The organism is Mesorhizobium sp. (genome assembly GCF_004963255.1).
GTDB lineage: Bacteria > Pseudomonadota > Alphaproteobacteria > Rhizobiales > Rhizobiaceae > Mesorhizobium.
Genome location: NZ_SUGA01000043.1, coordinates 1 through 47,233, shown reverse-complemented (window position 1 = coordinate 47,233; position 47,233 = coordinate 1). Strand labels below are relative to the sequence as shown.

Sequence of the window (47,233 nt, the reverse complement as noted above, 5' to 3'; positions counted from 1 at the left end):
TGGGTCTACATCAACAAGCTCGAGCTCAAGGCCGTGGCCTGAGAACACCGCTTACGATCAATATAGGTGCTCTCCTATTAAAGGCTGATCTGAAATTGGCTGTATTCGCTCAACACGACTATTCGTTCTCGTCAGCTAAGGGGCGCACCCGATATCGACGAAATTTAGTAGCGCTTCGTTCCCGTCATCGTCCCGAAGGGTATAGAACGCGTGATATTCGGTCTCAGCTGGTCGCCATTCGAAATCCTTGACGACATCCGGGTCCACCGCGAACATATAGGAACGCATCGGACCGTAGATGAAGCCACGCTCGCCTTCTTTCGTCAGAATTTCCACGGCAGTGGCGGCCTGCAAGCGATGCTTATCCTGCGTGAAGACGGCCTTGCCTTGACCCTGTCGGATAGCGGTTACGACAATCCCTGACTTGATCTCCTTGAAGAGCACGCCCTTTGGGCAGCTTTTCGACAGAGCTTCCGCCTGATCCAGAGCGTCCGACCACGCTGCGCCGCACGGCAGCGCAAGCATCACCATCGCGGCCAAAATGAGCGAACGCAGGGATGCCTCCTATGGTTGCAGAATGAAGAACGCTGTTTCATGGTGGTTGTATCTTGTTTTATAGAGATGTCCAGCCGAACGCATGCGTTTGCTTCGAATTACGGTGACAATGCACTATTTCGCTTTGGTGGTACGTCCTCGTTTCCGGGTCAGACCGCCTTGCCGATTTGACCTGCAACCGAGCCACGAGGGCGGCCTCCGAAGGACGACAAGCCAAAGAAGACACCGAAGGGCGCCCGGTGGGCGGGGTGTGATCGCTTTGCGGGCCGAATCACCCCTCCATCGCGCTGGAACGACTATTGAAGAGCGACTCGTTCGGGCGCGACAAGAGTCCCAGCCCGAAAAATTGGGTCATTTCAACGCTTTCTGTGGGAAAGTCGCATGTCCGGTGCGAAACCCGAGAAAGATGCCGACGAAAAGCGCTTCAACGAGACCCTGAAGCGGATCTGAAGACGCCGCCGAAGCCTCACGGGGCGACTGACTAACAGAAATCCAAAACTGTTCCCCCCCGGGAAAGTGAAAGCCAAGTTGACGAAGAACAAATAATCCTGCCATCCTGCAATGGGATGGGAGGGCAACTGTGAAGATTCATGCATTCCGGGCCATGCAAATCGGGCTCGTAAATCTAGCGCAAACACTGGACCATATAGGCGGCCTGCCCTTAGAGCAGAGATTGCGCGATATTTCAGGATCTCAAATTCGCCTTGAGGCCGCGGTTCATGGTGACAATCTTTGGTCGCTTGATTTCGGGGGCATACGCATGGAGGGCCCGGGCCGCGCATCTGCAAATATGCCGATCCAAGATTTCGAAATGGCTGAGGATGAGGGTTTTGGCCATGAGACCGCAGCATGCTTTGACGGCGAGTTTCTGGTTCTCCAATATAACCATTTCGGGCCAAGGGTGGCCCGAATTCGCGAGTATTTATCTCGGTTTGGTCGGGAGATCGCTGGCGGGGCCAATGTAGATGGAGAACAACTGTTTAACTTTGTTCCGGTGCTCAAAGAAGACGCTAACGAGCGCCTCGCACATATGGGGCTCGTGAAGAGTATGGAAATTTCTTTTTATGTGCCCGGCATAGTGGCGAACAACGGTATAAACCGACCGTCATTGTCTGCCTTACTTAATACGCCCCTCATTGGGACAGCATCCAAGGTTAGGATACAGATTTCTGCCGCCCGCGACCGCGCCAGTTCACTCGCTCTGAATCAAGTGAGACAGGCTGTTGATGATTTGGTCGGTCTTCGCGAGGACGTTAGTGAGTTGCAGCTTATCGCGAAGGAAACTGAAGACTCGCCAAGCGAGCCGGTGGATTTTCTTGAAGCCAGGTTGGAAGCCGACATACCTGTACAGAGGGTCGGTCGTAGATATGGCCGAAATGAGCGGTGGGTGGCACTAAGGCAAGCGCTCGATACTTGGCGCGCTAACGGTCAACTCGCATGAGTCCCGACATTTTATGGGAGCGGTCATGGCCTTGGCTTGGGGCCTTGGCGATTACGGGTTTTTGGTACTGGGTTGGCGCGCCATTCCCCCACACTCCCGACACCCTATTTGGCACGGCAGCTACAGTCGCGTCCGTCTTTGCAAGTTTCTTGGGCGTTGCAGAAGCAATTATTATAGGGCTTAGGGGGAGCGCCTCTTATAAGGTGCTAGAGAAGGCCGGTTATACATCGCTCCTATTTGGCTATCTTCGGTCTGGCATATTGAGTGCAGTTACCTTCGCAACCCTATCTATCGTAGGGTTCTTCATACCAGATGGCGCGACGGTAGCTGGACACAAAGCGGATTGGCTTTTTTCGGCCCTCTGGGTTGCTACCGGCGTAGCCTCAGTGCTTACGTTTGCCCGTATTTCGAATATCCTATTTAAGCTTCTTCATCAGCCTGAGTAGGAGTTTTCGCGCCTTCTGCTTAGGCGTGATCGGCTTCACCAATCCGCCGATAGGTAAGGTGCTTGCCTTCGATCTTGGCAAGCACCTGGTCGTGGCGTTCCGTGTCGATAATCTCGAGCGCGCGGCGAGTGTAGCGGAAATCGAACTCGGCAAGGTAGCGGTGCAAATGAGCTTCGCCCGCAATGCTGGTAGGCGCCGACCATCCCACGCTTGATCACTGCCGGGACCTTCTCCCCGTCAAACGGGGAGAAGGGAACGCCGACACTATCAATAATCGCCGTTGTAGTACTGGTCGTCGCAGGGGGCGGTGTAGATGCGGCCGTAGCGGTCCTGGTAGCGGCAGAGCTGTTCGCCGCGGCGCTGCGGGGTGGTGGCGCTGCCGACGACGGCGCCGAGCAGCGCACCGCTGGCGGCGCCGATCACGGTGCTCTTGGTGTTGCCGCCGATCGCCTGGCCGACCAGCGCGCCGCCGGCGCCGCCGATCAGCGCGCCGGTGGTGGCCCGCTGCTGGCCCTCGGTCTGCGTCTCGCAGCCGGCAAGGGCGGCGGTCATGAGCACGGCCAGAATGGCCTTCTTGATGATCATCACTAGAACTCCTCTGAAGCCCCAGGGACTGACGACGGGGGCGAACGAAGCTGAACTGCGGTCGCATTGCGGCGGAACGGCGGCGGAGCCCGCTCACGAAGTGAATCACGGTTTCGCGGCGGTTGAACGCCATGGTTTCCAAACCGGAAAGATTAACGCCAACAACAGGATAATGCCGCTGACCGGATCGGATTGCGAGTTTCGCTAAGCGGCTTCGTCGCGCATCGCCTGCTTGGCCGCCGCGGTCAGAAACCCGGACCGGCTGTAGCCGTGGCGTTCGGCATAGCGGTCGATTTCGCCGAGCACGTCCTCCGGGATGGTGACGTTGACGCGCACGACTTTCGCCGCCTCGGCTTTGAGCGTCACCAGGATGGCAACGCCGGTACGATTGTCCTCGTCGGCCATCACGTCCTCGAGGGATGACGGCTCGGGAATGGCCTCACCGTCCTCGACCAGTCCGTGGACATGGAAAGCCAACGCCTCCTCGGCCAACATGCGTGCCTCGTCGAGGCTTGTTCCGGCAGTGACCACGCCGGGGAAGTCGGGGAACGAGACGCCGAAATCGCTGTCCGCGTCCTTGTGGATCAGTCCGATATAGTGACGCATATTTCTACCTCAGCTTCAGGCCGGATTGTTTCTCGATCGACTTCAACGTGCCGATCGGGATGTCGCGCTTGGGATGCGGCACCGTCACGCGGCCGGGTTTGGTGCGGTGCTTGAATTGGGCATGAGAGCCCTTGCGCGCCACTTCGAACCAGCCATCCGCGAGCAACCTGTCGATGACATCAGCGCTCTTCATGTTGTGTATTGATACACACAATTCAAGAGCGCGTCTATAGAGCGGCAACAGCCGCCCTTCGCCGTCATTTCGGGCGGTTCATTGTTCGGAAAGCCAGGCACATGGCTTTCCGTCCGCTGCGCAGACCACGCTTCACCCCCAGAAAATTCCCCCCAAGAATGGAGAAATCACATGACCCGAGGACTTCCCAGGACCCTTGCCCGCGCCGCTGCGCGCGAGGCCGGCCTTGCGCCGCCCAAGCTCGGCCTCAAGGCCGTGACCAGCGGGCAGGGCGGTTCCTACCGCACCGTCTTCACCTTCGCCGGCATGCAGGTGCCGGTGACCGATGCGCTCGCCTATGCGAGCCAGAAGATTTTCGATTTCACCGACGGCAAGGTGCGCATCAAGGGCGGCACGGCCAGGCTGCAATTCGCGGTGCTGACCACACGTGCGTCGACGATTATCAACGAAGACACATCCTCGCTCAGCCAAAAGGATGGGCTGCGCATTGTATCAAGAAAGTTGATTTGATTAGGACATTTTTTTAACCTATGGAGGGCACAAAATCATAGAAACGGCAATGGGAACTGCAGAAAACAAGGCTTTGAGGAGGAATTAAGGATGCTGACAAAAAGGACATACGCCAAGACACATCCGTGGATAAAATTCGATTTGCAGACCAGCTCGTTCGGCGCAACAACATGGATGTTGCTCGGAGAGGCGGCATCAAAGGCAAAGCATATCGCAGGTGTGCCGTTGGCGCCGGAGGCTGCGCATCAACTCTATGAGGTCTTTCTTGCAAAGGGCGCGATGGCAACAACCGCAATCGAAGGCAATACACTCACTGAGGACCAAGTTCTTCAGCAGGTGCAGGGCAAACTGAAGCTACCGCCATCGCAGCAATATCTACAGCAGGAAGTTCAGAATATCATCGATGCATGCATGTGGCTGCTGAAGGAGCTTCATGAGCATGGGCCCCGCGCGATCGATGCCGACTTTTGCTGTGAAATGAATGCTCGCGTTCTGAACAAGCTCGAGTTGGAGGACGGGGTTCAACCCGGCCAGATCAGGCGGCATTCCGTTGTGGTTGGGAATGTCTATAAAAGCGCTCCGCCAGAAGACTGCAAATATCTCCTCGATGAGCTCTGCCAGCATATCAATGAGCTTGTGGCGCCGAGTGGCGGCGATGAACATCAAGCCATTTTGACCGCCCTTTTTGCGCATATTTACATGGCACTGATCCACCCCTTCGGCGACGGCAACGGTCGCACTGCACGTCTCTTAGAGTACTATATTCTACTACGGGCTGGCCTCGCTCAGCCGACAGGACATTTGTTGAGTAATCATTACAACAAAACTAGAACTCTCTATTACCGTGAGCTTGATCGGATTAGTAAATCCGGTGGAGAGACGCATAATTTCGTGAAGTACGCGCTGGGTGGCTTCGTTGATGGACTTGAGGAACAAATTCGTCGTATCCGCGAAGAGCAGTACAAGGTTGCCTGGATCAACTTTGTTCATGGCCGCTTTAGTGGAATGAACAGTCCGTCCGATCACCGTCGTCGGACTCTCCTGCTCGCGCTCAGCGAGAGGGAGGACCCGGTTCGGATTTCAAAACTGCTGGATATGAACGTGGAAATCTCACGACTGTATTCTGGAAGGACGCCGAAGACCCTCACTCGTGACCTGAACGAACTCGAAAAGATGGGACTGTTGGGTCGGCTAGGTCGCTCCGTTGAAGCAAAAAGCGACCGGATCAAGGCGTTTCTGCCTTGGCGACTGGAGGACAATGGGGTCAAGTGACCCTACCTTGCGGATTCAGGCGGGCGACCTACCAATGCCCTTGACGCCTCCGACGACACCGCCACGTTAGCCGCCTCCGCGGGATGTCGGAGTTCGCCCGCCCGAGCCGCTGGAAGAACCCGGCCACAAAGCCTATCTATGGAGCAATCCAAAGGAGGTTTGACATGGCTTCTTCCACCGAGCGCGCAGTCCTTGCCGGCGGCTGCTTCTGGGGCATGCAGGATCTGATCCGACGCTTGCCCGGCGTGGTTTCAACCCGGGTCGGCTACAGCGGCGGCGATGTCGCCAACGCGACCTATCGCAATCACGGCACTCACGCCGAGGCGATCGAAATCATCTTCGATCCGGCTAGGACCAGTTTCCGCACGCTGCTCGAATTCTTCTTCCAAATCCACGATCCGACGACGAAGAACCGCCAGGGCAACGACATCGGCATGAGCTATCGCTCGGCGATCTACTACACGAGCGACGAGCAGAAGCGGATCGCCGAGGACACGATCGCCGACGTCGATGCGTCCGGCCTGTGGCCCGGCAAGGTCGTCACCGAGCTTGCTCCGGTCGGCCCCTTCTGGGAAGCCGAGCCCGAGCATCAGGACTATCTGGAACGCTATCCCAACGGCTACACCTGCCACTTCGCGCGGCCGGGGTGGAAGCTTCCGGTCCGCCAGAAGGCTGCCGCATCATAGATCGGCGGCGAGGCTATCGCCTTTAGCCTTGCTCATCCAAGCAAAGCCCGCCATGCCGAAAAGGCATGGCGGGCTTTTTTGCGTTCAGGATGCCTCGCTGGGCCTGCGCGATTCAGCCTCTGGCGCAAACGCTGAACCGCTCCAGCTATCGATCCGGGCAAGTCCGCACGGAAACCGCGGCGAGCATCAAATTGCCTTGGACGGCTCATCCCTTGGCGCGGCGGCTTTCATGGTCGTGGTTGCCGATCCAGTGGGCACGGATGCGGTCGCTGGCCTCGAGATAAGCCATGTCGATGAGATAGGTCAGGAGTTTTTCGCCGTCGGCTTCGGCCCTCTGGCGAAGTTCTCGCAATATCCCCTGCGCAAACTGCAGGTTTTCCATTTTGCTAGGCTGGTCCATGGGTGCCCCCCAAATGTCTGCGCGGTAAGTCTGGATCACTATGCTTGTATGAAAGTTGTGACACCGTGCGCGGTGCGGATGCACGCGGTTGCATTGACGCCCGGCCAGCGAACCTGTTGGACATTGTGCGGAAATGTCGATATTTTACGCGCCCAATCGGATAGCGACCATGAACGAAGACGAGGGCAGCACTCCTGACAAGTTGCAAGCCATGCTTGACGTGATTGCCAGGAGCGAGCCCTCGTTCGAAAACGGGCAAGTCGATTTCGGCCGCTTGAAAGTCGATGCCGCCCGGGCAGCCGGGGTGCTGATCGAATTTTACGGCGATGCGGCGCTCGAGCGCGCCAAACTCATCGAGCAGCGATCGCCGCAATCGCATTTCGCGCGCATGGTCACGGCTGAGGTCGGCAGACGCGGCAGGCGAAGCTGACCCGCAAACGATCGGCGAAAGCTGCCTCAGGACGATCTTCGCCTCCTCAGCCTTCCGTCAAGCCGTTGCTCGACCTCTTCCTCGACGTTGTCCAGAAGATAGGACAACAGGTCGTGTCCGATCGATCGCGCGATGTCCTTGGCCTGTTCGACGTGATTGTGGATTTCGCGCAGCGATTGTTCCTCGCAGGTGGCATCGTTCGTCAGATCGACGAACCAGCCAGGGTAGAGCGCTGCCTCGCCCACACCGTCTACGTAACATTGGCCGACGGCGAGGATCTTGCGCAGCCCCATCTTTTCCGACCGGACCCTGTAGACTTCCCTGAAGCTCGACTTGCGTTCTATCGCCTTCCGGATCGCCAATCGGACTCTTGGCCGATCATCCACGTCGATGCTTTGCATGCACCGTTCCAGAGATGCGCCATGCGAGAATTCGTCGAGAGTGAGCCCGAAATAATCTGAAAGGTTGGTGTCGCCATAGACACGGTCACGCTTGACGTCCCAGGTCCAGAACCCGTCTATCGGTGGATACCGCATAGGCATTTTTCGGCCGTGATCAGGCGCCGATGTCATCAAAACCGCCCCGTCCGGTTTCAAGATTCGGCAGTAATATGGAGCAAAAAGGGAAAGAAACAAAGGTGGCCTTTTGTACAAGGTTCGAAATCATAAGGCCTACTGCCTGTGGCAATTCCGAGCGTCATATTTTGATACTACCAGAAAGCAATGGTCTAAAAAATTTCTTAAGCTTAAAGAATTTTCACTTCGATATTGCAACTGCGGCTTGGTATTTCACCCGCCGAACACAAGCGGTCGGCAGGAGAGCAAACCAAAAGGTTGTATTGCGAAAGAGCGGCGGCTCAAAATTCTGCCGTTCCGCAAAGCCGATAAAACGCCATGAATGCCGCAGCCTGAAACATGCATGTCACGACTCATCTTGTGAAGGTTATCGGCGGCTGACTGACCGGCAAACCTACCGGTGGTTGAAACAGACGGAGCTTGGAGAAAAGCTTGGCATCTCAATCGGCAGCCGGTCCTTTCCAGATGGCGTCGAAGAGTCCCTGGACGGCAGGTTATTGCCGTTCAGGCTTAAGTCCGACATTGATCCGACCTAGGCCGACTCCTGCCGCGGCTCCGGGTCGATTTCATTGCCGGCGGCCGAATCAACGGCGACCCGGTCATGCTCGAACTGATACGCCTCGGGGAGGGCCTGCAACCAGGATTCGCGCCGCCCGATCCAAAGCTCATAGTCCGGCACCAGCCCTTCGGTCGGCGCGACGTCAAGGCTGCCGATCGTGACCTCGACTTCCTCTTCGCCGACGAATGGAACGCGGCTTCCGCAGGTTGGGCAAAAACTTCGAGCGCCATAGGTGCTGGTAATCCCGCTGGCTTCGAACGCTTGAAGCGGCCATACGGCATAGGCATGGAAAGCCGATCCGCTTGTCTTGCGGCAATCCTTGCAGTGGCAGAGGCCGACCCGGCGTGGCTCGCCAGCCACGCGGTACTGCACGCCGCCGCACAAGCAACTGCCGGTGCGCGCGATTTCAGGCATTTGCCGTTCCTCCCGCTGTTACACCCAGAACAAAGTCGCGGCCGGCCAGCTCTGCCGCTGGCCCGTACAACCCGTATGGGGTTGCTATGGTTCCGCGCGGGACCGCAAGAGGCGGCTATCGGTCGGGAAGGTCGACCGGCTCCTCGCACCGATAGACGCGGCACTCGCCGTCCTTGGCGGGAACGGTTGTTGATATTGGCACTTCCGGCCAGTCGCACTCATTGCCGAATTGCCGCACGAAGCGGTCATAAGTATCCGGACCGGTGGTCAAAACCACCGCATGGTCGCTTTTGATCAACGCCTGCGTCTGCGCGCAGGTCATGGCGCGCGTATCCGGCCGGGCGTGGGCGGCGCTCGCGGCGCACAGCAGCGTGGCGGCGCCCAACAAGTTGCCAGCGAGGCATGCGGTCGACAGGGTTCTCATGGACAGGGGCTTCGGGGTTTCCGTGCCGAATATGGACCGCGGCTAAAAGACCGCAAGATATTTGAGCAACGAAATGATTCCGATGATGATGACGATGATCTGCGCGATCTGTCGCGCGCGGGCATCGAGTGGCAAGCGCTGCACGAGATAGAGCACCAGGATCGCCACCAGGAAGGTGATCAGGATGCCGATGAGTACCGATGCGCCCATAAGCGAGCCTCCGTTGTCGCCAGGATTGCCCTAACCGGGCTGCCCCCAACGTCGCGCGTCTGAAAAAGGTTCCGCTAGGGCGAAGTGGAACGGGAAGTATTGCGCAGCGTTGTTCAGCACCTTTGAATATTCAGGATGCGAACATGAAGGACATCATCAGCACCGCGGCCATCATTGTGTCGATCGCGATTGCGATCGCGCTCATGTTTTTGGTGCCGATGAGACTTGAAGCCAATCCCGGGCCGCCGATCGTGTCATCCCAATCGGCCAAGGCCGAATAGCCTCGGCGCGGAGCCGGGTGGAACATGCGCGCCCCTTGCGAGTTGATTTCGTGATGAAAAGCGCCGGCTTGCGCTCAGAGAGAGGAAAAGAACATGGGTCTCGGCACAATTCTTATCATTATTCTCATTCTGGCCTTGCTTGGTGGTTTCAGCGGCCTGGGCGGCGGGCCGTTCTACGGCACGGGCTATTATGGCGGCGGCGGTCTCGGGTTGGTTCTTGTCATCGTCATTATTCTGGTCGTGCTCGGACGGATCTAAGAACGGCCAGACAAATCAAGCCAGCGCGTCCCGGAGCTTCGCCGCCAGCTGTTCCAGCGTGAACGGCTTGGCGATGAACTGCACATCGTGGTCGAGCACGCCATTGTGCACGACGGCGTTGCGCGTGAAGCCGGTCATGAACACCACTTTCAGGGAGGGGGAGTGCTTGCGAGCCTGTTCGGCGAGTTGCCGGCCATTCATGCCCGGCATTACAATATCCGTCAGCATCAGCGCGATGGCGGCGTTCTGGCCGAGTTTCTCCAAGGCTTCGTCACCACCCGCGGCTTCAATGACGGTATAGCCGAGCTCCAGTAAGGCGGCGGCCGTCGAAGCACGCACGCGAGCATCGTCCTCGACGAGCAGCACGGTTTCGGTTGCCGGAACATCGCTCCTGCCGCTGGTCTTTACCGGCGGCGCCGCTTCCTCCGGACCGGTGAAGCGCGGAAGATAGATCCTGATTGTCGTGCCCTCGCCGGGCTCGGAATAGATCTTGACGTGTCCGCCGGATTGCTTGACGAAGCCGAACACCTGGCTGAGACCGAGCCCGGTTCCCTTCGTCGCGGGCTTCGTGGTGAAGAATGGCTCGAAAGCCTTGGCCATGATGTCCGCCGTCATACCCGCGCCGGTGTCCGTTACCGCGATCATGACATACTGACCGGCCTTCACTTCGGGATGCGCCGCCGCATAGGCCTCGTCGAGATGGCAGTTGGCGGTCTCGATGGTGAGCTTGCCCTCTTCATCCATGGCGTCGCGTGCGTTGACCGCCAGGTTGATGATGGCATTCTCGACCTGGCTCGGGTCGGCGTGCGTTTTCCAAAGTCCGCCCGCCAGCACCGTTTCGATCTCGATCGCATGACCGAGCGTGCGCCGCAAAAGGCTCGACATGCCGGTGACGAGGCGATTGGCATCGACGATCTGCGGCGCCAGCGGCTGCTGCCGGGAAAAGGCAAGCAGCCTGGCGGTGAGGTTGGCGGCGCGCGCCGCGGCATCGGCCGCCGCCTCAACGAAGCTCTGCACGTCATGCTCGCCGCGAGCGAGCTTGCGCTGCGCGAGGTTCATGGCGCTGGTGATGACAGCCAGCATATTGTTGAAATCATGCGCGATGCCGCCCGTGAGCTGGCCCACCGCCTCCATCTTCTGCACCTGACGAAGCTGCGACTCCGCCTTCTCACGCGTGTCGATCTCGTTGAGCAGCGCCGCGTTCTTGGCGCTCAATGCGTCCTGCGCGGCAGCCACCTCTCGGAAGCGGTGACTGGACTGGCGGATCGTATAGATGCCGAGCAGAAAAATGCCCAGCAGCGCCGCGAACGAGCCGATGCGCAGCCAGCCTTCGATCTGTTCCATCCGCTCCGCACGGCCAGCGAGGTTCGCACCGTCGATGCGCCGGATCGCATCGATGTTGGCGCGGATCTGGTCCATGTCCAGCTTGCCCCTGCCGCCGCGCACGATGTCCAGCGCTTTCGCCGTGTTGCCCGTGTCGTAGAGCCTGATCGTCTCAGCGAGTTCCGCTTGCTTGCGGCCAAGCGCGTCCTTGATGCCGGCCACCTGCTGCGCCCGATCGCTGCCGACCGGAAACATCTCATCGACGCGCTTGAGCAGCGCCGGCAGCGCCTCGACCGCATGCTGGTATGGCAGCAGATAGTTTTTCTCGCCGGTCAGCAGATAGCCGCGTTGGCCGGTCTCGGCATCCTGGACAAGCGAAAGCAGGCTCGAGAGCGTTTGCTGGGCTTCGATCGCTTCGCGGCTGGCGTCGCGGTCGGCGATCTGCGCTTCGGCGAGGATGGCGCGCGCGGTTATGATCAGCGCGACAACGGCAAAGCCGGCAAGAAGCGGAAGCGCTTGCCATCGCAGGGCGCGTCGCAGTCGGACGATCATTGCTTTGCGGGGGCCTGAGGAAAATCGTGAAATTCGCCAAGTGGTAGGCGGCGGTGAAGCGCAAGGCAATAGCCAAGTCCAGCGGGCGTTGATCGCAACAGCCCCGGCGGACCTGCCTATGTCAAACTTTAATGACGGCGGCCTTCGGCCAGCGCCAGAGTACAGGATTCCGCCGCGGCGGCGCTGTGGTCGATCGGCGGCTGCCGGGTACCGCTAAAGCTATTCCAGGAAAAGTGTGAACGGTTTTCCGTCCGGAATTGCGTAAGAACAAAGAGTTAGAGCAGTTCGCCGTTTCCGTGAAACGGTGAAACGCTCTAGCTGCCCCGCCCGCTGCATTCGAGACAGGCGATGCTGTGTCCTGGGCAGTTAATCCGGTGGGTGCCCTCCGGGCAGCAATGGCCGTTCGAGCTCAGCCAGCGCGCGCAAACGAAGACTTTTTTGGCCCCGTGACAGCGCGGGCATTCCTGCGGACGCATCAATTCCTCCCGCGATAGGACGCGATGTTCCGCTTCAACGACCGTGTTCATCCGTTTAGTCCCCCAACGCCTGGATTATCGGTCAGATATGTTAATTCACTGTTCTTTACATTAGGGCTTATGAATGTGAAAGCACGAAAGCGTCAGAGCGCTTCCAAGCGCTTGCGCGCTTCCTCTTTGCGCTGCCTTTGCTAAATGTGGTGTCGCCCGATGCGCGGACAGATTCTCCCGGGCAGGGGCAGGCAACGGGAAGCTTCTTGGAATGACATGGATCAGCGCGGGCGCGCTCTTCATCCTCGTGCTCACCTATGCCGGCGTCGCCGTCGGCCGCATTCCCGGGCTGCGCCTCGATCGCGCCGGGATCGCGCTGCTTGGCGGTGCCGCCATGATCGCCATCGGAGCGATCAGTATCGAGGATGCCTACAAAGCCATCAACTTCGATACCATCACGCTGCTCCTCGGCATGATGATCGTGGTCGCGCATCTGAAGGTTTCGGGCGCGTTTCGGGCGCTTGGCGGCTTTGCCATCGAACACGCCCATGCGCCCTTCATGCTTCTGGTCATGGTGACGCTGTTGACCGGCGTGCTGTCGGCCTTCCTGGTCAATGACGCGATCTGCCTGGTGATGGCGCCGATCGTCGTTCATGTCACCCGCGTCATCAACCGCAACCCGGTGCCTTACCTCATCGCCACCTGCACCGCCTCGAACTGCGGCAGCGTCGCCACCATCACCGGCAATCCGCAGAACATGGTGATCGGCGCGTTGTCCGGCATTTCCTATCCGGCCTTCACGCTGGCGCTCGCGCCGGTGGCGCTATTCGGCCTGCTCTGCGTCATCGTCATCATACGCATCGTCTACCGGGCCGAATTTTCCCGCCCCGCCGAGCTAAGCCCGGAAGTGTATCGAGGCCGCATGCTGCCCGGACAGGTGCTCAAGGCCACCATCGTCTGCGTGCTGCTGGCGCTCGCCTTCTTCGCCGGCGTTCCCGTCGCCAAGGCGGCGCTGATTGCCGGCGCTTTCCTGCTGGTCACCCGGGCCATCAAGCCGCGGCGCATCTATCGCGAGATCGATGGGCCGCTGCTCTTCATGTTCGCCGGCCTGTTCGTGGTGGTGGCTGGCGCCGAGCGCACGTTGCTCACGCCGGACATGATCGCCTGGGCGAAGAACATCGGCCTCGACGATGTCTGGCGGCTTTCGGGCTTCACCGCGGTGCTCTCCAACATCATGAGCAATGTGCCGGCGGTGCTGGCGTTGCGGCCGTTCATTCCCGGGCTGGAAAACCCGGAGCGTGCCTGGCTGGTCGTGGCGATGAGCTCGACGCTTGCCGGCAATTTCACGCTGCTCGGCTCAGTCGCCAACCTGATCGTCGCCGAGCAAGCGAAGGCGGCCGGCAAGGAGCTTTCCTTTTCGGCTTTCTTCAAGGTCGGCCTGCCGCTGACGTCGGTCACGCTTCTCGCCGGCACCGCCTGGCTGGCCTTGTCCTGAAGAGGCCGCCCCTCGAACGCCTCAATCGACGCGCCGTGAGCGTCCACGATCTAAGCTGCGTGTTTGCCGGCCATCCGCGCCCGTATCAGCGTCGCGGCGGCATGGCCGGCGGCGTTGACGTAGTCGGGATTGTGATGGATCAGCATGCTGGAAAAGGCGCCGTCCATCAAAAGCACAATCTCGCGCGCCAGCATCTTCGCCTGGGCGATATCGTGGCTTGAAAGCGCGCCGGCCAGCCATTTCTCGAAATTGGTCTTGTGGCGTGCTCCCGCCTTCACCGCCGGATGCCCCGGCATCGCCGCCAGCTCGGCCGCCGTGCGCAGGAAGCCGCAGCCCTTCCATTTGGGATGGCGGGCAACCCGCGCCAGGTTGGCGAAGATCGCCTCGACCTTTTTGTCCGCGCCGCCCTCCGCTGCGTCGAACCAGCCCGCCATCTGCTCGAGATTAGGCTGGTCACGACCGTCGAGATAGGCCGCAATCAGGTCGTCCTTGCTCTTGAAATGGTAGTAGAGCGTGCGCTTGGTAAGTCCTGCCTTTTCGGCCACGGCGTCGACGCTGACGCGGCCGATGCCTTCGGCGTAGAAGAGCTTGGTCGCCGCATCGACCAGGCGTTTTCGCGTGGGATTGGTCTTTTCGCTCATCGCGTAAGTATACCAACTAGTGAATATACAAGCAATCGAAAGCCTGCTCCTTATCCCGCCGAACCACCGGAAAGGAAAAGGCCATGACCGACCTTGTGCTGAGCGAGACGCGCGACCGCGTTGCGATCCTCACACTCAACCGCCCCGACAAGCTGAATGCGCTGAACTACGCGCTGATCGACCGGCTGTTGTCGCGCCTCGACCTGATCGAGACGGATGATGACGTGCGCGCGGTCATTCTCACAGGGGCAGGGGAACGCGCCTTTTCCGCCGGCGGCGATATCCACGAGTTCTCGTTGAGCGTGGCCGAGGGCACCGATGCGGCGCTGCGCGATTTCGTCATGCGCGGCCAGCGTCTGACAGCGCGGCTCGAAGCGTTCCGCAAGCCGGTGATCGCCGCCGTCAACGGCCTCGCCTTTGGCGGCGGCTGCGAGATCACCGAAGCGGTGCCGCTGGCGATCGCCAGTGATCGCGCCTTGTTCGCCAAGCCGGAGATCAAGCTTGCCATGCCGCCGACTTTCGGCGGCACGCAGCGCCTGCCGCGGCTGGCCGGCCGCAAGCGCGCGCTGGAGCTGCTGTTGACCGGAGAGACATTTTCGGCGGCTCGTGCCGCCGAGCTAGGCCTGGTCAACCAGGTCGTGCCGCACGAAGAGCTGATGCGGGCGGCCCTTGATCTTGCCCGCCGCATCGTCAGTCATTCGCAGACGGCGGTCGCCAGCATCCTCACGGCGGTGGCGCGTGGCATCAACCTGAGCATCGCGGAAGGCTTGCTGGTGGAGGCGGAGCAATTCGCCCGCGTGGCCCCGACAGCAGACCTGCGCGAAGGCTTGAATGCTTGGATCGAGCGGAGGCAGGCGGTCTATGACGGCTTATGGGCGCATCTCGCCCGGCCGGACAAGGCCACGCGCGCCACGCGGCGTGTCGACCGGGCGGCCGGCTTGCCTGGCTGACGCCTTGCCCGACGCGGCTCAGCGCTCCTAGGCCACCGCTTTCAACGGCGCCTTGCCTGCCTGCGGCGCGCGCGCGGCCGCCGCTAGCAGGTCGGTCTGCGTGATCAGCCCGACTATATGCCGGCCGCCATCGACGATCACCACCGCATGACTGCGTCCGTCAGTCAGCGCCGGCAGCAGGCTCATCGCCGGCATGTCGGGCGAGGCGGTGCTTGCGTTCGACATCACTCCTCCGACCGTGTCGGTCGCTCTCGTCAGCTCGCGCAGGCCGATTGCGCCGGTGAGCCGTCCTCCCGCGTCGATGACCGGCAAGGTGCGGATGTTATGGTCGATCAGAAGGTTGCGCGCCTCGTCCGCTGAAGCCGTCTCCGGCACCGAGATCACATCGCGGGACATGATGTCCCGGCAAAGCAGCGTGCGTTGCGAGCGCACCATCGCCTGCAGCTCGACTTGGCGCAGGAGGCGCTCCAGGTCATCACGGTCGATGTCGAAGGTTTCGTCGAGCGCCGAGAGCGCCGCATCGACATCTTCGGGCCGGAAGCCGACGCGCTCGGCCGGCGGCCGGTCGGCTGTGCCGTGACTGCTGTTGGCCGGCACATGAACATGGGGATAGTTGCGACGCGACAGCTTATGGAAGAGGAAGCCGAGCGCGACCAGGATGGTTGAGTTCAGCGCCACCGGCACAAACGGAAACAGGAAGCCGGCCGCCGCAACCGCCGGCCCGCCGAGCACGCCGGTAAGCGCCGCCGCGCCGCCCGGCGGATGCAATGATCGCGTGAACGACATGGCGGCGATCGCCAGCGCCACCGCGAGGCCGGAGGCGATCACCGTGTCATGCACAAAATGCGCCACCGTCACCCCGATCAGCGCCGAAATCGTGTTGCCGCCGACGATCGAATAGGGCTGCGCCAGCGGGCTCGACGGAACGGCAAAGAGCAGCACCGCGGAAGCGCCCATGGGCGCCACCAGCATCACCACAAGCGGACCGCTACCCGTCGCGAGCCCGCTGATCATGCCGGTGAGCGCGATGCCGATGGTCGCGCCGATGCAGGCGAGCAGCCGTTCGCGAAGCGTCGCTCCGGCGAGGATTGGAACAAAGAGGCGAAACGCCATGGCAGGCCCTGGATCGAATGGGTGGAATTGCGCTGCACGGAATGCCGCCGAAATCGCGGATTTGGAAGTCAAACCAATCCGTATCTTTACGGCACAAGGGAATATTATTGCGCGGCGCGCTGCGGCGGACATGCCGCTAGCGGCTTTGCCTTTGTCAATCGCGTCAAGGCGTTACGATGGTTTGCGGATTCGATCAGGGAACCGCCGGCGACGCTAACTCTGCTTGGGCCGTACAGCGAACCCCAGTTTACCGAGCACCTTCACCGCGCCGCTCTTGCCGCCCTCGAAGTCGCCCGAGGCGAGCTTTTTGCCGGTGGCGAATTCATACGCCGCGCCGAGGATCGCCTTCGGCGGGTAGAGGCGGTCTTCCCAGGCCAGCTCATAGGTGGTGGTCGGGGCAAAGCCATGTTCGGCAAGGAACCGTTCAGGCCCCAGCCGGTCGTAGTCTTCCATCGCGCGCAAGACATGAGCGCGGGTTACAGGGTCCCATGCGATCATCGGTCCATCCTCCTTTGCGATCGACGTTTCAAGTCAAACAGACTTCACCTCGCCGCCGTCCATGCGCAGCGTCGAGCCGGTCAGCCAGCGAGCTGCGGGCGAGACGAGGAAGGCCATCAGCTCGGCGATCTCCCCCGGCTCGCCGTAGCGGGCAATGCCGGCTTCCTTGGGGAAATTGGCCGTCGCTTCCTCGACACTCATCTTATGCAGCGGCGCCCAGTGCTCGAGATAGGATCGCCGGCGTCCTGTCATCACCGGACCTGGCAGTACGCTGTTGACCTGCACGCCGTCGGCGATGCCGCGGTCGGAGAAAGCCTTGGCGAGCGCCACGATCGCCGCGTTGATGGTTCCGACCGCCGCATAAGACGCCTTGGGAACCAGCGCCGAATTGCCCGACATCAGAACCACCGAGCCACCGGCCACCTTCAGCGCCGGCCATGCCGCGACGGTCAGACGCCGGGCGCCATGCAGCTTCAGCGCCAGCCCGGCGTCCCATTGCTCATCGGTCATGTCGAACAGGTCGATCTGCGGCACGGCGCCAGCGATGTTGAGCAGAGCGTCGACACGCCCGAAGGCGGCGAGCGTCCGGTCAACCACCGCCTGCGCGGCGTCCGCCCGGGCGAGGTCAGCATCGATGACCAGCACCTCGCCGCCGGCAGCTTTCGCGACTTCGGCTGTTTCCTCCAGCTTCGCCCGGTTGCGGGCGACCAGTACCAGCGCGGGAAAGTCCCGCGCCAGTCGGATGGCGGTCGCCTGGCCGATGCCCTGGCTGGCTCCGGTGACGACGGCGACGGATCTCGGCATGGCGAGTTCTCTTTCCTGATCAGCCGAGGAAGTCGCGGATGGCGGCGGCGATGTCCCCGGCGTGGGTTTCGAGGGCGAAATGGCCGGTGTCGAGGAAGCGCACGACCGCGTCCGGTATGTCGCGTTTGAACGCCTCGGCACCCGGCGGCAGGAAGAAGGGGTCGTTCTTGCCCCACACCGCCAGGAGGGGCGGTCTGTGCGCGCGGAAATAGGCCTGGAAGGCTGGGTAGAGCGCGACGTTGCTCTTGTAGTCGCCGAAGAGGTCGAGCTGAACCTCCTCATTGCCGGGGCGGGCGAGATAGAAGCTGTCCAGCGAATGGCCGTCAGGCGAGACCAGTTCCGCCGGTGAGCCATGCGTGTATTGCCAGGCAACCGCTTCCGGCTTGAGGAAGCCGCGCAGCGCCTCGCGGTTGGCGGGCGAAGGATCCCGCCAATAGGTCTGGATGGGATTCCAGCCGTCGCTCAGACCCTCCTCATAGGCGTTGCCATTCTGCGAGATGATCGCGGCGATGCGCTCGGGATGCTTCACCGCCAGCCTAAAACCTGTCGGTGCGCCATAGTCGAAGACATAGATGGCGTAGCGGTCGAAGCCGACCACCTCTGTGAAGCGGTCGATGATCTCGGCGATGCGGTCGAACGTATAGGTGAAGTCGCTGGCTTGCGGCATGTCGGAACGGCCGAAACCTGGCAGGTCCGGCGCGACGATATGGAAACGATCGGCGAGCAGCGGAATGAGGTCGCGGAACATATGGCCGGAACTTGGAAAGCCATGCAGCAGGAGCAGTTTCGGCGCGCCGGGGGTGCCGGCCTCGCGATAGAAAATGGTGAAGCCGTCGACATCTGCGGTACGGTAGGCGATCATCTTTGTCTCCGTTTTCATAACTTACATATTTTGAATTAGAAGGTTATCTGCGCGTTGGGAATTAGCCTCACACGCCATCACGATGGCGTTGACCTTGGTCCAGGTCGCCCCATTGATCCGAGCGCTCGATAATCAAACGACATTCATTTGCTTCGCTGACTTATCGGATCCTTTCGTGGGTCTGTAACCGTATTGACCTATTTAGAACGGTTATTACCTTTCCGCATAACTTGTCAAGAAGCTCCGAACCGGTTATCACGGAGTCGTGTTCACCGATGGACGCCACGGCGGAAGCCGCTTGGAGTGGAAAGGAAGTTTCGATGGTTCGCCCACCCGCGCTTTTCGTCGGCGACGCGCCCGGCCTGGATTTTCTGAACTCGATCGCCACCCCGCTCGACGCGCCGGTCGATTGGATCGACGACGGCGAGGGCTTGCTGGACTGGCTTGGGCAGGCGCGGCTGGTGCCGGCGGAAGCGCTGGTGGCGATTCGCGGCCAGGCGCTGCCCGGCGAGCTCGACAAGGTCGCCGATCAGGCGCGGCATTTGCGCGAATGGTTCAGGGGCTTTGTGTACGGACACAAGGGGCGGGCGCTGATCGCTGCGGATATCGCGGAGCTCGACCCGCTCAACCGCTTGCTTGAACGCGACGAGACCTTCAGCCGGATCGCGCTGGCCGACGGCGACGCGGCGTTTGGGCTTCAGACGGTCCGCAAGTGGCGCACACCCGAGGCGCTCCTTCTGCCGATCGGAGAGGCGCTGGCCAAACTCGTCTGCACCGAGAATTTTTCACATGTGAAGGCTTGCGAGGGACCGGCCTGCACGATGCTTTTTGCCGATCATACCCGCGGCCACAGGCGCCGCTGGTGCAGCATGGCGGCCTGCGGCAACCGGGCAAAGCAGGCGGCGCACCGGCACCGGCACAAGGATCACGACCATCATGAAATCAAGCGAGGCGCGCCGCGCCTCGCTTGACTGGCTGGTGGCGCGGCACGCACCCGGATCGCGCGCAAGCGCCCGGCGCACCATGTCGCCGGCATCAGTTCGTCACTCGGCGGCAGCCGCCGCGGCGAGCCCGCGGGCGATGTCGGCCTTGAGGTCCTCGACATCCTCCAGCCCGATCTGCAGGCGGATCAGCGGACCAGCATACGAACCCTTGGTAAGCGTGCGGTCGCCGAGGTGAACCGGCACGGCGAGGCTCTCATAGCCGCCCCAGGAATAGCCGAGGCCGAAGATCTTGAGCGCGTTGAGGAAGGCGTGCTGGGCCTTCTGCCCGCTGCCCTTGAGCACGATCGAGAAGACGCCGCTCGAGCCGCAGAAATCGCGCTTCCACAGCGCATGGTCGGGATGGCTTTCCAGCGCCGGGTGCAGCACCCGCGCGACGCCCGGCTGCTCTTCCAGCCAGCGCGCGATATCAAGCGCGCTCTTGCGATGATGCTCGAGTCGCACCCCCATCGTGCGCAGTCCCCGCAGCACCTGGTAGATGTCGTCGGGTCCCGAACAGCAACCGAGCGTGCAGAAGCCATCATAAAGCTTCGTCCAGCAGGCCTCGTTGGCCGAAACCAGGCCGAGCAGCACGTCGGAATGGCCGGCCGGATATTTCGTCGCCGCATGGATCGAGATGTCGACGCCATGGTCGAGCGGTTTGAAATAGAGCGGCGTCGCCCAGGTGTTGTCCATCATCACGATGGCGCCCGCTTCATGCGCCGCCTTGGCGATGGCCGGTATGTCCTGGATCTCATAGGTGTTCGATCCCGGCGATTCGGTGAACACCACTTTTGTGTTGGGCCTGATCAACGAGGCGATGCCGGCGCCGATTCGCGGCTCGTAATATTCGACCTCCACGCCAAGCCGCTTCAGCATCGTATCGGCGAAGTGGCGCGTCGGGTGGTAGACGCTGTCGACGATCAGCAGATGGTCGCCCGCGGCGAGGAAGGCGAGCAGCGGCACCGTCACCGCCGCCAGTCCCGAAGGCACCGCGATGGTGCCGGCCGAGCCTTCCAGCGCGTCGACGGCGAGCGTCAGCGCATCCATCGTCGGCGTGCCGCGCGTGCCGTAAGTGTATTTCTGGCTGCGTCCGGCCATCGAGGCGGCATCTTGGTAAAGCACCGTGGAGGCGTGCACGACCGGCGGGTTGACGAAGCCGAAATAGTCACGCGGGTTGTTGCCGGAATGGGCAAGCAGCGTGTTGGTGCCCATTCCGATGCCGTCTTTAGCCATTGTTCGTCGCCTATCGAATGATGTCAGGGCACCAGCCATAAAGCTGCGGCCAAGCCCGCGCAACCGCGCCAGGCTCGCCAAAAGCCCGTCTTCGGCTGGGCCAATCCAACCCCGCCTGCGCCCAATAAAGCACCGCTATTGCCGAAGCGGATTCGGCCGCCGGATCATGGATTCGCGCCGCTGCAACTTGACTGATTTGTTCGCATGGCCTGCCGATTTCATGGGCTCTTGTCCGCAATTCAGGCATTTGCGGCAATTGCTTTTCAAACCTTTGGGCTTTCGGTCATTTCCCTTGACCTCACAGGAATAATCGCCTTCGATGCGTTTCGTGAATGGGAGGCAGCGCATCGGCAACCGATGCAGGTCCGGGAGTGGGCCTTGAAGTGGGAGCTGCATTCACAACGAAAAAAGATCAAGCGTCGCCTGGCAGCAGGGGCGCCTGTAACAGAAAAGGGTCTGTGGGTCATGAAACACATTGCAATCGGGATTCTTGGCGCCGCCGCGCTCGGGTTCATGGCGTCCGCCGCTTCGGCAGGCACGCTCGATACCGTGAAGCAGAAGGGTTTTCTCCAGTGCGGCGTCTCGACCGGTCTCGCCGGCTTTTCGGCGCCGGACGACAAGGGTGACTGGAAAGGCATCGACGCGGACTTCTGTCGCGCCGTTGCGGCCGCCGTTTTCGGTGACGCCTCCAAGGTCAAGTTCACGCCGCTCAGCGCCAAGGAGCGTTTCACCGCGCTGCAGTCGGGCGAGATCGACATACTGTCGCGCAACACCACCTGGACCAGCAACCGCGACAGCGCGCTCGGCCTCGATTTCGTCGGCGTCACCTACTATGACGGTCAGGGCTTCATGATCAACGCCAAGAAGCTGCCGGGCGTGAACTCGGCGCTGCAGCTTTCGGGCGCCGCCGTCTGCGTGCAGAGCGGCACCACGACCGAGCTGAACCTCGCCGACTACTTCAAGAAGAACAAGATGGAATACAACCCCGTCGTGTTCGAGAAGCTGGAAGAGGTCAACGCCGCCTATGATGCCGGCCGCTGCGACGCTTACACCACCGACCAGTCCGGCCTCTATGGCATCCGCCTGACGCTGTCCTCGCCGGCCGATCACGTCGTGCTGCCCGAGATCATCTCCAAGGAGCCGCTCGGCCCGGCCGTGCGCCAGGGCGACGACCAGTGGGCCCACATCGCGCGCTGGACCTATTTCGCGCTGCTCAACGCCGAGGAGGCCGGCGTTACCCAGGCGAATGTCGAGGAGATGAAGACCTCGACCGACCCGAACATCCAGCGCCTTCTCGGCACCGAGCCGGACGGCAAGTACGGCGCCGATCTCGGCCTTTCCAACGACTGGGTTGTCAACATCGTCAAGGCTGTCGGCAACTACGGTGAAATGTTCGAGCGCAATGTCGGTTCGGGCAGCCCGCTCAAGATCGCGCGCGGCATCAACGCGCTGTGGACCAAGGGCGGCCTGCAATACGGCCCGCCGATCCGCTGATTGAAACGTGATCCGGGAGGCAGGTCGTCTGCCTCCCGGTTTCTCTTTCCAGGGGACGGTCCATGGCTTCGCAGGAAATCCTTCGCGGGGAGCCGAGCCGCGGCTCCTTCATCAATGACCCGAGAATACGCAGCCTGTTCTTTCAGACGTTGGTGGTGATCCTGCTGTTCAGCTCGATCTGGTGGATCGTCCACAACGTCATCGAGAACCTCCAGCGCCTGCACATCGCTTCAGGCTTCGGCTTCCTCAAGAGCAGGGCCGGCTTCGACATCTCCGACACGCCGATCACCTACACGTCCGACTCGACCTATTTCCGAGCGCTGGTCGTCGGCTTGCTCAACACGATCATCATTGCCGTCGCCGGCATCGTGCTTGCCACTGTCGTCGGCTTCCTGATCGGCATCGGCCGGCTGTCGCAGAACTGGCTGATCCGCAAGATCTGCACGGTCTATGTCGAGGTCTTCCGCAACATCCCGCCGCTGCTGGTCATCTTCTTTTGGTATTCCGGCGTGCTCGCGGTGCTGCCGCCGCCGCGCGAGAGCATCCATTTGCCTTTTGGCTCCTTCCTCAACCAACGTGGTTTCTATCTGCCGCGCGTCGTCTGGGGAGATGGCTCCTGGCTGATCGGCGTGGCATTGCTGCTCGCCATTGCGATGGCCTGGTTCGTCGCCCACAGGGCGCGGCAGCGGCAGCTGGCAACCGGCCAGCAATTCCCGGTGTTCTGGACGTCGGTCGCTCTCATCATCGGCCTGCCGGTGCTTGCTTTCCTGCTCGGCGGCATGCCGCTCACCTTCGATTTCCCGAAGCAGTCGACCTTCAACCTGACCGGCGGCTTCTGGATCAAGCCGGAGTTCCTGTCGCTGCTGCTGGCGCTATCCTTTTACACCGCGGCCTTCATCGCCGAGATCGTGCGCGCCGGCATCAGGGGCGTCAGCAAGGGCCAGACCGAGGCGGCAGCGGCGCTTGGCCTGCGCTCCGGTCCGATCCTGCGGCTGGTGGTGATCCCGCAGGCAATGCGCATCGTCATCCCGCCGCTCACCAGCCAGTATTTGAACCTGACCAAGAACTCATCGCTGGCGATTGCCATCGGTTATCCCGATCTGACGGCCACCGCCGGCACCGTGCTGAACCAGACCGGACAGGCGGTCGAGGGCGTGTTCATCATGATGATCGCCTATCTGGTGCTGAGCCTGGTGACGTCCTTTGTCATGAACATCGTCAACGCCAGAATGGCGCTGGTGGAGAGGTAAGGCCATGCAGGAACACGATATGTCCTGGGTGCGCACCGAGATGGCGCTGGCGCAGCCGGCGCCGCCTACCGAACGCGGCGCTTATGCCTGGGTGCGCAAGAACCTGATCGGCTCGGTCGGCGACACGATCCTCACGGTGCTGGGCATCGCCATCGTGGTGTGGGTCTTGCCGCAAATCGTCAACTGGGCCTTCATCAACGCCGTTTGGACCGGCCCCGACCGCACGGTATGCACGACCGCTTCGCAAGGCGGCATCCAGCCCGACGGTTGGACCGGCGCCTGCTGGGCCTTCGTCAACGCCAAGTTCGGCCAGTTCATGTTCGGCACCTATCCGGTCGAGGAGCGCTGGCGGCCGATTCTGGTCGCCATCCTGTTCGTGGCGCTGCTGGTGCCGATGCTGATCCCGCGCGTGCCGCGCAAGGGGTTGAACGCGCTCCTGCTCTTCGTGGCGCTGCCGATCGTCGCCTTCTTCCTGCTGGTCGGCGGCGTGTTCGGCCTGCCGCATGTCGAGACCCCGCGTTGGGGCGGATTGCTGGTCACGCTCAGCCTGTCTTTCGTCGGCATTGCCGTGTCGCTGCCGATGGGCATCGTGCTGGCGCTCGGTCGGCGCTCGAAGATGCCGATCATCAAATGGCTATGCGTCGTCTTCATCGAGACGGTGCGCGGCATTCCGCTGATCACGGTGCTGTTCTTCGCCAGCGTCATGCTGCCGCTGTTCCTGCCGGAAGGCGTCAGCTTCGACAAATACCTGCGGGCCCTTATCGGCGTGTCGCTGTTTGCCGCCGCCTATATGGCGGAAGTGATCCGCGGCGGCCTGCAGGCGATCCCGAAGGGCCAGTATGAAGGCGCCGATTCGCTCGGTCTCGGCTACTGGCAGAAGATGGGCCTGATCGTGCTGCCGCAGGCGCTGAAGCTGGTCATCCCAGGCATCGTCAACACCTTCATCGGCATGCTCAAGGACACCAGCCTGGTCCTGATCATCTCGATGTTCGACCTGCTCGGCGTGGTGAAGCAGAACTTCGCCGACCCGAACTGGGCGACGCCGCAGACCCCGAAGTCCGGCCTGATCTTTGCCGCCTTTGTCTTCTGGCTGTTGTGCTTCGGCATGTCGCGCTATTCAATGTACACCGAACGCCGGCTCGACACCGGGTATAAGAGATAAAAAGGGGAAATTGGCCATGTCCACCGAAAACGCGGTCAGCGCGGAAGACCTGAAGGTCGATGCCAAGAAGATGCACATCTCGACCACCGATGTCGCCATCGACATCGTCGGCATGCACAAATGGTATGGCGAGTTCCATGTCCTGAAGGACATCAACCTCAAGGTGATGCGCGGCGAGCGCATCGTCATTTGCGGTCCCTCCGGCTCCGGCAAATCGACCATGATCCGCTGCATCAACCGGCTGGAAGAGCACCAGAAGGGCAAGATCATCGTCGACGGCAAGGAGCTCACCAACGATCTGAAGAAGATTGACGAGGTCCGCCGCGAGGTCGGCATGGTGTTCCAGCATTTCAACCTGTTCCCGCATCTGACGATTCTCGAGAACTGCACGCTGGCGCCGATCTGGGTGCGCAAGATGCCGAAGAAGCAGGCCGAGGAAATCGCCATGCATTTCCTCAAGCGCGTCAAGATCCCGGAACAGGCAAACAAATACCCGGGCCAGCTCTCCGGCGGCCAGCAGCAGCGTGTGGCGATCGCACGCTCGCTCTGCATGAACCCGCGCATCATGCTGTTCGACGAGCCGACCTCGGCGCTTGATCCCGAGATGATCAAGGAAGTGCTGGAGACGATGGTGGGTCTGGCGGAAGAGGGCATGACGATGCTCTGCGTCACCCACGAGATGGGCTTTGCCCGCAAGGTCGCCAACCGGGTGATCTTCATGGATCAGGGCCAGATCGTCGAGCAGAACACCCCGGCCGAGTTCTTCGACCATCCGCGCCATGAGCGGACGAAGCTGTTTCTGTCGCAGATCCTGCACTGAGCGGGCTACTGGGTGACAGTCTCGGAGGCCCGCAGCAACCACGCGGTCGTCATCCTGGGGCGTAGCAAGGAGCGAAGCGACGCGCGCAGACCCTAGGATCCATGCCGTGACGCTAAAGCGCTGCGATGATTGCAGAATTTTGCACCGTCGCACCTCACGGCAGCAGTCACGGCATGGATACTCGGGTCAAGCCCGAGTATGACGATGTCACGGACGGCTTCGGCGCCGCGCTCAATGAGAAGACTCCTGCGATACCTGCTGATGCTGGTTGCCGCGCTGCTTCTCGCCGCCGCGCTCGGCACGTTGGTGCCGCGCCCGCTCTGGCCCGCGGCGATGGCCAAAGGCGAGGGGACGCGGCGCATATTGGTGCTGAAGAACCCGATCCACACCGACATCGCTGTCCCTCTCGATGACGGCATTCGCCGGCGCTTCGCCTTCCTGGCCGATGCCGGTCTGCCGATGGATGCCTCGGATGCACGCTACATCGTCTTCGGCTGGGGCGGCCGCGCCTTCTATCTGGAGACGCCGATATGGTCGCAATTGAAAGCCGCGCCGGTGTTGAAGGCGCTGACGCTCGACGCCTCGGTGATGCATGTCGATGTCGCCGACGCGATTAAGGAGCCGCATCCGGATGTCGCTGGCTTCGACATCGACGACGCGCATTTCGCGGCCCTCCTCGACTACATCGCGGCGAGTTTCCGGCAGGGCACGGGCGGGCCCGTGGCCATCGAGAAAGCCGGCTACTCGACCTACGATCGTTTCTACGAAGCCAATGGGCGTTTCAACGCGCTGGTTGGCTGCAACACCTGGACGGCGGCGGGATTACGCGTCGCCGGCATTCGCACGGGTTGGTGGAACCCGCTGCCGGTATCGCTGTGGTGGTCGATGGGGCTGTATGATTGAAGCTGATGGGAACTTGCAAACGCCGCGTTCCGTCCAGCTTTGTAACAGACGCTACCCCCGCTCCACCTTCCGCTCCTCCCACCCGTAGAGCCAGTCCAGGTCGGCCGCGAGCTTTTCCGGCGGCCGCGTCGCCAGCACCAGATTGCGGGCGACCGCCACCGGTCCCCAGGCGTGCCAGGTCAGCCGATTGAACGCGCCGCGCTTGAGCACCCTTTCGACGCGCGGTCGCCTGAGGTTCTCCCAAATGGCAAGGCCCCGGGCCGGATCGCCCGGAAGATCGGCGACCAGATTGGCGAGCATCGAGGCGTCCTCGATGCCCATCGCCGCGCCCTGCGCCGCGAACGGCGTCATCGCATGCGCGGCGTCGCCGATCAGCGCTATGCCTTGCGGGACGGCCCAGCGCTGTTGCCGGACAGTGTGCATTGGAAATGCCGTCCACGGCCCCGCCAACGCGACGAGCTTTGCGAGCATCGCCGCGGTGCCACGCACGGCATTGGACAGGATGGCCGGGTCGGCATGGCCCGACCAGCCTTCCGCGATGCGTTCGCCTCTGGTGAAAGCGGCGAGATTGACGGTGCGGCCCTTGCTCACCGGATAGGCAACCAAATGGAAGCCGGGATGCAGGAAGGTGGTGACGCAGCCAGCCGCTCCGATCTCGGCAAATGCCTGCCCGGCGGGGCTGTCGATCGCAACGGTGGTGCGCCAGGCCAGTCGGCCCGAGAAGCGGCTTCTCGCGAAGGCGGAGTCCCGGGCAGCAAGCAGCGCGCGAACCGTCGACCAGACGCCATCGGCACCGACCAGCAGGCCGGCTGCAAGCGACGTGGTTTTGCCGTCGGCCTCGACCGTCGCGGTCACGCTTCGCGGGTCGGCGGCGATGCCGGTCAACCGCGCGCCGGTCACGAGCTCGATATCGGGCCTATCCGCCACTTCTTCCGCCAGGGCCGCCTGCAGGTCGGCGCGGTGCGCCACCAGATAGGGCGCACCCCAGCGCTTCTCGGCCGCCTCTCCAAGCGGCACGCGGGCCAGCTCGCGCAGGCTTTTCGCATCCTTCAGCACCACCGCTTCGGGCCGGACCGCGTTGGGCAACAGGCGGTCGAGTACGCCAAGCCGGCGCAGGATGCGGCTTGCGTTGGGAGCCAGCTGGAGGCCGGAGCCGGCCGCTTGGAGCTGCTTGGCCTGCTCGAACAGTTTCACCGGCAAGCCGCGCTCGGCGAAGGCAAGTGCTGCCGTCAGTCCGGCGATGCCGGCCCCGGCTATGACGACTTGCCGGGACCGTGCTTCAATCATGGTCCGCTCAGGCGGCCTGGTCGACATAGAGGCAGCCGGCTGGCTGCGTTTCCGTCGTCTTCAGCGACGGCGAATAGCGATAGAGCGTCGAGCAGTAGGGGCAGACCTTTTCATTGTCGTCACCCATGTCGAGGAACACGTGTGGGTGATCGAAAGGCGGGTTGGCGCCGGTGCACATGAATTCCTTGACGCCGATCTCGATGACCGGATGGCCCGCGTCGTTCTGGAAATGGGGAATGCTACCGCCTGCCATCGTCGTCTCCAATCGGGTTCGGCCAGTGGGTGTGACCCGCCTGCATCTGGAGCATAACATGCCAGTTTGCAAGATCGATGAAATCAAACTGTCGCAAAAGGCTGGCAGAGGATAAGTTGAGCCGGTTAAGCGCGTGAGGCTGGCACGGAGCGATTCCGTGACGATCATGCGTCACAAAGAGATGTTAGAGCGTCGCCGGACGGCAATATGCGGCGCTCCCTGGGACGGTTGCGGGCAAGAGCGGGAAACATGAACGAACTGAAGCCGGTGCAGAGCGAATTCATCACCGTCGAGGCAGCGAGTCCCGACGGCGGCAATCCCGACCGTTTCGTCAACCGCGAATTCTCCTGGCTGCAGTTCAATCGGCGCGTGCTGGAAGAGTCGCTCAACGAGCACCATCCGCTGCTCGAACGCGTCCGCTTCCTGTCGATCTCGGCCGCCAATCTCGACGAGTTCTTCATGGTCCGCGTTGCCGGCCTTGCCGGCCAGGTGCGCGAAGGGATCGCGCTGAAGAGCCCGGATGGCCGCACGCCCGAGCAGCAGCTCGAGCAGCTGCTGCGCGAGGTCGAGCGCCTGCAGGAGGACCAGCAGAAGAGCCTCTCGGCGCTGATGGCGCTGCTCAACAAGGAAGGCATCGAAAGCATCACCCGCGACGCGCTGACCAAGGATGAGAAGACCTGGCTGGAGGAGCATTTCCAGGAACAGGTCTTCCCGGTGCTGACACCGCTGTCGATCGATCCGGCGCATCCGTTTCCCTTCATCCCCAATCTCGGCTTTTCCATCGCCTTGCAATTGCGCCATCGCAAGAACGGCGAGGAGATGAGCGCGCTCTTGCGCCTGCCGGTGGCGCTCAGGCGTTTCATCCGCCTGCCGGACCGCAAGCGCCATGTGCGCTTCATCCCGCTGGAGGAGGCGGTCGGCCTCTATATCAGCAAGCTGTTCCCCGGCTATGAAGTCAAGGGCTCGGGCACGTTCCGCATCATCCGCGACAGCGATATCGAGGTCGAGGAAGAATCTGAAGACCTCGTGCGCCTGTTCGAGACGGCGCTGAAGCGGCGCCGCCGCGGTTCGGTGATCCGCATCGAGTTCGACACGCTGATGCCGGCCGAATTGCGCGATTTCGTCGCCGGCGAGCTCGGCGTCTCGGCGAGCCGCATCAGCGTTCTCACCGGTCCGCTGGCGCTCAACCAGATTTCCGAAATCGTCGCCATTCCGCGCGACGACCTGAAGTTCACCCCCTACAATCCGCGCTTCCCCGAGCGCATCCGCGAGCATGGCGGCGACTGCCTGGCCGCCATCCGCGAGAAGGACATCATCGTCCACCACCCCTACGAATCCTTCGACGTGGTGGTGCAGTTCCTGCGCCAGGCCGCCGCCGATCCGGAGGTGGTGGCGATCAAGCAGACGCTATACCGCACCTCGAACGATAGCCCGATCGTGCGCGCGCTGATCGACGCCGCCGAGGCCGGCAAGTCGGTGACCGCGCTGGTCGAGCTCAAGGCGCGCTTCGACGAGGAGGCCAATATCCGCTGGGCGCGCGACCTTGAGCGCGCCGGCGTCCAGGTCGTGTTCGGCTTCCTGGAGCTGAAGACACACGCCAAGATGTCGCTCATCGTGCGCCGCGAGGACGGCCGGCTGCGCAATTACGTCCATCTCGGCACCGGTAACTACCACCCGGTCACTGCCCGGATCTACACCGACCTGTCCTTCTTCACCACCGATCCGACGATCGCGCGCGATGTCGCGCAGATTTTCAACTTCATCACCGGCTATGCCGAACCGGCCGAGGAGATGCGCCTTGCCGTGTCGCCCTTCACGCTGCGCAACCGCATCCTGAAGCACATCGCCGAGGAGGTCGTCCATGCCCGCGAAGGACGGCCGGCGCGCATATGGATGAAGATGAACGCGCTGGTCGACCCGACCGTCATCGACGCGCTCTACGACGCCAGCCGCGCCGGGGTCGAGATCGACCTCGTCGTGCGCGGCATCTGCTGCCTGAGGCCGCAGGTGCCGGGCCTTTCGGAAAACATCAGGGTGAAATCGATCGTCGGCCGCTTCCTCGAGCACAGCCGTATATACTGCTTCGGCAATGGCTACGGCCTGCCGTCGGACGAGGCGATCGTCTACATCTCGTCCGCCGACATGATGCCGCGCAATCTTGACCGCCGCGTCGAGACCCTGGTGCCGATCACCAATCCAACTGTGCATGAACAGGTGCTTGGTCAGATCATGCTGGGCAACATCATGGACAACCAGCAAAGTTTCGACGTATTGGCTGACGGCACCTCCCGGCGCGTTACGCTGGAGGAGGGCGAGGAGCCGTTCAACGCGCAGGAATATTTCATGACCAATCCGAGCCTCTCCGGACGGGGTGACGCGCTGAAATCGCATGCGCCCAAGCGCATTGCCCAGTTCAAACGCCGCAAGAAGAACAGCGCCGCGTGATTGCAGTTTCCCAGGGCCGGCTTCAGGACCGGCGGCCGCTGTCGATCATCGACATAGGGTCGAACTCGATCCGCCTTGTCGTCTATGAAGGGCTGGCGCGCTCGCCCTCGCTGCTGTTCAACGAAAAGATGCTGGCCGGTCTCGGCCGTGGCATCGTTTCGACGGGCAAGCTCGATCCCGAAGCCGTCACGCGCTCGATGGAGGAATTCCGCCGTTTTCGCGCGCTGTCCGACCAGGCCGGCGCCGAGCACATGTATGTGCTGGCGACCGCCGCCGCGCGCGAGGCGGGCAACGGCCCGGATTTCATCCATCGCGCCGAGGATGTGCTGAAGACCGAGATCCGCGTGCTCACCGGCCGCCAGGAAGCCTATTATTCGGCGCTCGGCGTCATTTCCGGCTTCCACCCGGCCAATGGCATCGCCGGTGACCTTGGCGGCGGCAGCCTCGAGCTGATCGACATCAACCGGGAGGCGATCGGCGAGGGCATCACGCTGCCGCTCGGCGGCCTGCGCCTGCAGGATATGGCGAAGAGCTCGCTCGTCCAGGCGCAGAAGATCGCGCGCCAGCAACTGGGGCGGGCAAAATTGCTCAAGGGCGGCCAGGGCAGAGCCTTCTACGCCGTCGGCGGCACCTGGCGAAACCTCGCCAGGCTGCACATGGAGATGACCAACTACCCGCTCGGCATCATGCATCACTACGAGATTTCCGCCGATAGCGCACAGACCTTCCTCAAGCAGGTGGCCAAGGGCGAGGTCGAGAAGGTAAGGGGCATCGAAGGCGTCTCCAAGAACCGCCGCTCGCTGCTGCCCTACGGCGCCGTCGTGCTGCAGGAGATCATGGCGGCGATGCAGCCCTCGAAGATCGTCGTCTCGGCGCAAGGCGTGCGCGAGGGCTTTCTCTATTCGCTGCTCGATACCGAGGAGCAGAAGGCCGACCCGCTGATCTCGGCGGCCGAGGAACTGGCGCTGTTGCGCTCGCGCTCGGTGCACCACGCGCATGACCTTGTCGAATGGACCGGCAAGGCATTCAAGGCCTTCGGCATCGACGAGACCGAAGACGAAACGCGCTACCGTCATGCTGCTTGCCTGCTCGCCGATATCGGCTGGCGCGCGCATCCCGAATATCGCGGCCGGCAGTCGCTCAACATCATCGCGCATGCGTCCTTCATCGGCGTCGACCATCCTGGACGCGCCTATCTGGCCCTGGCCAACGCCTACCGCCATGACGGCGTCTTCAACGACGGCGTCGCGCCCGAGATCAAGGCGTTGGCGCCGCCGCGTCTGCTCGAGCGCGCCCGCGTTCTGGCGGCGATGATGCGCGTGGTCTATCTGCTCACGGCGGCGATGCCGGGCGTCATGCCGCGGCTGAAATGGGAAAGCCGTGGCAACGGCGCGCTGGCGCTGGTGCTGCCAGCCTCGCTTTCCGACCTTTACGGCGAGCGCCCCGCCGGACGGCTGGCGCAACTGGCCCGCATCACCAACCGGCGCCTTGTGCTGGCGGTCGAGGGCGGTCCGAGCGTCTCGGTAAAATAGGACGTTTCGGTGGAATGGGGCTGGCTCAGGTCACCTCGGCGCTGATTCCGAAGTCGCGCCCGTCAGCAGACCATGCACCTGCGCCGGCCATGGCGAGCGCCAGGAAGCCGCCGGCAATGGCGATGTCCTTCATCAGCATCTGCTGGTGCAGGAAAGCGAGAGTGGCATCGTCGCCGCCCTGGCCGTAATGGCCGGTGAAGCCCGCGACGATGCAGAAGGCGGCAAGCAGAAGCGCTACGATCCGGATCTGGAAACCGATGAGGATCAAGAGCCCTGCAATCAGTTCAAACAAGCCGGAGCCCAAGGCCGCTAGAGTCGGCAACGGCAAGCCGAGCCCGGCGAAATAGTTGATTGTGCCGGAGATGTTGGTGAGCGCCTGGAATCCCGACGGCACGAAGAGCGCGGCGAGAAGCAGCCGCGAGACCAGAAGCAACGCATTGCGAAACATTGGCCACCTCCCTTGCCGGTGCATAACGCCGGCTGCGGCGCAGTCTACGCCTGCAACGAAAAAGCGGCGCGGAAAATTCCACGCCGCTTTTGAGTTTGGGCTTGGGAGGAAAGAAGGATCAGGCGCGCTTGACGTCGATCGAATAGGCGCCGGCGCCGGACGAGGCGAGCAGGAGGAAGCCGCCGGTGATGGCGAGGTTCTTGAGGAACTGGATCATCTGCATCTGGTCGGCCCAGCCGGTGTGAGCGACCAGCCCGGTGGCGATCGTGAAGATGGCGAGCACCCAGGCAGCGATTCGGGTCTGGAAACCGAGGAGGATGGCGACGCCGCCAAGCAGTTCGATCAGGCCCACGACAACGGCGGTCACGGTCGGGACCGGCAGGCCAAGCGCGCCGAAATAGGCGGCGGTGCCGGAAATGGCGGTGAGCTTGCCGAAGCCGGAAAGCAGGAAGATCACGGCCAGAAGGATGCGGCCGAGCAGGATCGTGGTGGAGCTGTTGGATGCGGTGCCGTTGCCGGCGACGGAAGAGTTGATGGACATGGCGGTTCTCCGAACGGGTTGAATAGTCCGTCAGATAAACGATCGAGACTGTTCACAAAAAGCCACCTATACGGCGACACATTGTTCACAGAACCTGTATCCCATGATTGTGAAACCGGCGCAAAATTCATGTCGCCAGAGACAGCACCGGGAGAAAATTGTCCCATCGCAAAACATTGGGCTGTGACTTGACCGCCGTTACCCGGGATGCGTCATGTCCTCAGGGCGCACCAGCCGATCATAGTCAGCCTCGCTGACCAGCCCCGTCGCCAGGGCCTCCTCACGCAAGGTCGTGCCGTTCTTGTGCGCGGTCTTGGCGATCTTGGCGGCGTTGTCGTAGCCGATGGTGGGGGCCAGCGCCGTCACCAGCATCAGCGAGCGCTCCAGCGCGGCCTTGATATTGTCCTCGCGAGCCTCGATGCCGACCACGCAATTGTCCGTGAAAGAGACGGAGGCGTCGGCCAGCAACTGCACCGACTGCAGGAAGTTGTAAGCCATCAGTGGGTTATAGACATTGAGCTCGAAATGGCCCTGGCTGCCGGCGAAGGTGAGCGCCGCATTGTTGCCGAACACCTGCACGCAGACCTGCGTCAGCGCCTCGCACTGGGTCGGGTTGACCTTGCCTGGCATGATCGACGAGCCCGGCTCGTTCTCCGGCAGCGACAGCTCGCCGAGGCCCGAACGCGGGCCGGAGCCGAGCAGGCGGATGTCGTTGGCGATCTTGAAGAGAGCCGCGGCCGCCGCGTTGATCGCGCCATGTGAGAACACCATGGAATCATGCGCCGCCAGCGCCTCGAACTTGTTCGGCGCGGTCACGAAGGCGATGCCGGTGATGGCGGCGATGCGGTCTGCCACCTTTTCCGCGAAGCCGACCGGCGCGTTGAGGCCGGTGCCGACGGCGGTGCCGCCTTGCGCCAGTTCCTGCAGGCCGGGCAGTGTCTGCTCGATGCGCTTGATCGAGGAGGCGACCTGCGCGGCATAGCCGGAAAATTCCTGGCCAAGGGTCAGCGGCGTGGCGTCCTGCGTGTGCGTGCGGCCGATCTTGATGATGTGGTTGAAGGCGCGCGCCTTGGCGTCGAGCGCCTTGTGCAGATGGTGCAGGGCAGGGATCAGGTGGTGGACGACCTGCTCGGCGCAGGCGATGTGCATGGCCGTCGGATAGGTGTCGTTCGACGACTGGCTCATATTGACGTGATCGTTGGGGTGCACCGGCTTCTTCGAGCCCATGACGCCGCCGAGCATCTCGATCGCCCGGTTGGAGATCACTTCGTTGGCGTTCATGTTGGACTGCGTGCCCGAGCCGGTCTGCCAAACCACCAGCGGGAAATGATCGTTGAGCTTGCCGTCAATGACTTCCTGCGCGGCCTCGACGATCGCCTTGCCGATGGCCGGATCGAGCCGCTTCATCTCCATATTCACCTCGGCCGCGGCGCGCTTGACTATGCCGAGCGCGCGCACGATCGAAGCCGGCTGCTTTTCCCAGCCGATCTTGAAATTGCCCAGAGAGCGCTGCGCCTGCGCGCCCCAATAGCGGTCGGCCGCCACCTCGATGGGACCGAACGTATCGGTTTCGGTTCTGGTCGTTTCAGCGCTCACGAGAACTCTCCGGTCTGTCGATTTGGGCAAGGGCGTATCGCGTTGCACAAACGGCATCAAGCGGAGATTGCGGGCGAGCAAGATGCAAATCGGTTGAAGGGAAGGCTCACCCCAGCGGCGGCCCGACAATGTCGATGCCGTTCTCGGCGCACAGCCTGATCAGCATCTCGATCGTCTGCGGCGTCGGCGTCGCCGCCGGCGGCAGGTCGGGCCGTTCAGCGGGGCGGCTTGCCTTGCGCACCATCGTCTCGAAATCCGGGCCGCGCGTCACTGTGAGCGTATGCGCCCCTTCCGGAGACTCAACCCTGTAGGTGTGTGGCAGGCCTTTCGGCGCGAGCACCGTCTCGCCGGCGCCGGCAATCCGCTCACGGCCGTTGATGACGAAGCGTATCCGCCCTTCAAGGATATGAAACACCTCATCCTCGTTGCGGTGCATGTGCAGCGGCGCGGAATCGCCATAGGGCTGGCGGTGTTCGATAACGCAGATCCCATCCTCGCCCTCGGCCGAAGAGACCTGGATGGCGATGAGCGTGTTGTTGAACCAAAGGAGTTCCTTGCCTGTGATGCTGGTGTTGATCATTGTCATGATTGCTCTTTCTCGGTTGGGCGCCGGCGAAACGGCTTCGACAGCGACCTAACTTGGGATGGGCGGCCGACGGAAATCGAATGATCGTATGGGGCGGATCGATGCGATGAATTTGAATGCGCTCGACCTTAATCTGGTAAGGGTGCTCGACGCGCTTCTGCGCGAGAAGAGCGTGACGCGCGCCGGCGAGCAGATCGGCCTTAGCCAGCCGGCCGTCAGCGCGGCCCTCAACCGCCTGCGCCATGCGCTGAACGACCAGCTCTTCGTGCGCCGCGGCAACGACATGGTGCCGACGCCGCGCGCCGAGAGCCTTGCGGAGCCGGTGCGGGCGGCACTGCGCGAGATCGAGCGCGCCTTTCAGCCGGCAACCGATTTCGATCCGGCGAGGCTGGAACGGACCTTCACGCTTATGGGTGCCGATTTCTTCTCCATGCTCCTGATGCCGCCCTTTGCCGCCCGCATCGCGGTGGTAGCCCCCGGCGTATCGTTCCGCTTCCTCGACAGCGCCATTGGCGACGTCTCGAAGCTGCTGCAGGAGGATCGGATCGACCTTGCGCTGGAGCGCCCGCTGGAGGTCGCGGAGTGGGTATCGAGCGTGGCGCTGTTCGGCTCGCCTTTCGCCGTCATCGCCGCAAAGGGCAACGCCGCGCTCGGTCGGGCGGGCATCGGCGAGGGCGAAGAGGTGCCGCTCGACCTCTTTTGCGCGCTGCCGCACGCGCTGCGCTCCATCGACGGCTCGATGTCGGGCTTCACTGACGATGCGCTGGGCAGGATGGGCCGCGCGCGTCGCGTCACGCTCGCTTTGCCGCATTTCCAGGCCGTTGCTCTGGCTGTGGCCGGCGGACCCTATCTGGCCGCCGTCCCGACGCAGTTTGCGGTCGAGGCGGCGAAATCGCTGCCGATCGGCATCTATCGTGCGCCGATCTCGATTCCGTCGCCGGCGGTCAGGATGTACTGGCACGCCCGCCGCGACGACGAGCCGCCGCATCGCTGGATTCGCGAGCAGATCCTCGACGAGGTAGGAAAGCTTGGATTCAAGGACTGGAACGACCCATTGAGCGATCAACCTCGCCCCGCAATATAGCCGACATCCACCCGGCGGCCTGTCGCTCGGTTGAACTTTATCCCGCCGAGGCCAGCCCGACGGGCGCGGGCTGGCGTAGCGCCAGCCGCCCCGCGACGAAGTCCTTGACCTGGCGCACTGCCTGCTCGCGCGTGACGCTGCCCGGCTGCAGCCCGAGCCTGAGCCACAACCCGTCGATCAAAGCGGTGATGCCGAGCACGATCTCGTCGGCCAGTTCGGGCGACGTCAGGCCGCGCAGGCCGGACAACAGGTTCGAGCGCATACGCGCGTGGATGACCTTCTGGATGCGCGCCAGCTTCTCGTCGCGCGGCACCTCGGCGCAGAGCGACAGCCAGGCATGGCAGAGTGGCGGCAGGAACAGGTGCTCCTCGAAATTGCCCTCGATCACGGCGTCCAGCCGTTCCATCGGAGACCGCGCCCGCTGCAGTCTGGCGACGACGGCGTGACAGAGCACGGCGTTCGCTTCGCGCATGGCGTGCTCGAACAACTCCTGCTTGTTGCGGAAATAATGCAGCACGATGCCCTTCGAGGCGCCGGCCTGGGCCGCGACCTTTTCCAGCGTCGCGCCAGCGATGCCTTCGCGCTCAAGAACGGCGAACGCCGCCTGCCGCAACTCCTTGCGGCGTATGTCGCTGAGACGCGTCAGTTTCACCGGACCAATCCATGCATGACGAATCTATGTTGACATCTTCGCCCGGTCAGATCAATGATTGACCAATGGGACAATAAAATGACCGATAGGTCAAAATAGTTGAAAAGAGGAGAACCGGAATGTTGCGGATGCTTGCGAATGGCGTTTGTCTCGCGGCCCTGATGCTGGCTTCCCAGGCGGCCCAGGCCGCCGAGCCCGAGAGCTGCAAAGCGGTCCGCATGGCCGAGCCCGGCTGGAATGATCTCGCCTTCACCACCGGCGTGGCCAAGGTCCTCCTGCAGGCGCTCGGCTACGAGCCGCAGAGCGAGGTGCTCGGCATCAACGTCATCTATGAGGGCATGAAGAACAAGGACCTCGACCTGTTCCTCGGCTACTGGGACCCGGCCATGGTCACCTATTACGAGCCCTACAAGAAGGACGGCTCGATCGAGAATGTGCGGGTCAATCTGGTCGGCGCCAAATACACTTTCGCCGTGCCGACCTATGTCTGGGAGGCCGGCGTCAAGGACCTGTCCGACTTGCACAAATTCGCCGACAAGTTCGGCAAGAAGATGTACGGCATCGAGCCTGGCTCCAACCAGCTGATGATGGACGCCATCGCCGATCCGCAATTCGGCCTCGACGGCTGGCAGGTGGTGGAATCGAGCGAGGCCGGCATGCTCTCGGAGGTCGGCTACGAGATCAAGGAGAAGCAGTTCATCGTCTTCCAGGGCTGGGCGCCGCATCCGATGAACACGATGTACGACTTCAAGTATCTGACCGGCGGCGATAAATTCTTCGGTCCGAATTTCGGCGCCGCCACCGTGACCACCCAGGTGCGCAAGGGCTTTCTGCAGGAATGCCCGAACGTGGCGCAGTTTCTCAAGAACCTTGCCTTCGACATCGACATGGAAAATGTCGGCATGGGTTATCTGATCAACGATGGCATGAAGCCGGAAGACGGAGCGCTGAAGTCGATCACCTTGCACAAGGATCGCCTCGATGCCTGGCTTGCGGGCGTCACCACCTTCGACGGCAAGCCCGGCCTCGCCGCGGTCAAGGAAAAGCTTGGACTGTGAAGCCGGCGCTGTCGGAGTTGATGGACCAGGACATCGAGCAATCCACCTGGGCCTGCCGCAAGCGGATGGTCGATGCCGGCGGCCTCGACCTAGCCTATGTCGAGGTCGCCGGTTCGGAGCCGTCGCTTGTCCTGGTGCATGGCTTCACCGACACCAGCCGCAGTTTTTCGTTGCTGGCCCCGCATCTTTCCGGGCGCCGGCTGATCATGCCGGATCTGCGCGGCCATGGCGGCTCGCAGGCGGGCGAGGGCAGCGGCGTCGCCGATTTCGCCGACGACATTGCTGGGCTGATCCAGCGCCTCCAACTGGACCGGCCGATCGTCGTCGGACACTCGCTGGGCGGCATGGTGTCGATCGCGCTGGCCGCGCAATATCCGAAACTGATCGGTGGGCTGATCATCCTGGCCAGCACGCTGAAGCCCGATTTCGCATCGCATCACCAACTGATCGACGGCGTGGCGGCCTTGCGCGACCCGATCTCGCCGTCCGATCCGTTCTATGACTGGTGGCATGCCTGCCAGCCGGGCGTGCCGCAGGCATTTCTCGCCGGTCTCGCGCAGGACGCCTCCGCGATTCCGGCGGCGCGCTGGCGCGCCATTCTGGAAGAGATCCGCCGCACCGATCTGACCGCCGCGGTGCGGGCCGTGCGGGTCCCGACGCTGATCATCGCCGGCGGGCGCGATCCGCTTTTCGGCGAAGCGCACCAGCGGGCGCTGGTCCAGGCAATTGCCGGATCGCGTCTGGTCTGGGCGCGGGACTGCGGCCACAACCCGCATTGGGAAGCCCCGGCGTTCGTGGCTGCAATCATCGGCCAAGCCTTCGGAAACGGCGATACGCGGCGGGGCTAGTCGGGTTCCAAGGTATTCGCCGACTGTCGGTGTTCTTCAGCATATCGGTTTGATCCAACGCAAGGTCGAGTGCAGTCGGCGGTGCAACCATGCAGGCACCGTTCGGCCAAGTTCCATGGCAGGGAGCGGTCGGTTGCCGGTGTCGGTTCCACCGGTGTCTGCCGGAGGAGTTTTGCTGTGAATAAGCTGGTCAGGAATTCGGCTGTGGTGCTTGCCGCGATTTTTGCGACGGCTGGTGCCGCTCAAGCTGCCGCCACGGTTCAGGTTTCGTTGTGGGACAAAGGGGCGAATGTGCCCATGACCACAGGTTTCGCCTACGGAATGTCAGGCGTCGATATGTCAAAGGCAAGCATGGGGATAACGGCCAAGCCCGCGACGGTGAAAGCCGGCAAGATCACCTTCAAGGTGAAGAACAGCTCCAAGGATACCATCCACGAAATGATCATGATGTATCGAGCGGATTCCACGACCCCGCTTCCCTATATTGACGCCGAGAACAGGGTCGATGAGGACAAGGCTGGTGACAAGGGAGAGGTTTCGGAGCTCGACCCGGGCGCTTCGGGCACGCTTACCGTAGACCTGAAACCCGGCAAATACGTGCTCATCTGCAACGTCCCCGGTCATTTCGCGACAGGCATGTGGACGGAGTTCACCGTCAAGCCGTAGCAGCCGGTCGGCGTCGACGCGGCTGATGCTCGGCCGACTGGCAGTTTGCAGCCGGCCGAAGACGCCTCATTGCGCCAGCGGCTTGATCCTCTCGAACCCCACCTCGCTCTGCGCGCTCGTCCCCTCATCATACCGCCGCGCCAGCACTGCCTGCAGGTCCGGCGAATAGAGCGCGGTGAAGGTGTCGATGACGTTGCCCGTGCTGCCGGTGATCGTTTCGCCGACCACGAGCACATTGTATTTGCAGTCGCCGAGCCTGTAGGTGTTCTTGCCTTTGACGGTGAGCGCCAGCGTCTCGGTGCCCTGCGGCGCCTTTTTCGAAGACAGCCGCACGAATTCGGTCTTGCTCTTCGCGCCCGCCTTCAGCGGGAACAGCTTCTTCAAGTCGCCGAGCGGGATCATCGACAGCCGCCCGGTGTCGCTGTCGCGGAACACCTCGATCAGCCCGGCATAAAGATACTGTGTCTGCGGCGTATCCGATTGATATTTGTTGGCGACCGCGACCATGCCGCCGGGCGCCGGTCGGAACTCGCTGCTTATGCCGGGTTTTTCGAGCACGAAGCCGGCTTTTGCGGATTTGGCGTCGACGCAGTCTGCGGCCTGCGCGCCACCGGCGAAGGCGAGCATGGCGAGCACCATGCCGGTTGTAAGGGTCTTCACGCCTTCCTCCCCTGGGTGCATGTACCAGAGCAATGACAGACCCCCGTTGTTCTGTCGACCCAGGAGCTTTCATGCCTTGGCATGGATAGTCTCCCCGGCACGGCATTGAACTGGACGAGGCGGGTCGAGAATGTTTAATCGGGTAACGATGAAACGTCCGTCGTCAGAAATCATCTCGCGCCGTCTGCTCATCACCCGGACGGGACTCCTCGCCGCTGCCTGCGCCCTTCCTCGCGTGGCGTTCGGCCAGACCGGAAAGCGCATCCAGCCGATCGACGCCACCTTCCTCTTCGTCGCCGATATCCATGCCTGCCGCATGGCAAGCGGCCTCAGCCCGAATTGCCTGCAGGAAGGCAAGACCGATGCAGCACTTCTGCGCAATGTCGCGGCCCTGAACGCCATTGCCGACAAGAGGTGGCCGGCCGAGATCAACGGCGTCTCCACTGGCCTGCATTCGGCTGGCACCCGCATCGGCACGCCGCTCGGCCTCGTCACCGGCGGCGACATCACCGATGATGGCGGTGGCCAGGTCACCGAGCCCAGCGAAGGCACGCAGCTTCTGCAGTTCTCCCAGCGCTATCAGGAAGGCATCGGGCCGGATCGCGTCCACATCCCGGTCTATGTCGGGCTCGGCAATCACGATCTCGATCAGAACGGCTCGCCGCCCCATGTCGATTGGTATCGCCGCGAATTGCGAGATTATGTCGAGGTCAATCATCGCCCGGGCGTGTTCTTCAAGCCGCCGGTGCCGGCGACCGAATACGACGTCGACACCGACTGCTATTCCTGGGACTGGGGCGGCCTGCATCTCGTCCAGACACACCGCTTCGCCGGCGACGCTGGCCATGGCGCGCCGAGCAGCTTGCCCTGGCTGAAACAGGACCTTGCCACCTATGCCGGCGATGGCCGACCCGTGATCATCTTCCAGCATTATGGTTGGGACACCTTCTCGACCGAGCGCTGGGATCCGGTGAAACGCACCTATGACGACGATGGTTCAGGCCGCCCACACTGGTGGGGCGAGACCGACCGCCAGGCCCTGCTGGCGGCGATCAAGGGTTACAATGTCATTGCCGTCTTCCACGGCCACCAGCATGAAGTGCCGATGATCTACCAGCGCGACGGCCTCGATCTCGTCAAGCCGAAGGCGGCCTATATGGGCGGCTTCGCGCTCGCGCGCATCACGGCCGACAACATGGATGTGGTGCTGGGCGAGGCGGCCGGCGACCACGGCGAGATCGTTTTCACCAACGCTTTCGCCAAGCAATTCCAGACATGAAAAGGCTGCCTGGCGGCGGCCTACAAAGTCCTGCCGTCAACGTGCTTTCCCGGCGAGGTTGCATCGGGCAATGCAATCCGGTTAGGGTTCGCCGCGGCTGCGGGAGAGGGCAGCCCTGGGGGAACCGGGTTTGCGTCTTCGTGTGGCCTTTGTCGCTGTCCTGATGGCCCTGGCTGGCTGCATCGCCGACGACGTCGGACCGATCAACACGCTCACCAGGCAAGCCGGTCGCCCGTCACCCACTTACATTCCCGACCCAGCCGATGACGGCTCGACCGTCGTGGGACTTGCGTTTTCCGGCGGCGGCACCCGGGCCGCCGCTTTCTCCTACGGCGTCTTGCGGGCGCTGGACGACGTCGTCATCGACCAACGCCCGAAACGGCGCACGCTGGTCGACGACATAAGGATGATTTCGGGCGCCTCGGGCGGCGCCGTCGCCGCTGCATATTTCGGCTACAAGGGCAGGGACGGCTACCGGGATTTCCGCGAGCGCTTCCTGACCCAGAACGCCGAGGCCGATCTCAGGACATCGTTCTCGCCGGTCAACTTCATCCGCGCCTATTATGGCGGCGTCAACGACCGCAGCGGCTTCGCCAAATGGCTGAACGACCATCTCTTCGACGGCGCGACATTCAAGGCCTTCCATCGAGCGCAAGGTCCGATCGTCTGGATCAATGCATCCGACATCTACAATCGCACGCCCTTCCTTTTCAGCTACGACACCTTCGCCGCGCTGTGCAGCGACCTCGACAAGGTGCGGATTGCCGATGCTGTCGCGGCATCGGCCGCCGTGCCGATCGTCTTCGCGCCGATCGTCGTCTCGGCGACCAGCCCGCATTGCGGTTACCGCAGGCCGCAATGGCTGAGCGAGGCGCTCGCGGACCGCAATGCCTCGCTACGGCTCAAGGCCTATGCCAGCGCGCTCGATTCCTACCAGAACGACGATCCGCTCGACTATGTGAAGCTGCTCGACGGTGGGCTGACGGACAATATCGGCGTCACCGGCTTCACGCTTGAGCGCTCGGCCGCCGGCACGCCTTACGGGCCGCTGTCGCCGTCGGCCGCGGTCCGCCTGACGACGCTGATCTTCATCGTCGCCGACGCCGGGAGCGACAGCGATGTGAACTGGGCGAAGTCGCTGCACGGGCCAAGGGCCGCCGAGCTCCTCGACGCCGTGACCAGCACCACGCTTGCCGCCTCGGTGCGCGACGAGTTCGATGCGCTGAAACTTGCCGTCTCGCAATGGAAAGGCGAACTGGTTCGCTATCGCTGCGGGCTGCCGTCCTCGACGGTTTCGGCCTATCGCGGTTCGTCAGCCGGGTGGAACTGCCGTGATGTCCGCCTTGTGGTCCAGCACCTTTCCTTTGCCGATCTCGACCCGGCGACGCAGGCGAAGCTGAACGAGATTCCGACCAGGCTCAGGCTGCCTGTCGACCAGGTCGATCTCACGATCGATGCCGGCCGCAGGGCGCTCGAGGTCAATCCCGACATCCAGACGGCAGTCGCCGCGATCCAGGCCCGTGCCGGCGTGAGGCCGCCGGCGATCACGACGGCCGAAGCGAATTGACATCATCAGGAGACAGTTCTTGGCAGAGTTCACCCTCTATATCGGCAACAAATGCTTTTCGTCCTGGTCGCTCAGGCCCTGGGTGGCCATGCGGCACCTGGAAATACCTTTCGAGGAGGGCTTCGTGCGGCTGCGCACGCCGCAGACCGCGGCCAACCTCGCCAAGGTGTCGCCGACCGGGCTTGTGCCGGTGTTGAATCACAATGGCAGGATCGTCTGGGAAACGCTTGCTATCCTTGAATATCTTGCTGACCTCTACCCTGAGAAAAGGCTTTGGCCGGACGACCTCGGCGCTCGCGCGCTAGCGCGCTCGGTTGCGACCGAGATGCACTCCGGCTTCCGCGAGGTTCGTTACGGCTGGCCGATGAACCTGCGTCGGCCGAAATCGCACAAGCCGCTCGATGCCGAGGGCGAGGCGCAGCGGGCAAGGATCGAAGCGATCTGGCGCCAGTGCCGCGAGCAATATGGCCAGGGCGGCCCGTTCCTGTTCGGTCATTTCACTGCGGCCGATGCCATGTATGCGCCGGTGGTCACGCGCTTCGACACTTATGGCGGCGAGTTGGCGCCCGTCACCCGCGCCTATGTCGATGCGGTGCTGGCGATGCCTGCGATGCGGCACTGGTACGCGGAAGCCGCCAAGGAGCCATGGCCGGAGCCTGGCCCGGATGAATAGAGCTATTCCGCAAGAAGGTGTAACATTTCGTGGAGGTTGCGCAGCGGATCCGCCCCGTGGGCGGCCGGCGGCAATAGGCTTTCGGGGAGGCGGCGATGGCCAACAGTGAAGCATCGCGTGAAGCCACGGCGTCAAAGATCTTCCATTGCCGGCTGATCCCGCCGCGGCCGGATTTCGCCCTCACCATGTCGGAGGAGGAAAGGGCGCTGATGGGCAGGCATGCCGACTATCTGCGCGAGAAGCTCCGCGAAGGCATCATGATCATGGCAGGCCCGGTCGCCGATCCGGCCGGCCCATGGGGGCTGCTGATCCTGCGTGCCGGCAGCGAGGCGGAGGCGAGGGCGGTGACCGACGCCGACCCGGTGGCGCGTTCGGGTCGCGGCTTCCGCTATGAAATCCTGCCGATGTTGAGCGTGATCATGTAGGCGTCCTTGTGCCGTTAGCCTCTTTCGACTGCTGACGGCGCTGCAACAACGCCCGACTCCGGCGGCGGTTCCCTAACTCGGCAAAATAATTGACGTCTGTTCGCGGACGTCGCGACCGGATCGGTATGTCGGTAACCGCAGGTCTTTTCCGTTCCGGTGGCCCGATTGTGTGCTAGGACCGCTCGGCGACCGCAACGTGAGTCACCGAAGCTTTTCAGGGATCGACATGGCCATCAAGTTTTCCGCCAAGGAGCAGCCACCGGCTCCGGCCGCCATCGCGAAGCCGGCCAAGCCAACCGCCGCTCCGCAAGCCGACAAACCGCTCGACGTCGATCTCCTCCGGCAGCCGGCCCAGAAGCCGCCGCGCAAGACCAGGAAGAAATAGAGGAATGCCGCACGAGGCCGATCACAGTCGCCTGCCTTGGCCGTCCGCTACGGCGGTCGATCCCCGCTGGCCGACGGGCGATGGCGCGGCCGTGTTCGACTGCCAGAGCTGCGGCGCCTGTTGCTCCTATTCGGCCGACTGGCCGCGCTTCTCGACCGAAGAGGACGCGCGACTCGAACGCATTCCGGAGAAATTTGTGTCGGCCGACCTGTCCGGCATGCGTTGCGAGGGCGCACGGTGCTCGGCGCTCACGGGTGACATCGGCAAGCATACGGCCTGCGGCATCTATGATCTCCGCCCCGATGTCTGCCGCGCCTGCATGCCCGGCGGCGACGACTGCCTGATGGCGAGGGCCGCGCATGGGCTGCCGGTGAGCTAATCTCACGCGCTTGCCGAAATCCGCACCTCCCGGTACCTTCCGGCCGGGCAGGGTCGCGGAGGAAATCCATGAGCATCGAATTCCTGTTGACGTCGCTGATCATCGTGGCCTCGCCCGGCACCGGCGTCCTCTACACGCTGAGCGCCGGCCTCTCGCGCGGCGCACGCGCCGCTGTCGTCGCCGCATTCGCCTGCACGCTGGGCATCATTCCGCATATGGCGGCCGCCATCACTGGCCTCGCCGCTGTGCTGCACACCAGCGCCGTCGCCTTCGAGACGCTGAAATATCTCGGCGTCGCCTACCTGCTCTACATGGCCTGGAACACGTTGAAGGAAAAAGGCGGCCTCAGCATCGATGAGGACGCCGCGCCGCGCTCGACCGCCAGGACGATCACCACCGGCATCCTGGTCAACGTGCTGAACCCGAAACTGTCGATCTTCTTCTTCGCCTTCCTGCCGCAATTCGTCAGCACCACCGAGCCGCATGCTTTCGCCAGGATGCTGGAGCTCTCCGGCGTCTTCATGCTGATGACCTTCGTCGTCTTCGCCGTCTATGGCGTGTTCGCGGCCTCGGTGCGCAGCCACATCGTGTCGCGGCCGAAGGTGTTGACCTGGATGCGCAGGACCTTCGCCGGCGCCTTCGTCATGCTCGGCGCCAAGCTGGCGCTGGTAGATCGCTAGAGCAATTCCAGGAAAAGTGTGAGCGGTTTTCCGTCTGGAATTGCGTAAAAACAACGAGATAGGACATTCACCGTTTCCGTGAAACGGTGAATGTCTATCTTGCAACACCGATCGAAACGCGGGCAGCCATGACGGATGCTGGCGACAAAGCTATTTTTTGGCGCTTAGCTTGCTCCTGCAGGCCGCCATCACACTCACACCCAAATTGCTTTGATATGCGGTCATAACGCCGGGTCGCTCTGAGTACGCGTCCGCATAGTCATGTGCATAACACTCACAAAGAGAAGGAAGAACGCTTTTGTCAAACACCGACGAATAGAGAGACACGCATTTCTCTTGCGAATAGGCTTGGATGGATGGGCTATCAACGCAGTCCAACTGGATATTGTCGAAGACTGTGGATGCCCTTTCCCTGGGATGCTCCAGGCGCCTCTGCAGATAATGCTCACCCAGGCAAGAGCAGTTATGAAATGTTGAATAAGAAGAGTTGACTTTGCAGTTTCTGACGAAGAGCGCAGTTTCGTCTTTCAATTCCTGTTGCTATTGTATGTTTAGAGCCAGAAATTTCGAACTTTTTGCCGGATCGTCGCCGTTGTTTGCTGCTGTTGATTTGTCTTCGTTGTTAAAAGCCGTAACATCAAAAGAGTAAACTTCCGTCTCCATTTTCTCGTCATAGATCAGAAGCTGTTTTAGCCTAGTCCTCAGGCTCAACAAGTCCGGTTTGGCATCGACGGCCTCGAAGACGGCCAAAACGGTTACCCGGCGCGGACTCATAACGCTGCCGTTGCGGATTGTTTCGAGCGCCTTCCGTGCCGCCTTCTCGTCGAGAGGCAAAAGCATCTGAGGCTCGACGTGAAAGTCGGCGACCAAAGAAACCATACTGCCCAGAGACCTTGCCAGGGACACAGCGCCATTCTCCAGATAGACATTCGAGAGAAAGTTGGTGTCAACGAAGAAGCCTTGCCTTGAGCTGTCATACTCTGGAAGGTCGGTGTGGTAGACATAGGCGAACTGGTAGGGCGGTTTCGGCGCGATTTTTCTAAGCATGTCCGCATACTTCGTCAGAAACGCTTGGCGAGAATCCGCTTTCTGGAATTCATCGTCACCTTTCCAGGTGCTTCCATTAGAATAATATGGGCTATCCGACGGCAAGAACCAGTTTGCAAAGCGTGCCGCCACATCATCGCCAGTAGTCCTCTGCTCGATGAAATTTGGACGCAATCCAAGAGCCATCAGGTCCAAAATCGGCTGTTGGCTGGTGGTGTCGTGATGGTTGAGAACCGGAGGCCTTTCCAGAAGAATATTTGCTGCGGCTTCAGCCCGTCGCTGGGTTTGAGCAATGCCTCAGCGGAGAACCCGGCAGCCAACACATCGCCCAACCCGATGACGACAAAAATCGTCAGAAACAGAACGGAAAGCAAAATGGTAGTCGGATGTCGCGCACAACTGCTCATCTTGCCCCCCAAAAACCAAGCGCGGATGGCTTCCCCAACGACAAAATTGAAGCTTGGCCGCTCCTCCGTCAACTAAGCCCTATGGAGGACGTCTCGCTTCCGCTCCGCAGAACCGGCTGACCCAACTGATGGAGCTCACCGATCTCGTTACTGCGTGATCTTCCAGACGATCCAGCGCAGCCCCATGACCTTCGTGAAACTCAACAGGATCGCGCGGCGAGTTGCCCGGAATCCTGACCTTGGCGGGGGGATTCCGGGCCGGGACCTGAGCCGGCTTTCCGCGCCAGGCGGTAGTGTGCTGAGAGTTCTGCAAATTCGCTGAGAGAGGGCGGTCATGGCA

The 47,233-nt window shown here is 62.2% G+C and carries 55 protein-coding genes and 1 pseudogene; 29 read left to right on the top strand and 27 right to left on the bottom strand.

Annotated elements, in window-relative coordinates; all coding sequences use genetic code 11:
• Positions 1 to 135: 135 nt before the first annotated feature.
• Positions 136 to 525, bottom strand: a complete 390-nt coding sequence (locus tag E5X34_RS28870) for a hypothetical protein (RefSeq protein ID WP_292572058.1) — start codon at positions 523 to 525, stop codon at positions 136 to 138.
• 610 nt (positions 526 to 1,135) lie between these two features.
• Here E5X34_RS28870 and E5X34_RS28865 point away from each other — a divergent pair.
• On the top strand, positions 1,136 to 1,996 hold the full coding sequence (locus E5X34_RS28865; RefSeq protein ID WP_292572055.1) for a DUF6731 family protein: 861 nt from the start codon (positions 1,136 to 1,138) through the stop codon (positions 1,994 to 1,996).
• Positions 1,997 to 2,461: 465 nt separating this feature from the next.
• Here E5X34_RS28865 and E5X34_RS28860 read toward each other — a convergent pair.
• The 4 genes and pseudogenes from E5X34_RS28860 to E5X34_RS28845 all read right to left on the bottom strand — a co-directional run.
• Positions 2,462 to 2,660: pseudogene (locus E5X34_RS28860) on the bottom strand (IS1595 family transposase); the annotation flags it as partial.
• Positions 2,661 to 2,709: 49 nt separating this feature from the next.
• Positions 2,710 to 3,027: a YMGG-like glycine zipper-containing protein gene (locus tag E5X34_RS28855; RefSeq protein ID WP_292572052.1), complete on the bottom strand. Its 318-nt coding sequence runs from the start codon at positions 3,025 to 3,027 to the stop codon at positions 2,710 to 2,712.
• 204 nt (positions 3,028 to 3,231) lie between these two features.
• A complete protein-coding gene (locus E5X34_RS28850; protein WP_292572049.1) occupies positions 3,232 to 3,633 on the bottom strand; it encodes a type II toxin-antitoxin system HicB family antitoxin in 402 nt (133 codons plus the stop codon).
• A 4-nt stretch (positions 3,634 to 3,637) separates the two neighbouring features.
• Complete coding sequence (locus E5X34_RS28845; RefSeq protein WP_292572047.1) at positions 3,638 to 3,826, bottom strand: type II toxin-antitoxin system HicA family toxin; 189 nt, start codon at positions 3,824 to 3,826, stop codon at positions 3,638 to 3,640.
• 171 nt (positions 3,827 to 3,997) lie between these two features.
• On the opposite strand from E5X34_RS28845, the gene E5X34_RS28840 reads away from it, so the two are divergent.
• The 3 genes from E5X34_RS28840 (at position 3,998) to msrA (ending at position 6,294) form a co-directional block, all read left to right on the top strand.
• Positions 3,998 to 4,336 carry a hypothetical protein gene (locus E5X34_RS28840; RefSeq protein WP_292572043.1) on the top strand — a complete coding sequence of 113 codons (339 nt, stop codon included), beginning with the start codon at positions 3,998 to 4,000 and terminating at the stop codon, positions 4,334 to 4,336.
• A 90-nt stretch (positions 4,337 to 4,426) separates the two neighbouring features.
• Positions 4,427 to 5,608, top strand: a complete 1,182-nt coding sequence (locus E5X34_RS28835; RefSeq protein ID WP_292572041.1) for a Fic family protein — start codon at positions 4,427 to 4,429, stop codon at positions 5,606 to 5,608.
• Between the two features lie 164 nt (positions 5,609 to 5,772).
• Complete coding sequence (msrA, locus tag E5X34_RS28830; RefSeq protein ID WP_042646552.1) at positions 5,773 to 6,294, top strand: peptide-methionine (S)-S-oxide reductase MsrA; 522 nt, start codon at positions 5,773 to 5,775, stop codon at positions 6,292 to 6,294.
• Positions 6,295 to 6,499: 205 nt separating this feature from the next.
• On the opposite strand, the gene E5X34_RS28825 is transcribed toward msrA, so the two are convergent.
• The gene (locus E5X34_RS28825; RefSeq protein ID WP_292572038.1) at positions 6,500 to 6,694 is read right to left on the bottom strand and encodes a hypothetical protein; all 195 of its coding nucleotides are present in this window, start codon (positions 6,692 to 6,694) and stop codon (positions 6,500 to 6,502) included.
• 169 nt (positions 6,695 to 6,863) lie between these two features.
• Here E5X34_RS28825 and E5X34_RS28820 point away from each other — a divergent pair, with 169 nt between their 5' ends.
• Positions 6,864 to 7,124, top strand: coding sequence for a hypothetical protein (locus E5X34_RS28820; RefSeq protein WP_292572035.1), 261 nt, complete (start codon positions 6,864 to 6,866; stop codon positions 7,122 to 7,124).
• A 26-nt stretch (positions 7,125 to 7,150) separates the two neighbouring features.
• Here the strand turns inward: E5X34_RS28820 and E5X34_RS28815 are convergent, their stop codons facing one another.
• The gene (locus E5X34_RS28815; RefSeq protein ID WP_292572033.1) at positions 7,151 to 7,660 is read right to left on the bottom strand and encodes a PAS domain-containing protein; all 510 of its coding nucleotides are present in this window, start codon (positions 7,658 to 7,660) and stop codon (positions 7,151 to 7,153) included.
• Positions 7,661 to 7,689: 29 nt separating this feature from the next.
• Here E5X34_RS28815 and E5X34_RS28810 point away from each other — a divergent pair, with 29 nt between their 5' ends.
• Positions 7,690 to 8,235 carry a hypothetical protein gene (locus tag E5X34_RS28810; RefSeq protein ID WP_292572030.1) on the top strand — a complete coding sequence of 182 codons (546 nt, stop codon included), beginning with the start codon at positions 7,690 to 7,692 and terminating at the stop codon, positions 8,233 to 8,235.
• Here E5X34_RS28810 and E5X34_RS28805 read toward each other — a convergent pair.
• The 3 genes from E5X34_RS28805 to E5X34_RS28795 all read right to left on the bottom strand — a co-directional run bounded on the left by E5X34_RS28805 (position 8,232) and on the right by E5X34_RS28795 (position 9,306).
• Positions 8,232 to 8,672 (bottom strand): GFA family protein, encoded by a 441-nt coding sequence (locus E5X34_RS28805; protein ID WP_292572026.1) that lies wholly within the window; start codon positions 8,670 to 8,672, stop codon positions 8,232 to 8,234. The genes E5X34_RS28810 and E5X34_RS28805 overlap by 4 nt on opposite strands.
• A gap of 115 nt (positions 8,673 to 8,787) precedes the next feature.
• Positions 8,788 to 9,096 carry a hypothetical protein gene (locus E5X34_RS28800; RefSeq protein WP_292572023.1) on the bottom strand — a complete coding sequence of 103 codons (309 nt, stop codon included), beginning with the start codon at positions 9,094 to 9,096 and terminating at the stop codon, positions 8,788 to 8,790.
• 42 nt (positions 9,097 to 9,138) lie between these two features.
• Positions 9,139 to 9,306, bottom strand: a complete 168-nt coding sequence (locus E5X34_RS28795; RefSeq protein WP_292572019.1) for a Thivi_2564 family membrane protein — start codon at positions 9,304 to 9,306, stop codon at positions 9,139 to 9,141.
• Between the two features lie 143 nt (positions 9,307 to 9,449).
• Here E5X34_RS28795 and E5X34_RS28790 point away from each other — a divergent pair, with 143 nt between their 5' ends.
• Complete coding sequence (locus E5X34_RS28790; RefSeq protein WP_292572014.1) at positions 9,450 to 9,587, top strand: hypothetical protein; 138 nt, start codon at positions 9,450 to 9,452, stop codon at positions 9,585 to 9,587.
• Positions 9,588 to 9,680: 93 nt separating this feature from the next.
• Positions 9,681 to 9,845, top strand: coding sequence for a DUF3309 family protein (locus E5X34_RS28785; protein ID WP_082048942.1), 165 nt, complete (start codon positions 9,681 to 9,683; stop codon positions 9,843 to 9,845).
• A 15-nt stretch (positions 9,846 to 9,860) separates the two neighbouring features.
• Here E5X34_RS28785 and E5X34_RS28780 read toward each other — a convergent pair whose 3' ends face one another.
• Positions 9,861 to 11,720, bottom strand: a complete 1,860-nt coding sequence (locus tag E5X34_RS28780) for a CHASE3 domain-containing protein (RefSeq protein WP_292572011.1) — start codon at positions 11,718 to 11,720, stop codon at positions 9,861 to 9,863.
• A 738-nt stretch (positions 11,721 to 12,458) separates the two neighbouring features.
• Here E5X34_RS28780 and E5X34_RS28775 point away from each other — a divergent pair.
• Entirely contained in the window at positions 12,459 to 13,682 is a 1,224-nt protein-coding gene (locus E5X34_RS28775; RefSeq protein WP_292572009.1) for an anion transporter, read from the top strand.
• Between the two features lie 50 nt (positions 13,683 to 13,732).
• Here the strand turns inward: E5X34_RS28775 and E5X34_RS28770 are convergent, their stop codons facing one another.
• Positions 13,733 to 14,323, bottom strand: a complete 591-nt coding sequence (locus E5X34_RS28770) for a TetR/AcrR family transcriptional regulator (RefSeq protein WP_292572006.1) — start codon at positions 14,321 to 14,323, stop codon at positions 13,733 to 13,735.
• A gap of 83 nt (positions 14,324 to 14,406) precedes the next feature.
• Between E5X34_RS28770 and E5X34_RS28765 the strand changes: the two genes are divergently transcribed.
• Positions 14,407 to 15,273, top strand: coding sequence for a crotonase/enoyl-CoA hydratase family protein (locus E5X34_RS28765; protein WP_292572004.1), 867 nt, complete (start codon positions 14,407 to 14,409; stop codon positions 15,271 to 15,273).
• 27 nt (positions 15,274 to 15,300) lie between these two features.
• Here E5X34_RS28765 and E5X34_RS28760 read toward each other — a convergent pair whose 3' ends face one another.
• The 4 genes from E5X34_RS28760 to E5X34_RS28745 all read right to left on the bottom strand — a co-directional run bounded on the left by E5X34_RS28760 (position 15,301) and on the right by E5X34_RS28745 (position 18,550).
• Entirely contained in the window at positions 15,301 to 16,386 is a 1,086-nt protein-coding gene (locus E5X34_RS28760; protein ID WP_292572002.1) for an HPP family protein, read from the bottom strand.
• Positions 16,387 to 16,599: 213 nt separating this feature from the next.
• Positions 16,600 to 16,884, bottom strand: a complete 285-nt coding sequence (locus E5X34_RS28755; RefSeq protein ID WP_292572000.1) for a hypothetical protein — start codon at positions 16,882 to 16,884, stop codon at positions 16,600 to 16,602.
• 33 nt (positions 16,885 to 16,917) lie between these two features.
• Positions 16,918 to 17,688 (bottom strand): SDR family oxidoreductase, encoded by a 771-nt coding sequence (locus tag E5X34_RS28750; protein ID WP_292571998.1) that lies wholly within the window; start codon positions 17,686 to 17,688, stop codon positions 16,918 to 16,920.
• 19 nt (positions 17,689 to 17,707) lie between these two features.
• Entirely contained in the window at positions 17,708 to 18,550 is an 843-nt protein-coding gene (locus E5X34_RS28745; protein WP_292571996.1) for an alpha/beta hydrolase, read from the bottom strand.
• A gap of 320 nt (positions 18,551 to 18,870) precedes the next feature.
• Here E5X34_RS28745 and E5X34_RS28740 point away from each other — a divergent pair, with 320 nt between their 5' ends.
• Positions 18,871 to 19,521: an ABATE domain-containing protein gene (locus tag E5X34_RS28740; protein WP_292571994.1), complete on the top strand. Its 651-nt coding sequence runs from the start codon at positions 18,871 to 18,873 to the stop codon at positions 19,519 to 19,521.
• A gap of 72 nt (positions 19,522 to 19,593) precedes the next feature.
• On the opposite strand, the gene E5X34_RS28735 is transcribed toward E5X34_RS28740, so the two are convergent.
• Positions 19,594 to 20,766 carry a cystathionine beta-lyase gene (locus E5X34_RS28735; protein WP_292571992.1) on the bottom strand — a complete coding sequence of 391 codons (1,173 nt, stop codon included), beginning with the start codon at positions 20,764 to 20,766 and terminating at the stop codon, positions 19,594 to 19,596.
• A 465-nt stretch (positions 20,767 to 21,231) separates the two neighbouring features.
• On the opposite strand from E5X34_RS28735, the gene E5X34_RS28730 reads away from it, so the two are divergent.
• The 5 genes from E5X34_RS28730 (at position 21,232) to E5X34_RS28710 (ending at position 26,395) form a co-directional block, all read left to right on the top strand.
• Positions 21,232 to 22,260: an amino acid ABC transporter substrate-binding protein gene (locus E5X34_RS28730; RefSeq protein WP_292571990.1), complete on the top strand. Its 1,029-nt coding sequence runs from the start codon at positions 21,232 to 21,234 to the stop codon at positions 22,258 to 22,260.
• A gap of 62 nt (positions 22,261 to 22,322) precedes the next feature.
• Positions 22,323 to 23,510, top strand: a complete 1,188-nt coding sequence (locus tag E5X34_RS28725; protein ID WP_292571987.1) for an amino acid ABC transporter permease — start codon at positions 22,323 to 22,325, stop codon at positions 23,508 to 23,510.
• 4 nt (positions 23,511 to 23,514) lie between these two features.
• A complete protein-coding gene (locus E5X34_RS28720) occupies positions 23,515 to 24,672 on the top strand; it encodes an amino acid ABC transporter permease (RefSeq protein ID WP_292571985.1) in 1,158 nt (385 codons plus the stop codon).
• Between the two features lie 16 nt (positions 24,673 to 24,688).
• A complete protein-coding gene (locus E5X34_RS28715; protein ID WP_127251314.1) occupies positions 24,689 to 25,492 on the top strand; it encodes an amino acid ABC transporter ATP-binding protein in 804 nt (267 codons plus the stop codon).
• Positions 25,493 to 25,726: 234 nt separating this feature from the next.
• A complete protein-coding gene (locus tag E5X34_RS28710; RefSeq protein ID WP_292571982.1) occupies positions 25,727 to 26,395 on the top strand; it encodes a TIGR02117 family protein in 669 nt (222 codons plus the stop codon).
• A 51-nt stretch (positions 26,396 to 26,446) separates the two neighbouring features.
• Here E5X34_RS28710 and E5X34_RS28705 read toward each other — a convergent pair whose 3' ends face one another.
• Together E5X34_RS28705 and E5X34_RS28700 are read right to left on the bottom strand one after the other, a co-directional pair.
• A complete protein-coding gene (locus E5X34_RS28705; protein WP_292571979.1) occupies positions 26,447 to 27,682 on the bottom strand; it encodes an FAD-dependent monooxygenase in 1,236 nt (411 codons plus the stop codon).
• Positions 27,683 to 27,689: 7 nt separating this feature from the next.
• The gene (locus tag E5X34_RS28700) at positions 27,690 to 27,935 is read right to left on the bottom strand and encodes a zinc-finger domain-containing protein (protein ID WP_292571976.1); all 246 of its coding nucleotides are present in this window, start codon (positions 27,933 to 27,935) and stop codon (positions 27,690 to 27,692) included.
• Positions 27,936 to 28,184: 249 nt separating this feature from the next.
• On the opposite strand from E5X34_RS28700, the gene E5X34_RS28695 reads away from it, so the two are divergent.
• Positions 28,185 to 30,380 carry an RNA degradosome polyphosphate kinase gene (locus tag E5X34_RS28695; protein ID WP_292571974.1) on the top strand — a complete coding sequence of 732 codons (2,196 nt, stop codon included), beginning with the start codon at positions 28,185 to 28,187 and terminating at the stop codon, positions 30,378 to 30,380.
• Positions 30,377 to 31,912, top strand: coding sequence for an exopolyphosphatase (gene ppx, locus E5X34_RS28690; protein WP_292571971.1), 1,536 nt, complete (start codon positions 30,377 to 30,379; stop codon positions 31,910 to 31,912). Before E5X34_RS28695 ends, ppx begins: the two co-directional genes overlap by 4 nt.
• Before the next feature lie 25 nt (positions 31,913 to 31,937).
• Here the strand turns inward: ppx and E5X34_RS28685 are convergent, their stop codons facing one another.
• The 4 genes from E5X34_RS28685 to E5X34_RS28670 all read right to left on the bottom strand — a co-directional run bounded on the left by E5X34_RS28685 (position 31,938) and on the right by E5X34_RS28670 (position 35,083).
• The gene (locus tag E5X34_RS28685) at positions 31,938 to 32,360 is read right to left on the bottom strand and encodes a DoxX family protein (protein WP_292571969.1); all 423 of its coding nucleotides are present in this window, start codon (positions 32,358 to 32,360) and stop codon (positions 31,938 to 31,940) included.
• Between the two features lie 118 nt (positions 32,361 to 32,478).
• On the bottom strand, positions 32,479 to 32,901 hold the full coding sequence (locus E5X34_RS28680) for a DoxX family protein (protein ID WP_292571966.1): 423 nt from the start codon (positions 32,899 to 32,901) through the stop codon (positions 32,479 to 32,481).
• A 198-nt stretch (positions 32,902 to 33,099) separates the two neighbouring features.
• On the bottom strand, positions 33,100 to 34,497 hold the full coding sequence (gene fumC, locus E5X34_RS28675) for a class II fumarate hydratase (RefSeq protein ID WP_292571963.1): 1,398 nt from the start codon (positions 34,495 to 34,497) through the stop codon (positions 33,100 to 33,102).
• A gap of 106 nt (positions 34,498 to 34,603) precedes the next feature.
• Positions 34,604 to 35,083, bottom strand: coding sequence for a cupin domain-containing protein (locus E5X34_RS28670; protein ID WP_292571960.1), 480 nt, complete (start codon positions 35,081 to 35,083; stop codon positions 34,604 to 34,606).
• A gap of 106 nt (positions 35,084 to 35,189) precedes the next feature.
• On the opposite strand from E5X34_RS28670, the gene E5X34_RS28665 reads away from it, so the two are divergent.
• On the top strand, positions 35,190 to 36,167 hold the full coding sequence (locus E5X34_RS28665; protein ID WP_292571957.1) for a LysR family transcriptional regulator: 978 nt from the start codon (positions 35,190 to 35,192) through the stop codon (positions 36,165 to 36,167).
• A 37-nt stretch (positions 36,168 to 36,204) separates the two neighbouring features.
• Here the strand turns inward: E5X34_RS28665 and betI are convergent, their stop codons facing one another.
• Positions 36,205 to 36,819, bottom strand: coding sequence for a transcriptional regulator BetI (gene betI, locus E5X34_RS28660; RefSeq protein WP_292571953.1), 615 nt, complete (start codon positions 36,817 to 36,819; stop codon positions 36,205 to 36,207).
• 119 nt (positions 36,820 to 36,938) lie between these two features.
• Between betI and choX the strand changes: the two genes are divergently transcribed.
• The 3 genes from choX (at position 36,939) to E5X34_RS28645 (ending at position 39,391) form a co-directional block, all read left to right on the top strand.
• Complete coding sequence (gene choX, locus E5X34_RS28655) at positions 36,939 to 37,877, top strand: choline ABC transporter substrate-binding protein (protein WP_292571950.1); 939 nt, start codon at positions 36,939 to 36,941, stop codon at positions 37,875 to 37,877.
• Positions 37,874 to 38,725: an alpha/beta hydrolase gene (locus E5X34_RS28650; protein ID WP_292571947.1), complete on the top strand. Its 852-nt coding sequence runs from the start codon at positions 37,874 to 37,876 to the stop codon at positions 38,723 to 38,725. Before choX ends, E5X34_RS28650 begins: the two co-directional genes overlap by 4 nt.
• Before the next feature lie 177 nt (positions 38,726 to 38,902).
• Positions 38,903 to 39,391 carry a sulfocyanin-like copper-binding protein gene (locus E5X34_RS28645; RefSeq protein ID WP_292571944.1) on the top strand — a complete coding sequence of 163 codons (489 nt, stop codon included), beginning with the start codon at positions 38,903 to 38,905 and terminating at the stop codon, positions 39,389 to 39,391.
• A gap of 66 nt (positions 39,392 to 39,457) precedes the next feature.
• Here the strand turns inward: E5X34_RS28645 and E5X34_RS28640 are convergent, their stop codons facing one another.
• Positions 39,458 to 40,051: a hypothetical protein gene (locus E5X34_RS28640; RefSeq protein WP_292571941.1), complete on the bottom strand. Its 594-nt coding sequence runs from the start codon at positions 40,049 to 40,051 to the stop codon at positions 39,458 to 39,460.
• Between the two features lie 130 nt (positions 40,052 to 40,181).
• On the opposite strand from E5X34_RS28640, the gene E5X34_RS28635 reads away from it, so the two are divergent.
• The 7 genes from E5X34_RS28635 to E5X34_RS28605 all read left to right on the top strand — a co-directional run bounded on the left by E5X34_RS28635 (position 40,182) and on the right by E5X34_RS28605 (position 45,439).
• On the top strand, positions 40,182 to 41,330 hold the full coding sequence (locus E5X34_RS28635) for a metallophosphoesterase (protein WP_292571938.1): 1,149 nt from the start codon (positions 40,182 to 40,184) through the stop codon (positions 41,328 to 41,330).
• Positions 41,331 to 41,493: 163 nt separating this feature from the next.
• The gene (locus tag E5X34_RS28630) at positions 41,494 to 42,897 is read left to right on the top strand and encodes a patatin-like phospholipase family protein (RefSeq protein ID WP_292572062.1); all 1,404 of its coding nucleotides are present in this window, start codon (positions 41,494 to 41,496) and stop codon (positions 42,895 to 42,897) included.
• A 19-nt stretch (positions 42,898 to 42,916) separates the two neighbouring features.
• Positions 42,917 to 43,570: a glutathione S-transferase family protein gene (locus tag E5X34_RS28625; protein ID WP_292571935.1), complete on the top strand. Its 654-nt coding sequence runs from the start codon at positions 42,917 to 42,919 to the stop codon at positions 43,568 to 43,570.
• A 95-nt stretch (positions 43,571 to 43,665) separates the two neighbouring features.
• The gene (locus E5X34_RS28620; RefSeq protein ID WP_292571932.1) at positions 43,666 to 43,995 is read left to right on the top strand and encodes a YciI family protein; all 330 of its coding nucleotides are present in this window, start codon (positions 43,666 to 43,668) and stop codon (positions 43,993 to 43,995) included.
• A 226-nt stretch (positions 43,996 to 44,221) separates the two neighbouring features.
• A complete protein-coding gene (locus E5X34_RS28615; RefSeq protein ID WP_292571929.1) occupies positions 44,222 to 44,380 on the top strand; it encodes a hypothetical protein in 159 nt (52 codons plus the stop codon).
• 4 nt (positions 44,381 to 44,384) lie between these two features.
• Positions 44,385 to 44,759 carry a YkgJ family cysteine cluster protein gene (locus E5X34_RS28610; protein WP_292571926.1) on the top strand — a complete coding sequence of 125 codons (375 nt, stop codon included), beginning with the start codon at positions 44,385 to 44,387 and terminating at the stop codon, positions 44,757 to 44,759.
• 68 nt (positions 44,760 to 44,827) lie between these two features.
• Positions 44,828 to 45,439: a LysE family translocator gene (locus E5X34_RS28605; RefSeq protein WP_292571921.1), complete on the top strand. Its 612-nt coding sequence runs from the start codon at positions 44,828 to 44,830 to the stop codon at positions 45,437 to 45,439.
• 540 nt (positions 45,440 to 45,979) lie between these two features.
• Here the strand turns inward: E5X34_RS28605 and E5X34_RS28600 are convergent.
• The gene (locus E5X34_RS28600) at positions 45,980 to 46,672 is read right to left on the bottom strand and encodes a hypothetical protein (protein ID WP_292571918.1); all 693 of its coding nucleotides are present in this window, start codon (positions 46,670 to 46,672) and stop codon (positions 45,980 to 45,982) included.
• The gene (locus E5X34_RS28595; RefSeq protein WP_292571915.1) at positions 46,672 to 46,965 is read right to left on the bottom strand and encodes a hypothetical protein; all 294 of its coding nucleotides are present in this window, start codon (positions 46,963 to 46,965) and stop codon (positions 46,672 to 46,674) included. The genes E5X34_RS28600 and E5X34_RS28595 overlap by 1 nt, the downstream gene beginning before the upstream one ends.
• Positions 46,966 to 47,233: the final 268 nt, after the last annotated feature.

Bases quoted from the DNA above. Each gene is read 5' to 3' on its own strand.
- E5X34_RS28870 (WP_292572058.1), bottom strand. From the start codon at position 525: ATGCTTGCGCTGCCGTGCGGCGCAGCGTGGTCGGACGCTCTGGATCAG.
- E5X34_RS28855 (WP_292572052.1), bottom strand. From the start codon at position 3,027: ATGATCATCAAGAAGGCCATTCTGGCCGTGCTCATGACCGCCGCCCTT.
- E5X34_RS28850 (WP_292572049.1), bottom strand. From the start codon at position 3,633: ATGCGTCACTATATCGGACTGATCCACAAGGACGCGGACAGCGATTTC.
- E5X34_RS28845 (WP_292572047.1), bottom strand. From the start codon at position 3,826: ATGAAGAGCGCTGATGTCATCGACAGGTTGCTCGCGGATGGCTGGTTC.
- E5X34_RS28840 (WP_292572043.1), top strand. From the start codon at position 3,998: ATGACCCGAGGACTTCCCAGGACCCTTGCCCGCGCCGCTGCGCGCGAG.
- E5X34_RS28835 (WP_292572041.1), top strand. From the start codon at position 4,427: ATGCTGACAAAAAGGACATACGCCAAGACACATCCGTGGATAAAATTC.
- msrA (WP_042646552.1), top strand. From the start codon at position 5,773: ATGGCTTCTTCCACCGAGCGCGCAGTCCTTGCCGGCGGCTGCTTCTGG.
- E5X34_RS28825 (WP_292572038.1), bottom strand. From the start codon at position 6,694: ATGGACCAGCCTAGCAAAATGGAAAACCTGCAGTTTGCGCAGGGGATA.
- E5X34_RS28820 (WP_292572035.1), top strand. From the start codon at position 6,864: ATGAACGAAGACGAGGGCAGCACTCCTGACAAGTTGCAAGCCATGCTT.
- E5X34_RS28815 (WP_292572033.1), bottom strand. From the start codon at position 7,660: ATGCGGTATCCACCGATAGACGGGTTCTGGACCTGGGACGTCAAGCGT.
- E5X34_RS28810 (WP_292572030.1), top strand. From the start codon at position 7,690: ATGTCATCAAAACCGCCCCGTCCGGTTTCAAGATTCGGCAGTAATATG.
- E5X34_RS28805 (WP_292572026.1), bottom strand. From the start codon at position 8,672: ATGCCTGAAATCGCGCGCACCGGCAGTTGCTTGTGCGGCGGCGTGCAG.
- E5X34_RS28800 (WP_292572023.1), bottom strand. From the start codon at position 9,096: ATGAGAACCCTGTCGACCGCATGCCTCGCTGGCAACTTGTTGGGCGCC.
- E5X34_RS28795 (WP_292572019.1), bottom strand. From the start codon at position 9,306: ATGGGCGCATCGGTACTCATCGGCATCCTGATCACCTTCCTGGTGGCG.
- E5X34_RS28790 (WP_292572014.1), top strand. From the start codon at position 9,450: ATGAAGGACATCATCAGCACCGCGGCCATCATTGTGTCGATCGCGATT.
- E5X34_RS28785 (WP_082048942.1), top strand. From the start codon at position 9,681: ATGGGTCTCGGCACAATTCTTATCATTATTCTCATTCTGGCCTTGCTT.
- E5X34_RS28780 (WP_292572011.1), bottom strand. From the start codon at position 11,720: ATGATCGTCCGACTGCGACGCGCCCTGCGATGGCAAGCGCTTCCGCTT.
- E5X34_RS28775 (WP_292572009.1), top strand. From the start codon at position 12,459: ATGACATGGATCAGCGCGGGCGCGCTCTTCATCCTCGTGCTCACCTAT.
- E5X34_RS28770 (WP_292572006.1), bottom strand. From the start codon at position 14,323: ATGAGCGAAAAGACCAATCCCACGCGAAAACGCCTGGTCGATGCGGCG.
- E5X34_RS28765 (WP_292572004.1), top strand. From the start codon at position 14,407: ATGACCGACCTTGTGCTGAGCGAGACGCGCGACCGCGTTGCGATCCTC.
- E5X34_RS28760 (WP_292572002.1), bottom strand. From the start codon at position 16,386: ATGGCGTTTCGCCTCTTTGTTCCAATCCTCGCCGGAGCGACGCTTCGC.
- E5X34_RS28755 (WP_292572000.1), bottom strand. From the start codon at position 16,884: ATGATCGCATGGGACCCTGTAACCCGCGCTCATGTCTTGCGCGCGATG.
- E5X34_RS28750 (WP_292571998.1), bottom strand. From the start codon at position 17,688: ATGCCGAGATCCGTCGCCGTCGTCACCGGAGCCAGCCAGGGCATCGGC.
- E5X34_RS28745 (WP_292571996.1), bottom strand. From the start codon at position 18,550: ATGATCGCCTACCGTACCGCAGATGTCGACGGCTTCACCATTTTCTAT.
- E5X34_RS28740 (WP_292571994.1), top strand. From the start codon at position 18,871: ATGGTTCGCCCACCCGCGCTTTTCGTCGGCGACGCGCCCGGCCTGGAT.
- E5X34_RS28735 (WP_292571992.1), bottom strand. From the start codon at position 20,766: ATGGCTAAAGACGGCATCGGAATGGGCACCAACACGCTGCTTGCCCAT.
- E5X34_RS28730 (WP_292571990.1), top strand. From the start codon at position 21,232: ATGAAACACATTGCAATCGGGATTCTTGGCGCCGCCGCGCTCGGGTTC.
- E5X34_RS28725 (WP_292571987.1), top strand. From the start codon at position 22,323: ATGGCTTCGCAGGAAATCCTTCGCGGGGAGCCGAGCCGCGGCTCCTTC.
- E5X34_RS28720 (WP_292571985.1), top strand. From the start codon at position 23,515: ATGCAGGAACACGATATGTCCTGGGTGCGCACCGAGATGGCGCTGGCG.
- E5X34_RS28715 (WP_127251314.1), top strand. From the start codon at position 24,689: ATGTCCACCGAAAACGCGGTCAGCGCGGAAGACCTGAAGGTCGATGCC.
- E5X34_RS28710 (WP_292571982.1), top strand. From the start codon at position 25,727: ATGAGAAGACTCCTGCGATACCTGCTGATGCTGGTTGCCGCGCTGCTT.
- E5X34_RS28705 (WP_292571979.1), bottom strand. From the start codon at position 27,682: ATGATTGAAGCACGGTCCCGGCAAGTCGTCATAGCCGGGGCCGGCATC.
- E5X34_RS28700 (WP_292571976.1), bottom strand. From the start codon at position 27,935: ATGGCAGGCGGTAGCATTCCCCATTTCCAGAACGACGCGGGCCATCCG.
- E5X34_RS28695 (WP_292571974.1), top strand. From the start codon at position 28,185: ATGAACGAACTGAAGCCGGTGCAGAGCGAATTCATCACCGTCGAGGCA.
- E5X34_RS28685 (WP_292571969.1), bottom strand. From the start codon at position 32,360: ATGTTTCGCAATGCGTTGCTTCTGGTCTCGCGGCTGCTTCTCGCCGCG.
- E5X34_RS28680 (WP_292571966.1), bottom strand. From the start codon at position 32,901: ATGTCCATCAACTCTTCCGTCGCCGGCAACGGCACCGCATCCAACAGC.
- E5X34_RS28670 (WP_292571960.1), bottom strand. From the start codon at position 35,083: ATGACAATGATCAACACCAGCATCACAGGCAAGGAACTCCTTTGGTTC.
- E5X34_RS28665 (WP_292571957.1), top strand. From the start codon at position 35,190: ATGAATTTGAATGCGCTCGACCTTAATCTGGTAAGGGTGCTCGACGCG.
- choX (WP_292571950.1), top strand. From the start codon at position 36,939: ATGTTGCGGATGCTTGCGAATGGCGTTTGTCTCGCGGCCCTGATGCTG.
- E5X34_RS28635 (WP_292571938.1), top strand. From the start codon at position 40,182: ATGTTTAATCGGGTAACGATGAAACGTCCGTCGTCAGAAATCATCTCG.
- E5X34_RS28630 (WP_292572062.1), top strand. From the start codon at position 41,494: ATGGCCCTGGCTGGCTGCATCGCCGACGACGTCGGACCGATCAACACG.
- E5X34_RS28620 (WP_292571932.1), top strand. From the start codon at position 43,666: ATGGCCAACAGTGAAGCATCGCGTGAAGCCACGGCGTCAAAGATCTTC.
- E5X34_RS28615 (WP_292571929.1), top strand. From the start codon at position 44,222: ATGGCCATCAAGTTTTCCGCCAAGGAGCAGCCACCGGCTCCGGCCGCC.
- E5X34_RS28610 (WP_292571926.1), top strand. From the start codon at position 44,385: ATGCCGCACGAGGCCGATCACAGTCGCCTGCCTTGGCCGTCCGCTACG.
- E5X34_RS28605 (WP_292571921.1), top strand. From the start codon at position 44,828: ATGAGCATCGAATTCCTGTTGACGTCGCTGATCATCGTGGCCTCGCCC.
- E5X34_RS28600 (WP_292571918.1), bottom strand. From the start codon at position 46,672: ATGGCTCTTGGATTGCGTCCAAATTTCATCGAGCAGAGGACTACTGGC.